Below are 57,671 nucleotides of genomic sequence, written 5' to 3'. Positions count from 1 at the left end.
GAAATACTTGGTGAAATTATCGGTGACACTGTACAAGAAAGCCTAATTAATCAGTTATTTTCACAGTTCTGCTTAGGGAAATAATTTTACTAAAGAAAGGAAGATACGAGCTATGCCAACAAAATATGAGGCAGGCACGTTTGATGTTATCGTAATTGGCGCAGGTCACGCAGGTTCTGAAGCTGCACACGCTGCTGCCAAAATGGGTGCTAACACACTGATGTTAACAATCAATGTAGATATGATTGCATTTATGCCATGCAATCCATCCATTGGTGGTCCTGCCAAAGGAATCGTAGTACGAGAAATTGACGCATTAGGTGGCGTCATGGGGAAAGTTATTGATAAAACGCATATTCAAATGCGTATGTTAAATACAGGGAAAGGTCCCGCTGTGCGTGCATTACGTGCACAAGCGGACAAAGTTTTATACCAACAAGAAATGAAACGCACGTTGGAGGAAACTGAAAACTTAACAATTCACCAAGGAATGGTGGAAGAGCTAATAATTGAAGACGGGGAAGTAAAAGGTGTTATTACACAAATTGGTGCTATTTACCGAGCTAAAACAGTTGTAGTCACAACAGGTACATTCCTTCGTGGTGAAATCATTATTGGAGACGTAAAATATTCAAGTGGTCCTAATAACCAACAACCGTCCATTCGTTTAGCAGATAACTTAAAAGAGCTTGGCTTTGACCTTGTGCGTTTTAAAACAGGTACACCACCACGAGTGAATAGCCGTACCATTGATTATGATAAAACAGAAATTCAACCTGGAGATGATGTTCCACGTGCATTCAGTTTTGAAACAACTGAATTCATCATGGATCAGCTACCTTGCTGGTTAACTTATACAAGCCTAGAAACACATGAAATTATCGAGGCAAACCTACATCTTTCACCGATGTACTCAGGGATGATTAAAGGTACGGGTCCACGTTATTGCCCTTCTATTGAAGACAAAGTTGTGCGATTTAACGATAAACCGCGCCACCAAATCTTCTTAGAGCCAGAAGGTCGCAATACACGTGAAGTATATGTACAAGGTTTATCAACTAGCTTACCAGAACATGTACAAACACGTTTATTAAAATCAATTCCAGGCTTAGAAAAAGCAGAAATGATGCGTGCTGGTTATGCTATTGAGTACGATGCAATCGTGCCAACACAATTGTGGCCAACTTTAGAAACAAAACGTATTAAAGGCTTGTATACTGCTGGTCAAATCAACGGTACATCAGGTTACGAGGAAGCAGCTGCTCAAGGCTTAATGGCTGGGATAAATGCTGCTGCTAATGTGCTTGGTAAACAAGAATTAATCTTAAGTCGTTCAGATGCTTATATTGGCGTATTAATTGATGATCTAGTAACAAAAGGAACAAATGAACCGTATCGCTTACTAACATCTCGTGCAGAATATCGTTTACTACTTCGTCATGATAACGCTGATTTACGTTTGGTAGAGTTAGGTTATAATATGGGAATGATTACTGAGGAAAGACATGCAACATTCAATGAGAAAAAAGAGCTGATTGAAAACGAAATTGCACGCCTCCGTGAAGTTATTATTAAACCAAATGAAGCAACACAAGCTACCATTCGCTCTGTAGGTGGTAGTGAGCTAAAAGATGGTATCCGTGGAGCGGATTTATTAAAACGTACAGAAATGCATTATGAATTAATTTCTTCGTTAATTCCAGCAGACATAGAGTTTTCGGATGAAGTGAAGGAACAAATTGAAATTCAGCTTAAATATGAAGGTTATATTGAAAAAGCATTGCAACAAGTTGAAAAGCTTCATAAAATGGAAAATAAAAAAATCCCTGAAAATATTGATTATGACGCTATTTCGGGTCTAGCAACAGAAGCTCGACAAAAGTTAAAACAAGTTACACCACTTTCCATTGCCCAAGCATCGCGAATCTCTGGTGTAAACCCAGCAGATATTTCAATATTACTTGTTTATATTGAGCAAGGTAAAATCGCACGCGTTAGCGGTGAATAATTAACAACGGTAAAGTGAATAAGAGGCGGGCATACCTTTGTGCCCGCTTCCTATTTTTAAGGCTATGCTATCTTTACATAGTTGATGAGTACATGTCTTACAAAATCAATAATAGGGATAGTCAAGCCAGTTAGAAAAAGGAGACTTTACATGAACGAACAACAATTTATCGAGGCTCTAAAGAAGAAGGGCATTGAACTTTCTGAAAAGCAGTTGGCTCAATTCAAAAAATACTTTGAGTTACTTGTTGAGTGGAATGAAAAGATGAACTTAACTGCTATTACTGATTTAGAAGGTGTTTATTTAAAGCACTTTTATGATTCGATTAGTGCCTCTTTCTATTTTGATTTTTCAAAAGTGACGACAGTTTGTGATGTTGGAGCAGGTGCTGGTTTCCCAAGTATTCCAATTAAAATCTGCTTCCCACATTTACATGTAACAATTGTCGATTCTTTAAATAAAAGAATTACATTTTTAAATCATTTAAGTGATGAGTTACAATTAGAGAATATGCATTTTGTACATGCCCGTGCAGAGGAATTTGCTCAAAATGCGAAATATCGTGAACAGTTTGATGTTGTAACAGCTCGTGCGGTAGCCCGATTATCGGTCTTATCGGAGTTATGTGTACCATTAGCAAAGCAAGGTGGATATTTTGTTGCTTTAAAAGCAGCAGCAGGTGCGGAAGAGTTAAAAGATGCAAAAAAAGCATTGGCAACATTAGGGGTTGCACTAAAAGAAGAATTTTCTTTTCAGCTACCTGTTGAAGAAAGTGACCGTATTTTATATATCTTTGATAAAATAAAAGGAACACCAAAAAAATATCCGCGTAAACCAGGTGTACCAAATAAAACGCCGATTCAATAATTAGTGTTTCATGTGAAACTTCTCAAAGTAGAAAATATTTTTTCTATTTTGAGCATACATACTAGTTATGGGTGGTTCACGCAAATGACATCTATGAACTATATACATTTTAAGAAATATAATAAATAATAATAGAATAAAACAGAGCAAGATAGTTACTTAAAGGTGGTGCCACTTGGATGAAAAGTCCTTTTTCACGTTTTTTTGGAGGCGGGAATAAAACTGAGCCTATTGTGAAAAATGAAGTAGAACAAGCAGAGGCGGTTCATGCAGCAGAAGAGGTTATAAAGCTGCCTATTGATCAAATTGTGCCTAACCGTTTTCAGCCACGTACTATTTTTGATGATGAAAAAATTGAAGAATTATCAAGAACCATTCATACGCATGGTGTGATTCAGCCAATTGTTGTACGTAAAACAGCAGAAAATCAGTATGAAATCATTGCCGGTGAGCGTCGTTATCGAGCAATGAAAAAGCTACAATGGACAGAAGTTCCGGCAATTATAAGAAATTTAACTGATAAGGAAACAGCCTCTATCGCGTTAATTGAGAACCTACAGCGTGAGGAATTAACATCAATTGAAGAAGCTGTTGCCTATCAAAAATTATTAGAGCTTCATGAGCTGACACAAGAAGCTTTAGCCCAACGACTTGGAAAAGGACAATCCACGGTAGCTAATAAATTACGTTTATTAAAGCTACCTGAAGAAGTGCAGCAAGCTATTTTGAAGCGTGAAATCTCTGAACGACATGCACGAGCATTAATTGCAATTAAAGATCAGCCATTACAGCTAGAAGTTTTACAACAAACGATTGAAAATGATTGGAACGTTCGTCAGTTAGAAGAGCAGATTTATTCTTTATTACATCCAGAGGCAGAAGTTCAAGAAGAAGCGGAACCGAAGAAAGTAAAGCCTAAACGTAAAGCCATTAGTAAAGACGTACGTATTGCTTTAAATACGATTAAACAATCGTTATCTATGGTAACAAAGAGCGGTATAACAGTTAAGACTGAAGAAGAAGATACAGAGGAATATTATCAAATTACAGTGAAAATACCTAAAAAGAAAAAGTCTTAAGTCGTGATTGAAATTATATTAGAAAAATAAAAAATGACTTTTATATCTCTGTACAAAGGAGGCATCTCAGTAATATTTCTGAGATGTCTCCTTTTTTTGTATATATTCTTAATATTTTATACAACTATTTTCTGTTTTTTTGATAGAATGAAAGTAAGATAGAGGTATTGATATAGTGATTTTACAAATGATTTGTCAAAGTGAACCTTTGATAGATGAAAGCAGGTGCTTTTAAATGGGTAGAATTATAGCAATCGCCAATCAAAAGGGTGGCGTAGGAAAAACAACGACATCGGTCAATTTGAGCGCTTGTCTAGCATATCTAGGGAAGAAAGTGCTCTTAATCGATACTGATCCACAAGGAAATACAACGAGTGGGCTTGGCGTTAATAAGGGAGAACTTCAAGGTTGTATTTATGATGTATTAATTGATGATGAAAACGTTAAAAATGTCATTCAACAAACAAATGTAGAAAACTTAGCAATCGTTCCAGCAACCATTTCACTAGCAGGAGCAGAAATTGAATTAGTTTCGACAATTTCCAGAGAAGTACGTTTAAAGCATGCACTTCAAGATGTAAAAGAAGACTATGATTATATTATTATTGATTGCCCGCCTTCGTTAGGGCTACTAACAATTAATGCTTTAACTGCTTCGGATGCGCTTATTATTCCTGTACAATGCGAATATTACGCATTAGAGGGGTTAAGTCAGTTGTTATCAACTGTCCGTTTAGTGCAAAAACATTTAAATCAGCAATTATACATTGACGGTGTATTGCTGACGATGCTTGATGCACGAACAAACCTAGGCTTACAAGTTATTGATGAAGTAAAAAAATATTTCCAAGATAAAGTATACAAAACAATTATTCCTCGTAATGTGCGATTAAGTGAGGCTCCAAGTCATGGGCAGCCAATTATCATTTATGATGCAAAATCAAGAGGTGCAGAAGTGTATTTAGAGATGGCGAGGGAAGTGATTAAAAATGGCTAAAGGTTTAGGAAGAGGCATAGGTGCATTATTTCCTGGAGAGTCTATAGAACAAAGTGGGCAAGTGGAAGAAATACAATTAGAGCTTATCGTCGCGAACCCATTTCAGCCTCGTAAAATTTTCGATGAAGAAACTTTACAAGAATTAGCTGACTCTATACAGGAACATGGTATTTTACAGCCAATTGCTGTACGTAAAAAAGGACGCAAATATGAAATCGTTGCTGGAGAACGCCGTTATAGAGCAACTCAATTAGCAGGGTTAGAGGTTATTCCAGCTATTATAAAAGAGCTATCAGATGCGCAAATGATGGAACTAGCTATTTTAGAAAATCTACAGCGTGAAGATTTGACAGTTATTGAAGAGGCTGAGGCATATCAAAGCTTAATGGAAAACTTACATTTAACACAGGAGGAGCTTTCCAAAAGATTAGGGAAAAGTAGACCGCATATTGCTAATCATGTTCGTTTACTTGCATTACCAGAGGATGTTCGTGAGTTTATGAATGATGGAACATTATCGATGGGACAAGGACGAGCGTTACTTGGATTGAAGAATAAAAGAAGAATACCAGAAGTGGCAAATAAGGTCATTAAACAAGGTTTAAATGTACGGCAAGTTGAAATGTTAGTACACAATTTGAATGAAGAAGTTTCACGTGAAACAACTCAACCAAAGAAAAAGGATATATTTGTGGCAGCTAAGGAAACACAGTTACGTGATTACTTTGGAACAAATGTACAAATTAGGAAAGCTAATAATAAAGGGAAAATTGAAATTGAATTTTATTCTGAAGATGATTTAGAACGCATTCTAGAAATATTAAATTTACAGGAAGAATAAGAGAAATATCGATATCGTAATCAGAGCGCCGAACTACAAGGCGCTCTCTATTTTTCTAGAGAGAAGGAAGGTTGGGACGTGGTATTACTAGGGGCATTAATTAACGCTTTACTTATTATGGCAGGTGCATTGGTAGGACGCATTTTTAAAAATATTCCTGAATCGATGAAATCTACTGTATTATCGATTATTGGTTTAGCAGTTGTACTTTTAGGGATTAAAATGGGCTTTGAAAGTGATAATTTTATTATTTTAATGATAAGTTTAGTGGTTGGTACAGTAATTGGTGAATGGTTAGATTTAGATAAGCAAATGAATAGACTTGGAAAATGGGTAGAATCTTTATTTAGTAAAAATCGTACTGATAATAATCAAATTGGCATAGCAGAAGGTTTTGTAACGGCCTCTTTAATATTTGTAGTTGGCTCTATGGGCGTAATTGGTGCACTCGATAGTGGTCTGCGTAATGATCATAATATACTTATTACGAAAGGATTAATCGATGGATTTATATCGATAATATTAGCATCTACATTAGGTATTGGAGTGCTATTATCTGCAGTACCTGTATTCGTCTATCAAGGATTAATTGCACTTTTTGCAGGTGTTATCAGCTCCTTTATACCAGATGCTGCACTACAAATGTTTATTCACGAAATGACTGCTGTAGGCGGTGTTATGATTTTTGCCATTGGTTTAAATATAGCAGGCTTAACTAAGATCAAGGCTGCCAACTTGTTGCCAAGTCTCATCGTTGTTGGTATTGTGGTTGCTATCTTCTATATTTTTCAGTGAATAACGATGTGCAGCGAGCAATAGAGCTCTTGAAAGTTTTTCTGCCATTGCATAAGAAATATGAAGTCTTGTATTTTGTAAAACAAGCATTTCCATAAAGCCTCCAACATTGACTATTCCTTTAATGGAAATATCGCCGATGGGAGGTAACTCTTTTTTTACAGCTTTTCCTGGAAAAATAGGTCCATTCTGTACAGAAATATTTCCAACGTTTTGTTCACTTCCAAGGCATGCATCAATCGCAATGATGAAAGGTTTTATAGTATGATTGTGTAGCTGTTGCATAGTAGTGTCTAAATTAAGAGCATGCAAAGGATTGTCTAAAGAGCCTACAATTTCATATGGAAAACTAACAGACTTTTTGAGGAAGCTACCTGTTAATGGCCCAAGTGTATCACCTGTACAACGGTCACTTCCAATACAACAGAAAATAAGGCGTTCATGATGAAAGGGTATATATTCTAAAAATAATGTACTTAATTGCCAAACGATGTTTTTACTTTCATGATGAAGAGAATAAGGGAGTAACAATTTTGGTATAGTATTCATAAAATAACTCGCTTTCCTTTTTATTTGTAAGAAGTGCTCGATTTTTATGCAGTATACGCAAATTTTTAGCAAGTTATTCAAGAGGTGGTAATAATGGATTGGTTTAACGAAAATGTATTAAGGAACTTTTGGGACAAGTTGATATCAGAGGAGCTTTGGATAAATATAACAAAATCTTCAATTAAGATTGCTATTATTTTGATTGCATCTTGGCTAGCTGTACGATTAGGTAAAAAGTTTATTAAGAAAGTGTTTTTAATGCGAATGAGTTCACCTTTAAACCACTCAGAACGCCGACAAAAAACAATTTCAAGATTGTTACAAAGTGTCATCTCCTATGCCGTTTATTTTTCAGCAATCATTGCTATTCTTCCTATCTTACACATTCAGATAGCAGGTTTATTGGCGGGAGCGGGGATTCTAGGTTTAGCAATCGGTTTCGGTGCACAAAGTTTAGTGAAGGATGTCATTACTGGATTCTTTATTATTTTTGAAGATCAATTTGGTGTTGGTGATTATATAAAAATAAATGCAGCTGAAGGAACTGTTATAGAAATCGGTTTACGTACAACAAAGATTAATGGTTCTACAGGAGAGCAATTTATTATTCCAAATGGTTCGATTGGTGATGTTGTCAATTACTCTGTCAATAACTCTAAAATTTATATAGATTTACAAATGACGACCGATGCGGATTTTGAAAGAGCTGAGTCTATTATTAAAAAGTATTTAGATACTTTACCTGAAATTCATAAGGAACTTGTAGCAGTACCTGTCTTTTTAGGTGTACAAAATGTTAAGGGTACAGAGGTAACGATTCGTATAGCCGCAGAAACATTACCACAACAACAATACGGGGTGGCTCGTACTATTCGTCGTGATGTTACAAAACTCTTTGAAGAAAATAATATACCAATGGCTCATCCAAAAATGATGTTCTACGGTGTTAATGGAAATGAAGAGGGGAGAAATGAGTAATATGGAAGCGAAGAAATTTGGTTTAAACGATATTGTTGAAATGAAAAAGCAGCATCCGTGTGGCATAAATAAGTGGAAAATTATTCGAATGGGGGCAGATGTACGCATTAAATGCGAAGGTTGTCAGCATAGTGTCATGATTCCACGCCGCGAATTTGAGAAAAAAATGAAAAAGGTTTTAATTTCTGCTAGTGAAGACTAGTTTCATGTGTATTAGACTTTTTATGAGTGAATCAATATAATAGATAAGGTTATACAGTGATTTATTGGTGGGGACTTTCTGCATCCTCACCGTATCCGTTAGTACGGGAAATAAGAGCAAATTTGAACAGATCATAGAAAGGTTGTGTCCATTCATGGCATTAACAGCTGGAATCGTTGGTTTACCTAACGTAGGAAAATCAACATTATTTAACGCAATTACAAAAGCGGGCGCATTGGCTGCAAACTATCCATTCGCAACAATCGATCCGAACGTCGGTATTGTTGAAGTACCAGACGCACGTTTAGATAAATTAACAGAATTAGTAATACCTAAAAAAACAGTACCAACAGCATTTGAGTTCACTGATATTGCTGGTATCGTAAAAGGCGCTTCAAAAGGTGAAGGCTTAGGGAACAAATTCCTTGCTCATATTCGTGAAGTAGATGCAATTTGCCAGGTAGTACGTTGCTTTGTAGATGAAAATATTACACACGTATCAGGTGCAGTTGATCCAATTGACGATATTGAGGTCATTAATCTAGAGCTTGCACTTGCCGATTTAGAATCTGTTGATAAGCGATTACAACGTGTTAGCAAAATGGCAAAGCAAAAAGACAAAGAAGCAATGATTGAAGAACCAGTTCTTCTGAAAATTAAAGAACAATTAGAAAACGGTCGACCAGCACGCGCTGCAGAGCTTTCAGAGGACGAGCTAAAGGTTATTAAAGGACTTCATCTTTTAACAATTAAACCTATGCTTTATGTGGCAAACGTTTCAGAAGATGAAGTAGCTGACGCAGATAATAACGAATATGTGCAAAAGGTACGTGAGTATGCAGCTGCTGAAGGAGCTCAAGTTATCACAATTTGTGCAAAAATCGAGGAAGAAATTTCTGAGCTTGATGATGAAGAAAAAGCAATGTTCTTAGAAGAGCTAGGCATTAAAGAATCTGGTTTAGACCAATTAATCCGTACTTCATACGATTTACTAGGACTAGCAACTTATTTCACTGCTGGGGTACAAGAGGTACGCGCATGGACATTCCGTAAAGGCATGAAGGCACCACAATGTGCTGGAATCATTCACACAGACTTTGAACGTGGATTTATTCGTGCAGAAACAGTTGCTTTCGATGATTTAGTAGAGGCTGGTTCTCAAGCTGCTGCTAAGGAAGCTGGTAAAGTACGTCTTGAAGGTAAAGAGTATGTTGTGCAAGACGGCGATATTATGTTATTCCGTTTCAATGTGTAAAATACAAACAGGGGCAATCTTTCAATGGATTGCCTTTTTTTGTCTATATACTTATCTGAATTTTCAATTCGGATGGTGGCTAGTATGAACATATTTCAAATAAAAGAACGTGGTTTAGAAATTTGTGTCAATAAAAGAATCTGCTTGGAGTCAAGCAGATTCTTTTTGTAACGTGACTTGCACCAACGTTATTTCTTTTCCTCAGGCATATATACATAAAGCTTAGGTAAATGAGGATCATCCTGTATGAATGCATTTTTTGGGTATTTGCGCAATTCTTTATACATGGAAAAATCACCTACTGCCCCAGCTATTAAAAAAGCTCCCACTAATACTAAAACAGTACTGTTAAAATAGAAACCAGCAATTGTCGGGAGGACGCCAGTTGTCCAGAATGGAAGTAATAAAGCTTTTTTCATTGCATGATTTGGTAACGGTTGTTCAGTTGTTGCGTACGCTACGCCAAGCTCTAAATTTAGGCCGTATTTTAATGATTTAAAGGGCACGCCACCGAAGACCATAAAACCAACTAAATGAAAGGCTTCATGTAAGATAATGAAAACAATATACAGAATGACGAAAAGGATGGATCCAATAATCATATTCCAAAATGTTATGGAAAAAGGATCTTTAGTGTAAATATATTGAATCACCATAAATATTAGTACAAGACCACTAGTGACAACGATATTTTCCAACATTAGTTTTTTTATATTGAGTTCAATGACAATAGGTTCTTTATCTGGTAGCATGAAGATTCTCCTTTCATTATGAATGAATTAAGTTCATTATATAGAATGAATTGTTTGTTTGCGACTTGAAAGACATGCGTCTATATGTTACAATTCATTGATGTGAGTAATAATTATTACTTACTCCTTGCTCCCTGTGTACAGGAGAGCCTAAGTCCATAAGGAGGTGTAAACAGATGAGAAAATACGAATTAATGTACATCGTACGTCCGAACATTGAAGACGAAGCGAAGAAAGCTTTAGTTGAACGTTTCAACGAAATCTTAACTTCTAACGGTGCAGAAGTCATCGAATCAAAAGAGTGGGGCAAACGCCGCTTAGCTTACGAAATTCAAGACTTCCGCGAAGGTTTCTACCAAATCGTGAAAGTAAACGCTACTTCAGAAGCAATTAACGAATACACACGTCTAGCTAACATTAGCGAAGATATCATTCGTCACATTGCGGTTCGCCAAGAAGCATAATCATTTATTTTTAACAAAATGCTGAAAAGGAGGTTGCATTTCTGATGATAAACCGTGTCGTATTAGTTGGAAGACTAACAAAAGATCCTGAGCTACGCTATACGCCTAATGGTGTTGCGTCTACAAGATTTACAGTTGCTGTGAATCGAACATTCTCAAACCAACAAGGTGATCGCGAAGCTGATTTCATTAGCTGTGTTGCATGGCGCAAACAGGCTGAGAACTTAGCGAACTTCATGAAAAAAGGAAGTTTAATTGGAGTGGAAGGCCGCATTCAAACAGGTAGCTATGAAGGACAAGATGGTAAACGAGTATACACAACAGATGTAGTGGCAGATAGCGTACAGTTTTTAGAGCCTCGTAATGCTAGCAGTGCTCCTGCTCCTCAATATGGTGGGCAGAATACTTACGGTAACAATCAACCGTCATATGGCGGTGGACAACCACAGCAACAGTTTGGTGGTGCTATGCCAGGGCAGGGTTCATTTGGCGGCGATGCTTATCAGCAAAATCAACCACCTATGAATCAGCCGAATTATACACGTGTAGATGAGGATCCATTTGCTAATAGCAAAGGACCGATAGAAGTATCTGAGGATGACTTACCATTCTAATACTTCTAAAATAAAAAATGATAAGGAGGAGACATACTATGGCACCACGTCGCGGAGGCCGCAAACGCCGTAAAGTTTGCTACTTCACTTCAAACAATATTACGCACATCGACTACAAAGATGTAGATTTATTAAAAAAATTCATCTCTGAGCGCGGTAAAATTTTACCACGTCGCGTAACTGGCACAAGTGCAAAGTACCAACGTAAATTAACTTCAGCTATCAAAGTTTCTCGTATCATGGGATTACTTCCATTCGTAGCAGAAGACAAATAAGATATAAATAAAGGCACAACAAGGTTTAATCAACTTTTGTTGTGCTTTTTTTATTCGGCTCATCGGACGCCCCCCAGGAAAGCGCCCGGCCGGAACGGAAATCAACCACACGCTATAGAGATGACCTTATTTTATCTCAGTAATTGCTCTATAAATTACCATTTGCCATTAGTATAAGAATTTATTACACTTTTAAGAGACATGAAAAAAGAAAAGATGAAATGTTAGAGATTGAGAAACAAAATGCTATCGTATTTCTGAAACGTATGGATGAGAGGAACAATCGACTAAGGACATTTTTAAAAACAAAACGGCTTATAATCATTTCGATTAAAAGCCTTTTTTTATATATCAGTAACTGTCGTAAGCTGATAATTTTTTTCAGTTGAAAAATTTCAATATATATAAAGAAGAACTTAATTAATGAATTTGTTATGCTTTTTCGGTAAAAAATCTCCTATATAGCTATGTATTTTACGCTTTAGTCATTGGTTCTACAAAATTAATGACAAAGCATCTAGTTGTTCTTAGCGTTTTTTGTTCAATAACCTGAAAAAATGGTACAATAAAGGTCAGTAAGTTTGACTGAAAAAAGGAAGGTTTTCAATGCCGAATAATCAAACAAAGGCGCTTGTACAAGGCTCAATGATGGCCGCAATCTTTACGATTCTAATGCTTATTTCTGCATATGTACCATTCATTTTTATAGTAGGTCTACTATTTGCTCCACTACCGATTGCTTGGTATAGCGCAAATTATAAGCGTTCATCATCCATATTTGTAGCAGTAGTAGGCTGTATCTTAACCACTTTAACAAGTGGCATAACTATGTTACCATTTGCCTTTATTTTGGCATTACTTGGTGTCGTGATAGGAAGTGCAATTAATCTAAAGAAGAGCAAACTTTACCTATTCATGTCATCTGGAGTTACTGTTCTTCTGTCAATGGCAATTGTCTATGTAGCCTATGTTCAATTTGCTGGTATCAATATCATTAACATGAGCACGGAGCTTTTACGCGAAAATTATGAGCAATCAAATGAACTTGCAAAAACTGTAACAGGTCAAGTAATGCTACAGTCAGAGCAAATAGAGGCTATGTTAAAAATAATTGAGCTGACAATACCTGCAACAGTAACAATCTTTGCATTTATGACAGCATTTATTATCATAACTTTAAATTTACCTGTATTAAAACGTCTTGGTTTAGACGTTCCAAAATTTGCACCGTTCCAAAATATGCGTCTACCACGATCTATTTTATGGTATTACATGATTATTTTATGTATTAATTTATTTATGCGTCCAGAATCTGGATCTACATTAGATATTATTGTTTTAAATGTTTCTTATGTTTTATGGATGTTATTAATCCTGCAGGGGATTTCCTTTCTACATTACTTTATTTCTAAAAAGGAAATGCCGAATGGTGTTAAATGGATAGCTACTTTGTTAGCCTTACCACTATCATCCTTTATGATATTGCTAGGCATCGTAGATTTAGGTTTCGACGTACGTTCACTTGTGAAGGGGAAAACTAAAGAATAAGGGGCTGATGTAATGGGGACTTTTAGAAAACGACCAATCCGCTATCCGCTTTTTGTTCTTTCCATTTTTGGCATTGTGACGTTTGTGCTTCTATGTATTTGGAATATCGGGATAGGTATCGGTTATGGAGTAGGTTTTGTTCTATTAATGGCCTATACGTGGAAGGTAGAAAAGATTACCTTTGATGAAACAGAAAAGCATATTGAATCCATCTCTTTCCGCATGAAAAAAGTTGGGGAAGAGGCATTGCTTGAAATGCCAATCGGGATTTTACTTGTCAATGATCAATATGAAATAGAATGGTCGAATCCATATATGCAAGGCGTTTTAAATATGGAAAATTTAGTAGGTGAAGGAATCGTTAATATATCTGACGACATTTACGTGCTAATGAAGAGCGAAGAGACAAACGAAGATACGATTACGCTCCGTGATCGTAAATATCGAGTTTATTATAAAAAAGAAGAGAATTTACTATATTTCTTTGATATCACTGAGCAGATAGCTATTGAAAAACAATACTATGCAGATCGTACAGTTATTGCGATTTTATTTGTTGATAACTATGACGAAATTACGCAAGCAATGGATGACCAACCACGTAGTTTAACGAATACGATGGTGACATCAATTGTTAATGATTGGGCAGCTGAGCAAGGAATATTTGTAAAACGAATATCATCCGATCGTTTTTTAGCTGTATTAAACGAATCCATTTTAATGGAGCTTGAAAAGAAAAAATTTGCCATTTTAGATACTATTCGAGAAAAAACAGCGCAAAAAAATATGTCATTAACATTAAGTATTGGTGTTGGCGCAGGATCATCTTCATTAGTAGAGCTTGGTGAACTAGCACAATCAAGTTTAGATCTTGTTTTAGGTCGTGGTGGTGATCAGGTTGCCATCAAGCAACCTTCAGGAAAGCTAAAGTTCTATGGCGGGAAAACGAACCCAGTTGAGAAACGTACACGCGTTAGAGCACGTGTTATTTCCCATGCACTACGTGATTTAATTCAGGATAGTGACCAAGTGTTTGTTATGGGACATAAAAACCCTGATATGGACTCTATTGGTGCCTCCGTTGGTGTACGTAAAATGGCACAAATGAATGATGTGAAGGGCTATGTAATCATAAATTTTGAAGAATTAAACGGAAGTGTAACACGTTTAATGAATGAAATAGAGAGTAAATCGGATTTCTATGAAAATTTCCTAACACCAGATGAAGCTGCGGCAAGAATGACAGAAAAATCATTGCTCGTAATTGTCGATACACATAAACCTAATTTAGTCATTGATGCACACCTATTGAAGCTGGCTGAAAAAGTTGTGGTGATTGATCACCATCGTCGAAGTGAGGATTTTATAGAAAATCCAACGCTTGTTTATATGGAGCCATATGCATCGTCTACAGCAGAGCTTGTAACAGAGTTACTCGAGTATCAACCAAAACGTGCGAAGATTAATATGTTAGAGGCTACGGCATTGCTGGCGGGAATTATTGTTGATACGAAGAGTTTTACATTGCGTACAGGAGCCCGTACGTTTGAAGCGGCTTCTTATTTACGGACAAATGGTGCCGATACAGTGCTAGTACAGCGATTATTAAAAGAAGACGTCGATACGTATATCGAGCGTTCTAAAATAGTGCAAACTGTTAAGTTCGTGAAGCCGGGTATTGCAATTGCTGTAGGTGAGGAAGCGAAAGTGTATGATTCTGTACTAATTGCACAAACAGCAGACATTTTACTAACAATGAAGGATGTTGGTGCTTCCTTTGTCATTGCGCATCGTTCAGATGGTAAAATCGGCATAAGTGCAAGATCACTTGGCGAGGTAAACGTACAGCTTGTTATGGAAAAGCTAGGCGGCGGCGGACATTTAACAAATGCAGCTTGCCAAGTCGAAGCAAATTCCATTGCTGGAGTAGAAAAATATTTAGAAGAGGCCATAAATGAGGTACTCGAAGGGAGTTCGGAATCATGAGAGTAGTATTTTTAAAAGATGTTAAAGGAAAAGGGAAAAAAGGAGAAGTTAAAAATGTAGCAGACGGCTATGCACAAAACTTCTTAATTAAAAATGGCTATGCTGCTGAAGCAAATGCACAAGCATTAAGTCAATTAGAAGGTCAAAAGAATTTAGAAGCTAAAAATGCTGCTGCAGAATTGGCTGAAGCGAAAGCATTAAAAGAAAAATTAGAAGCTTTAACAGTAGAATTAAAAGCAAAATCAGGTGAAGGTGGTCGCCTATTTGGCTCAGTATCTACAAAGCAAATTGCTGATGCACTTCAAAAAACGCATGGCATAAAAATTGATAAACGTAAAATGACTTTAAGTGATGGAATTCGTGCGTTAGGCTTTACAAATGTACCTGTAAAACTACATCATGAAGTATCAGCAGCATTAAAAGTTCATGTAACGGAAGAATAAGGGGCGACGATCCATGAACGAACCGATGATGGACCGCGTTCCACCGCATAACCGGGAAGCGGAGCAATCGGTTATCGGTGCAATTTTCCTCGATCCTCAATCGTTAATCACTGCATCTGAAATTTTACTAGCAGATGATTTTTATCATAATGCACATAAGACCATTTTCGAAACGATGCTACGTTTAAGTGATCAAGGAAAAGCGATAGATGTTGTAACAGTTACTGAAGAATTATCAGCTAAAAAAGAAATTGAGGATGTTGGCGGGCTATCGTATTTACTAGAGCTCGCCAATGCTGTCCCTACGGCTGCTAACGTCGCACACTATGCGAAAATTGTCGAAGAAAAGGCTCTATTACGTCGTTTAATTCGTGTAGCTACTAAAATAGTAGAAGATGGCTATACACGTGAGGATGAGGTAGAGGCATTACTGGGTGAAGCAGAGAAGAAAATGATGGAGGTAGCCAATCGTAAAAATGCGGGTGACTTTAAGCATGTCAAAGACGTATTGGTGGAAACCTTTGATAACATCGAAAAGCTGCAATCACAAAAAGGTGATGTTACAGGTATCCCGACAGGCTTCCGTGATTTAGACAATATAACAGCTGGCTTCCAGCGCAACGATTTAATTATTGTAGCGGCACGTCCTTCTGTAGGTAAAACAGCCTTTGCATTGAATGTTGCGCAAAGTGTTGCCGTTCAAGCACGTGAAAATGTTGCAATCTTCTCCTTAGAGATGGGTGCTGAGCAGCTAGTTATGCGTATGCTTTGTGCGGAGGGAAATATAGATGCACAAGTTTTACGTACAGGTGCTTTAACAACGGAAGATTGGGGTAAACTAACTATGGCAATGGGGAGTTTATCGAATTCTGGAATTTTTATTGATGATACACCAGGTGTACGTATCAATGAAATTCGAGCAAAATGTCGACGTTTAGCACAGGAGCATGGCCTCGGTATGATTTTGATTGATTATTTACAGCTCATTCAAGGTAGTGGTAAGCCAGGGGAGAACCGTCAGCAAGAGGTATCTGAGATTTCACGTTCTTTAAAAGGTTTAGCGCGTGAATTAAAGGTTCCAGTCATTGCATTATCACAGCTATCTCGTGGCGTTGAGCAACGACAAGATAAGCGGCCTATGATGAGTGACTTACGTGAATCGGGAAGTATTGAGCAAGATGCTGATATTGTTGCCTTCTTATATCGTGATGATTATTACGATAAAGAGTCTGAGAGTAAAAATATGATTGAAATTATTATTGCTAAACAGCGTAACGGTCCAACGGGTACAGTTACACTTGCATTTAAAAAAGAATTCAATAAATTCATTAATGTGGATTGGTCGCAAATGCCGCCACCACCTCCACGTGATTAAATATTAACCTTCATTCAACAGGAAAAAATTCCTTTTTTAGAGGGAACTCAACGTTGGAGATTACGCCAAGACGTAATTAATCTGAATGTTAGATAATATTCATACCATTCTGTTATTAAACACGAACGTTGAATCATATTTTTTGATTTTACGTTCGTGTTTTTAAGTATTTTTGTTGACTAGGCGTTTCTATCATTGTTACAATAATTAACGGCTTAAAAATTGAGATACAAATCGTATCTAACGGAGGTGCTGACTATGACATCAGTTGTAGTTGTAGGAACACAGTGGGGAGACGAAGGAAAAGGTAAAATTACGGATTTCCTTTCACAAAAAGCCGATGCAATCGCTCGTTTTGCAGGCGGTGATAATGCAGGACATACTATTAAATTTGATGGTGAAACTTATAAGTTACATTTAATTCCATCAGGGATTTTCTATAAAGAAAAAACTTCAGTAATCGGAAATGGTCTGGTTGTTAATCCAAAGTCATTAGTGACTGAGCTTAGAGGCTTACAAGAGCGTGGCGTTGATACAGATAATTTACGAATTTCTAACCGTGCGCATGTTATTTTGCCATATCATATAAAGCAAGATATCGCTGATGAAGAAAGTCGTGGCGATAAAAAAATTGGTACGACGTGTAAAGGGATTGGACCATGCTATCAGGATAAAGTAGCACGTATCGGTATCCGTATGGCTGATTTACTAGACAAGGATGTATTTGAAGAAAAACTACGTCAAAATTTAGCAATTAAGAATAAGTTATTTGAGAAATTTTACGAAGTTGAAGGCGTAACATTCGAAGAAATTTTCGAGGAATATTACGGCTATGGACAAGAAATTGCAAAATATGTAACTGACACGTCGAAAATCTTAAATGATGTACTAGATGAAGGTGGAAAAGTGTTATTTGAAGGAGCACAAGGTATTTTACTTGATGTCGATCAAGGTACGTACCCATTTGTAACATCTTCAAATCCTGTTGCTGGCGGAGTAGCAATCGGTGCTGGCGTTGGTCCATCACGAGTTACAAGTGTTATTGGTGTATCTAAAGCCTATACATCTCGTGTTGGTGATGGTCCGTTCCCAACTGAACTATTTGATGAAGTGGGTCAACAAATTCGTGAAGTTGGTCGTGAATACGGTACAACAACTGGCCGTCCACGTCGTGTAGGCTGGTTTGATACGGTAGTTGTGCGCCATTCACGTCGAGTAAGTGGTATTACACATCTTGCGCTTAACTCAATTGATGTTTTATCTGGCTTAGAAACAGTTAAAATTTGTACAGCGTATAAATATAAAGATGAAACGATTACTGAGTATCCAGCAAATCTTCATATTATTGAACAATGTGAACCAATTTATGAAGAGCTTCCAGGCTGGTCAGAAGATGTTACAGGTTGCAAAACATTAAAAGAGCTACCTGAGAATGCACGACGCTATGTAGAACGCGTGAGTGAATTAACTGGTATTGAAATTGCAACTTTCTCTGTTGGTCCTGCACGTGAACAAACGAACGTTTTAGTGGACGTTTGGGAAGCATAATTAATTTTAAATAACAAAAGGGCGTACCATATGCTTTTTATAGTATTGAAAAACAAAATGGTCAGGGGAATAATGTCTATAAGTTGTAGCGGTTTTTACATTTGGTGTAGCTACGCTTTGCAAAAGACATCTGTTATGAACGCTATGTTTTCGTATATTATCACTTTAAATTAGAGTGATATGCTAGAAGATACATGCTAAGTGAAGTGGTTGATTGGAGTGGAGACTGAGCGACGCCTTGGGATCAGCAATAGAGGAACGAAGGCTAAAACCATCACATCCTGTGAAAACGCCTTCGTGACCAACATCGTGCTACTGACGCTTCGCTTTCGCGCAAAAAACATCTGTTGGCCCAAGCGGCTCATCGGACGCCCCCAGGAAAGCGCTCAGTCGGAACGGAGATCAACCCCTCGTTTTGCCGAAGAGCAATACTTAATTTGATAGATGTTAAATTTTTTTACAAGATAAAAAGGGCGTGCCATATATGGTACGACCCTTTTGTCATTAGTGAATATCTCTCTTCTTGAAGCGACCACCTTTAACCTCAGCAATATTACCGATTGCTAGAAATGCGTGATCATCTATCTCGGCGACGATTGATTTAAGCTTTGATTCTTCTAATCGAGTAATGACGGTAAAAATAACTTTTTTATCGTTCCCCGTATAAGCTCCCTCACCATGAAGGAAGGTTACACCTCGACCAAGTCGGTCCATAATAGTCTGTCCAATTTCATCAATGTCGTCACTAATGATATAAACAGATTTTGATTCCTCCATTCCTTGAATGACGATGTCAATCATTTTATAGGCAATATAGTACGCCAGGATAGAGTACATTGCTTGTTCCCATGTAAACACAAATCCCGCTACCATAAAGATGAGTAAATTGAAAAACATAATAATTTCACCAACGGAGAACGGTGTTTTTCTATTAAATAAAATAGCTAAAATTTCTGTCCCATCTAATGAACCACCATAACGAATGACGATGCCGACACCAATACCTAAAATCATGCCTCCAAAAACTGTGGCCAAAAGCGTATCTTGAGTAAACGGGCTTAGATTATGTAAGAAAAGTGTTGTTAATGAGAGTACTGTAATTCCGAGTCCTGTAGAAAGTGCAAAAGTCTTACCGATTTGTTTATAGCCTAAAAAGATAAAAGGTAAGTTTAAAATGAAGATGAAAATACCAAGAGGTAAATTTAATAGATGAGAAGCGATAATGGAAACACCTACGATTCCACCATCCATAATGTGGTTGGGTACTAAAAACAGCTCCAGTCCCAATGCCATAATGACTGCACCCAATGCCACCATAATGGTCCTAATTATAAGTTTACGAACGGTATTCTTACGTTGGGGCTTTCTTACTTTAGGGGTTATTCCAGAGGTTTGTGAATCATTCAAATTAATCGCTCCAATCAACTAGTATATCCTACCTCTATTTTATCTGAATATTAAAAAAGTAAAAAGCGATAAGTCTAAAATTATATTAATAGCTACAAAAATAGGGATTATGTAACAAATAGCAGAGAATTAATACATTTATATTACAAAAAGATGAAAACAGTCAAACCATATTTTTTTTATGGTAAAGTGTAGTGGTGCAAAAAATCTTTGTGGGTAATTAATCCTACGATAGGTTAAAGTTGGAAGGGGCTTTATTAATGAGTTCGTCTTGGTCAAGAAAAGAAAAAAACAATAGATTCACTTATAATTTTTCTTCAATTAAAAAGGTATCCATTATTACAGTTGTAATGACAAGTTTAACGTTTAATGTAGGTTTTGCAAAAGAAAATCATAAAGAAGATTTAAATAAAATTAATCACGTTTACGTGGGGAATAAATATATAGATGCGGTCTCTAACGAGCAAGCGATCGAAGAAATCATTGCATCAAAGGGAAAAGAAGCAAGTCAACAATACAAAGAATTATCTATCGATGCTAGTTCTTCTGTTAAAATAATCCCAGATACAGCATTTGGTAATCAAACAAAAGATGCAAAAATTTTGGAGAAATTAGAGCAATCTTTAGTAGTTAAATCTCCAAGTTTTATATTATTTGTAGATAATAAGCCTGTAGTTTCTTTAAAAGATACAAAAGCCTATGAAGATACTATTCGAATGCTAAAGCTACAATATGTTTCACAGCAAGAGCTAAATAGTATATATGTTAACCAGCAATCTACGAATATCCCACCATTACAGATTGGTGAAACGCGTCTTTTAGATATTTCTTTTAAACAGAAAGTTTCAGGTACAACTCAAAAAGTAGCACCAAATGCTATCATAGCACCTGAGGAAGCTGTGAAATATTTAATGACAGGTTCTCTTGAGCAAGAAACATATAAAATCCAATCAGGTGATGTTTTAGGCTCGGTTGCCCAAAAACATGGATTAACAACAGCTGAGCTATTAGCGTTAAATCCTGGTATTACTGTTGATACAGTTTTACAAATCGGACAAGCATTAAACGTAACAGTCGCTAAACCATTTGTAACACTAGAAGTAAAACAGGAGAAGAAAGTTACTGAACAAATTCCGTTTAAGAAAATAGTTGAAGAAGATCCGACGATGTATAAAGGTGAGAAAGTGATTAAACGACAAGGCGTTAATGGAAGTAAAGAAACATCTTATTTATTAACGTCTGAAAATGGAACTCGTATATCCAAAGTTGCGTTAGAAGAAGAAATCATACAACAACCAGTTGACGAAATTGAAGTAGTTGGTACGAAGGTAATTTCTTCTCGTGGTACGGGTGAATTTACTTGGCCAACAGTGGGTGGCTATATTTCAAGCGGGATGGGCCAACGTTGGGGAGAACTCCATCGTGGTATTGATATTGCCCGTCCTAGTAATTACAATATTTTAGCTTCAGATAATGGTGTTGTTGTAGCAGCTGGTGTCTCTGGTAGCTACGGTAATCGTATTGTAATAAATCATAATAATGGTTATACAACGCTTTATGGACACCTATCTTCAATTAAAGTGGAAGTAGGACAAGTAGTAGAAAAAGGTTCAGTTATAGGTATTATGGGCTCTACTGGAAATTCAACAGGTACACATCTACACTTTGAAGTTAAGAAAAATGGTTCGTTAGAAAATCCATTATCATATGTAGGGCGTTAATCAGTTCGAATAGAAGGCAGTCCGAAATAGGGCTGTCTTTTTGTATACTTCGTATATAAATCTATGTTATTTCCCGAGAAATATTTGTCGAAAAATAGTTTAATATAATATCGTAAAACGTCTTAGGATTTAGAATAATGCATAGAAGCTAAAAGCATGGTAGAGTTAGAGGTAGTGACTTTAAAAATACACAACGTTTAATAATAGATAAATAGCGAAAGGGAGAAAAATATATGGACAAAACCATTTTAGTTGTTGACGATGAAAAACCAATCGCAGATATTTTACAGTTTAATTTAATAAAAGAAGGCTACAAAGTTATTTGTGCTTATGATGGAGATGAAGCACTAGAGAAGGTTGAGGAAGAACAACCAGATTTAATGCTTTTAGATATAATGTTACCTAAGCGGGATGGGATGGAAGTTTGTAGAGAAATACGAAAAAAATATGATTTCCCTATCATTATGTTAACAGCAAAAGGCTCTGAGATTGATAAAGTATTAGGACTAGAAATGGGCGCAGATGATTATGTGACAAAGCCATTTAGTACACGTGAACTTATTGCGCGTGTAAAGGCAAATATGCGTCGCTTACAGGTAGTAGCTCCTACTGCCGAAGAGGTTGAAGAAGAATCCAATGAAATTGTAGTAGGCTCTCTTGTTATTCAGCCAGATGCTTACTTAGTATTGAAGCGCGATGAGGCAATTGAACTAACGCATAGGGAGTTTGAATTATTACATTACTTAGGTAAGCATATCGGTCAAGTAATGACGCGTGAACATTTATTGCAAACTGTGTGGGGTTATGATTATTTCGGCGATGTACGAACAGTAGATGTAACAATTCGTCGTTTACGGGAAAAAATAGAGGACAATCCTAGTCATCCAGCTTGGATTGTAACACGCCGTGGTGTAGGTTATTATTTACGAAATCCTGAACAGGAGTAAAAAGGCATGCAGAAAGTAAGCTTCTTTAAATCAATTCACGTCAAACTGGTATTAATTTACATTTTACTGATCCTTCTTGCTTTGCAAATAATAGGGATCTATTTTGCGCGTGAATTAGAGTTAAATTTAAAAACCAACTTTCGAGACTCCATTTTTCAACGTGTCGATTTGATGCAATATAGCATTCGTGAAGAAATGTTAAAAGAACGCGATGATAGTATGCCATCTCTTGAAGAAAGCCTAAAAACGATTGTAATGGAGTTTTCTGCGGGATTGAAGGATGTTTCTACTGGAGATATTTTAGGAATCCGCGTCATTGATAATAGACAACGTATTCGCGCCACATCAGAGATAGACAATCAAAATTTGATTGGACAGCGCTCGAATAATGATCTTGTACGCCGTGCAATCTCTGCAGAAACATTATTTGAAAACATCAAACTGGATAATAAAACAAGAAATCGAGTGTGGGTGTTAGCTTCACCAATTCGAGATGGTGCAGGTCCTGATGATGAAATCATAGGGGTACTCTATATTGAAGCTAATATTGAATCGGTTTTCAAACAAGTAAATGACATTAACCGTATTTTCCTCGGTGGTACGGCAGTGTCTTTGGTAATTACTATCTTTTTAGGTATTTTAGTGGCGCGAACAATTACACAGCCAATTGCAGATATGCGTAAGCAGGCACAGGCAATGGCAAAGGGTAACTATTCTCGAAAAGTGCGGGTTTATGGTACAGATGAGATAGGGCAGCTTGCTATAACCTTTAATCATTTAACGAATCGCTTGCAGGAGGCGCAATCTACTACAGAGGCAGAGCGGCGAAAGCTTGATTCAGTCCTAAGTAATATGACGGATGGTGTTATTGCGACAGATCGAAAAGGGCGCATCATTCTTATTAATGATCCCGCACTAGAGCTGCTGCATATTTCCAGAGATATTACATTAGGTCGTCCGATTGCATCGGTTTTAGGTATTGACCAAGAGTATAGTTTTGAGGATTTAATTCACATGAATGATGCGGTGAATTTAGATTTCAGTACGGCAGACGCACCGTATATTTTACGTGCGAATTTCTCTGTTATTCAAAAAGAAACGGGTTTTATTAATGGTCTAATTACCGTCCTGCACGATATTACGGAGCAGGAAAAGATAGAAATGGATCGTCGAGAATTTGTATCAAATGTGTCACATGAATTACGGACACCATTAACGACGATGCGCAGTTATTTAGAGGCGTTAGCAGATGGTGCATGGAAAGATGAAAATATTGCTCCAACATTTTTGAATGTTACACAAACAGAAACAGAGCGTATGATTCGTTTAGTGAATGACTTATTGCAGTTATCACGAATGGACAGTTCAGATTATGAGTTGAATCAAGACATTGTTCTATTCAATTCTTTCTTTAACCGTATTATCGATCGTTTTGAAATGTCTAAGTCCGACAAAGTGATGTTTGAACGTTTATTCCCAGAGGCATCTTATTATGTAGAAATTGATACGGACAAGGTGACACAAGTTATCGATAATATCATTTCCAATGCTATAAAGTATTCACCAGATGGAGGTAATATTCGCTTTGGCTTTACAGCGCAAGGAGATATGCTAAAGGTTATGATTTCTGATGATGGAATGGGAATTCCTAAGGAAAATGTAGGACGTATTTTTGAGCGTTTCTATCGAGTAGATCGAGCTCGAGCCCGATCTATGGGAGGAACTGGTCTAGGGCTAGCTATTGCCAGAGAAATGATTGAGGCTCATGGTGGTAAAATATGGGCAGAAAGTGAAGAAGGACATGGAACAACAGTTTTCTTCACATTACCACTTAATTTAGATGATTTTGACGAGGCAGGTGAGTGGGAATGAAATATATAGAACCAGTTAAATCAGTTGTTTTATTCCTACTCGTTATGCTAAGTGTGGTTTTAACCTTTATGATTTGGACATACACGCCAGATTACAAATTTATTGAACAAACTGAAGGAAAAGAAATCCTAATTGGGCCACAAAAAAAAATGGAGGATGTAATTCGTCCATATAAAGCTATTTATCGTTTTGATAAGGAATTTACAGGAACCGTATCTAATGGTGTAATGGAAGATATTATGGAAGCATTTAAGGGATGGAATGTCCTAGATTTAATGCCCGTTAACAATAATCTTACAGCCAATTCTGTAAACGAGATGATTCGTACTAATAATTGTATGACTGTCTTTTTTACGGGTGAGATTCCTTACTCTGCTTTTAACTCAATTTTTCAGTTCGCCGATAAGGAGCTACCTGAAACAACCTTTAATCGTATGATTATAGATTGGAGTAATTATAATAACAAAGACTTACAGGTGTTTTTCATTAGTGGCAATAATGAAGTATTGATGCGTTCACGTGTAAGTCTAGAAAATGCTAATCAATTTGTACGAAATATTATTGAGCCAGCGAAAACATACGGCAATTTTAAAGAAGTAGAGCGTGATGGCTTTACCTCTCTTTATGTGGCTAACGAAAAAATTGAATCTGCGAAATATACGTATTTTATCGATATGCAATCACCTGATATTTTTAAGAATGTGTTATTTACAGAACCAAACAATGTCCTGCGCACTGACGAAAGTGTAACCACTGAAAAATATCAAGACGGTATGTCACTAATGACAGTGGATAAAAATTTAAAATCATTGATTTTTGTCTATCCAACGGCAGAAAGCAGTGTAAGAATAGAGCCTTCAAAGCTCCTGACAGATAGTTTTGAGTTTATCAATGAACATGGAGGTTTTACAGCTGATTATCGCTATGTATCAACAAGTACAAGTAATAATCAATTAGATTATCAGCTATATTTACAAGGATTACCGGTTTATAGTGACCAGGCTATAAATCGAATTACAACCGTTTGGGGAGATAATCGTATTTTCCGCTACAAACGTCCATACTTTACTTTAGATACAGACGCTCCATCCGAAAAGGAAATTAAAGAATTGCCATCAGGATCGGAAATTGTTGAAAAGATTCAAAAGCTTAATAACATTGTATTATCAGATATAGATGAAATTGTTGTGGGCTACTATTTAACTCAAGATCAAAGTGAACTATATATGACATTAGAGCCATGTTGGTTTGTTATTCGTAACGGTGTATGGACGAAACTGACACCTGAAACATTAGGAGGTGTCAAAAATGGATTGGAATAGAACAAAGTCTATTTTCATATGCGTTTTTTTAACCTTAAATTTCTTCTTGTATTCGTTATATTTTAAATCCTATAATGAAGCGAAGAGCATAGAGATACCGGGCGAAAAAACAATAGAAGCCCGTTTAAAGGATGATAATATTACGTATGGAACACTGCCAAATAGTAATGAATTTGTTGTGTATATTACGGGCAAAGTGCATACATTTAAAAGTACTGATTTTAACGACGACAATCAGCGAGAAAATATAAATGATGAGACACATCCAAGTGTTGTTTTTATAAACCCTGTGAAATTACGGAATATTGATGATACAAGCATTACAGAGTTTGTCCATACAAACGTTAATGAAGGCGATTCCTACGCATTATGGAAGGTGGATCGTGAGGAAAGAGTCGCAACCTTCTTCCAAAAGAAAGGCAATCGAATGTTCTATTATAATGAGAGTGCCTTATTAAAAGTACAGTGGAATGCAGACAACGAAGTTACAATGTATGAGCAAACGATGCTTGATGATATCAAAGAAATGGAGAAACAGGAAACTGTCATACCACCACTTCAAATTATCCAGACACTTTATAATAAAAACCTATTAAAGCCAGAATCGAGTATTACGCAAATGAAGTTAGGTTACTCGACAAAAGGTTATTTAACATCAACTCAAGTGCTAGTACCAACATGGGAAGTACAAGTGAAATTAGATGGAGAAACAGAAGAATATTTTGTCAATGCTAGTGAAGGAAATGTAATTGAAATTCAAGGAGACAAGCAAAAAGGCGAAGAGGAAGACTGGGGAGTTGAATAATGCGATTTAGTGTTTTAGCAAGTGGCAGTACAGGAAATTCGATTTATGTAGAGAATGAAGATCACTCATTTATTGTCGATGCTGGTCTCAGTGGCAAAAAGATGGAGCAACTATTTACAAAAATCGACCGCAATATGAAACAGCTAAGTGGCATTTTCGTTACACATGAGCATAGTGATCATATTAAAGGAATAGGTGTATTGGCACGAAAATATAGTGTACCTATTTATGCCAACGCCAAAACGTGGCAGGCGATGGATGGGCTAGTCGGTGAAATACCTTTAGAGCAACGTTTTGAATTTGAAATGGATACTGTAAAGCATTTTGGTTCATTAGCTGTTGAATCCTTTGCTGTATCACATGATGCAGCCGATCCAATGTTCTATAGCTTCCATGAAAATGGACGTAAGCTTGTTGTTATTACGGATACAGGCTATGTTAGTGACCGTATGAAGGGTATCATTCGAGGTGCTGATTCCTTTGTATTTGAAAGTAACCATGATGTGAATATGTTGCAAATGGGGCGTTACCCATGGTCTATAAAACGTCGTATTTTAAGTGATGTAGGGCACGTTTCTAATGAGGATGCAGCTATAGCAATGAGTAACGTAGTATTTGAAAAACCAACAAATATTTATTTATCACATTTAAGTATGGATAATAACATGAAAGAGCTTGCGCGCATGAGTGTCACACAAACTTTGCAATCCTGCGGCATTATTGTTGGAGAGTATTTAAATCTATTTGATACAGATGCAGAAGAGCCGACGAAATTAGTAACCGTTTAATGATTAGCATCAGTTAAGAATATCGATATTATACAAATGAAGCTTTAATGAGGCTGTTCAATGACATTTTATAAAAATGCGTTGAACAGCCATTTTTATGTCCATTTTATTTATTTTTCATCTGATTTTAATGTTTGAATCGTAATATTAGGGTAACAACTAACCAATACTAATAAAGGAAAGGATGAGGAAAATGAGCTATTTTCAAGATGATGATAAAAATAATGATTTATTAAAAAATGATGAAATACAGAAGTCACCTCTTCAGGAGCGACTCGAACAAGAGGAGCGAGAAACGCAAGAGAAACGTCATAAAAAGAAAGGCGGTGGCGGAGGTAAAGGTGGTTATTTTTTCACGGGTCTTATCGGTGTCATCATAGGCGCTTTACTCGTTTGGCTCATGATGCCTGGACTTGTCAATCAAATGCCAGGTACAACAACAAGTAGCACAGGTAAAAATGAAACAACCATTAATCAAGTTGCAACAGAGGTGACAACGGATGTTACGAAAGCAGTAGATAAGGCTTCAGGCGCTGTTGTAGGGATCACAAATATTCAAGAAGTGACAAGCGGCGGATTCTGGAATCCACCATCCACATCAAACAAGCCTGCTGGAAGCGGCTCAGGTGTTATTTATAAAGTTCAAGGTGATAAAGCCTTTATCGTGACAAATAACCATGTTATTGAAGGTGCAAAACAGTTAGAAGTAACAATGCCAGATGGAACGAAGGAAGTCGCTCAAGTAGTTGGTAGTGATATTTGGACAGACCTAGCTGTTATTTCAATCAGTTCTAAAGATGTAAAAACGGTTGCGTCATTTGGCAACTCAGATGCATTAAAGCAAGGTGAAACAGTAATCGCAATAGGTAACCCGCTTGGCTTAGAGTTCTATGGCTCTGTTACTAGAGGTGTTGTTTCTGGTAAGGACCGCTCAGTACCAGTTGACGTTGATAATAATGGTACAATAGATTGGCAACAAGAAGTACTACAAACAGATGCAGCAATTAACCCTGGTAATAGTGGTGGTGCACTTGTTAATATTGCAGGTGATTTAGTCGGTATCAACTCCATGAAAATTGCTGAATCCTCTGTTGAGGGTTTAGGCTTCTCCATTCCGATTAACTCAGCAATTCCAATTATAGAGGAGTTAGAGAAAAATGGTGAAATGAAACGTCCAACAATGGGTATTTCATTAGCAAACTTAACAGATGTTCCGTCATTCAACCAACAGCAAACGTTAAAATTACCAAGAGACATAACAACAGGTGTTGTTATCACAGAAGTTGTGGCGAACTCTCCAGCTTCAAAAGCAGGCGTTCAACAATACGATGTAATTGTTGAAATGGATGGCAAAAAAATCGAAACAGCAATCGATTTACGCAAACATTTATATAACGACAAAAAAATTGGTGATAAATTAACGATGAAAGTATACCGCCAAGGTAAATTAGTGGATCTATCACTAACATTAACAAATAGCGATTCGTTGTAAATTAGAAATCAGTGGGGATTATAAGATCTCCACTGATTTTTTTGTGGAATCAAAAAATATTATTTATCATCAAAAGTTGGAGCTAATATTTGTTGTTGATTGGAGAGGAGGCTAGGTGACTCATCGGACGCCCCCAGGAAAGCACCCAGCCGGAACGGAAATCAACCGGACATTATAGTGATGAGCCAAAAATATTCGGAGGCATCGACTGAATTATTATGAATGATTTAGAAAATATTGTGGATAACTAGAAAATTTTGAATAATAACATATACACGGCTAGTGGCGGTAGAAAGCCTATTCTTCCATACTCGCCTGACCTTTGTTACAATAGATTGTGGATAACATAGACCGAATTGTGAATAAGTTTGTGGAAATTTCGGAAAATAAGAAGAGGTGTAAAAATGGAAAAATACAGCTGTGAAAACCATATAGAACACGCTTTAGACATGTTTGTGGCTGAGCAAAAAGAGTTCCCAATTATGGATAAAATCAAAGAGGATAAAAAGTTATCCACAAAGTGTAGCTACTGTGAACGACCTGCAGAATATCTTGTATCAAGTAAATAACTTTACACAAGATATAGGAATTACTTGTGGATATGTTGATAACTTTTGTGGATAATTTGTTTGTAAATGAATTGTAAAGGTGGATAACGTGTGAATATAACGATTGTATCAGTCGGAAAACTAAAAGAAAAGTATTTAAAAATGGGAATAGATGAATACGTAAAACGCCTTGGTGGCTACGCAAAAATGGATCTAATCGAAGTACCAGATGAAAAAGCACCCGAGCAACTAAGCGAAGCAGAAATGGAAATCGTAAAGAAAAAAGAGGGTGAACGTATTCTATCTAAAATCAGCCCAGATACATACGTTATCGCCCTGGCCATTAACGGCAAAATGAAGACCTCTGAACAAATGGCGGCAGATCTTGAATCCCTCATGACCTACGGCAAAAGTAAAATCGCGTTCGTCATTGGCGGTTCCCTTGGTTTACACGATGATGTATTGAAACGAGCTGATGAGCAACAATCCTTTGGAAAGATGACATTACCGCATCAGCTAATGAAGCTTGTTTTGGTAGAGCAGGTTTATAGAAGTTTTAGGATTATGAAGGGTGAACCGTATCACAAGTAAGTGCGGTTTTTTCTGAAATACAGAAGCAGCACCGTTCCAAATTAAGTGGAAAGGTGCTGTTTTCTTTAGATGAACATTTGTTGCATGAAAGATTTTTTTTGATCTTTTAAAGTTTGTAATGTTAGTTCGGCTAAACTAATTTTTGATTGCAAGGTGTCTAAGAATTTTTAATTTGTTCCTTTATAGAATTAATTGATGGTGAATTCTATATTACAGGGTTAGAGATACTATAATTAAAAATGAAGAGAGCGAACTACAATTGCTCCTTCAACTCCTAAAGATAAATAAATGAAGAATTAAAATAAGGAGTAGAAGACTTGTCTATAGATGAGCCTTCCACTCCCTTTTTATTTTAGTAGCAATTTAATTACTCAGTATAAGAGACATACTTAGACAATTTAATCCCCTTTTGTACTTCCGTTTTATATGAATCATTTAACCCTGAAGCTTTTATAATTTCTCCAGCACTATATTTATTCTTAAGTAAAGTGGAACCGTATTTTATTCCAAAAAGATGAATGAACGTAACTTTTTCATTTTCGGGTGCTGAATGGTACATCCTTTTAAGTTCACTACCTAATTCACTTATTGTCATAGAGACTTACCCCCCTAGCTATTATTCTTTCTATAAAAATATTAACATATTTTGTTATAATTAGAATAGTTAAGTATTGGAGGTATTTTTATGGCAGTTCCAGGCTATCAGGATTTTATGTATCCGTTTTTAAAACAATTAGAAGATAGAAAAGAGTACAATTTACAAGATTTATATATAATATTAGCCACTCATTTTAAATTGACTGAGGAAGATGTTGCTGAAATACTTCCTAGCGGTAAGCAAACATTATTAGTTAATCGAGTAGGTTGGGCAAGAACCTATTTGAAAAAAGCAGGATTAATAAAAGGTGTGAAACGAGCAGTTTTTCAAATTACAGATGAGGGATTAAAAGTAAGTAAGTGCGGTTTTATAATTGATAAAAGAAATAACAGATAATAGGTCTCACCTTTTGGGTAAATACAACCTAAGCCAAAAGGTGTTTTCCGTTTTATAGGAATTTTAAAGTTTATTGTAATAAAGAAAACCAATGAAAATTCTCAAAGAAATTGTAAAATAAATGATATAAAGTCTCCAAAATAGATAAGCCTCTTTATATTCAGACAATAACATTTGTTTTAAAGACTTTAAGTTGAAATCTAATTTTATCTATGAAAAATTCAACATTTTTATTTTGCAATACACAAAGCAGCTTATAAATTAATTTTTTATATGGATGATAATGGGAGAGAGAACATGAATAAAAGTAAAGATATTTTAAATGCTTGGATTACAATAGAGCAATTATCCGAAGGTTCTATTAAAGACAAATCGCCAAAGCCTTTACATACAAAGGAAGAGGATTGTAAAAAGTTTTTTTTAGATTTTTTAACTAAACAAAAGGAACATCAAAATGTTTCAGACAAGGTTTTTAAGAAGTCAGGCTTAGTATTATATTTTGGTATTTTCAATTTTCAAGAAGTGATTGATATATTGAGAGAGAGATACAAGATTGCTAAAAGTTATGAAGAAGTCATTGACTCTAACAAATTCACCTTATCTTTATATTTTGATAATCAACTAAATTTTATAGCAGATAAATTATTTTTAACGATGAGCGGTTATATCCACGAGCATGGTGATTTACCGGAAGATTTTTTAAAAGTTGAAAACTCATTTAGAGAAGATTTAAATAGGAAATTTGATGAGGATTTTAACACTACAATCTCTGAACTTTCACAAAAGTACAATGCTTCCTCAGAAAACTTTCGCTATACATTTGTGCAAAATTTGGATAATGGAGATGTAAATCTACATTCGTTCTTTATAGAAGATCTGAAAAAAGCAAAGACAATCACAACTAAAAATTTGAATCGATATTTTAATGGCTTCTCTGGAGATAGGAAAAATCTAGATAGCAATAAAAAATCAGAAAATTTTAACTCACACATTTTTGAGACAATTGCTTTACAACCTAAATTTTATCCGTTAGGACGTTTTCCAAGTAATCCTGATTATGCACTTTCATTCATGCAACAGGCAGCGGTAAACCTAGCTTTAAATGATGAAAATGATATTCGTAGTGTTAATGGACCGCCAGGAACAGGGAAAACAACACTGTTGAAAGATATTTTTGCTGATTTAGTAGTACAACAGGCAGCGGTAATTTCACAGCTTTCTAATAAAAGTATTCAACGTAGTCTAGTTTATTGGCAAAATGCTAAACTTGGTGTTTTACCGCAATCCATTTCAGATAAAAATATTATTGTTGCAAGTTCAAACAATGGGGCAGTCCAAAATATTGTTAAGGAGTTACCAAAGAAAGAAGAGATTGCTGAGGATTTTCAAAATCAACTAGTGCAAGCGAATTACTTCAAAGATATTTCTAATTCAAAATTAACCGGTGAAGGTTACGGACAGAATCGTAACATTATAAGTGAGCTTTTAAATGAAGAAAATTGGGGTACATTCTCGTTAGAAGGTGGAGCGTCAACAAACATTAACAAATTACTTTTAAACATTGAAGCAATTGAAAAAGATTTAGAAGAAAATTATCAAGCGAATACAGGTGTATATCAAGAATTCTCACGTCTCTATGATGAGTTAAAAATTGAAAGAGAAAAAATGCAAGAATATAGTGAAAAAATGTATTCTCTTCGAAAATTAAAAGCCAAGCATAAAGAGCAAATCATTGCTTTTCAACAAGAAGAAAAGAAAAAACGAACAGATTTGATTTTACATGAAAAAGAAGCGAAAAGTGAATTTGAAAGACTGAGACAAGAAAGCTTAAATCTGCAAAAAGATTTATCGAATGCTTCTATTGAACTTGAAAATTTACCCAATTTACAAGTTCAAGCTGAAAGGAATTTTAATGTAGTTATTTCACAAAGGCCAAGTTTTTTATGGTTTCAGAAAATATTTAATAAATCAAAAGTTGAGCAGTATTTCAAGAATCTCAATAGTGCGAATGACTATTTAAATCAACTTTCTCAACAAAAAGTCAAATTGTTGAATGACCGTAAGCAACTTGAAAATGGAGTAAAGCAAAATGCCGAAAAAAGCGAGTATATTCAAAAACAAATACAGGACACAAAAGCTGTCTTCAATCGATGGATGACTACTCAACAAAATGATTTAAGAAAAATAGAACAAGAAATAGAATCATTGGAAAATCTCAAGGTTCAAAGTGGCATAAAGGAACTAGATTTTTCAATATCATATAAGAAACTTCAAGAGTCTAATCCATGGTTTACAAAGCAGTTCCGCATATTACAATCAGAATTATTTATTTTAGCTTTAAAAGTTAGAAAACAATTCCTGTATGAAAACCGAAAAAGTTTGAAAGTGGCTAGGATGATTTGGGAAAAACAGTCTGAATACATTGCAAAAGAGAATGGACATCAGTTAATTTCAGAATCATGGCAATGGCTGAATTTCACTGTTCCTGTTGTTAGCACTACTTTTGCCAGTTTTGGTCGAATGTTTAAAAACCTTAAAGAAAATTCGATAGGCAATCTATTCATAGATGAGGCTGGTCAAGCACTACCACAAGCTAGTGTTGGTGCAATTTTTAGGAGTAAAAAAGTTATGGTTGTTGGAGATCCCTCACAAATAAAACCAGTATTAACGTTAGATTCAAATGTTCTGACCTTAATTGGAAGACATAATAAAGTAGACGAAAAGTTTGTCTCTGCTAATGCTTCTACTCAAACAATTGTAGATGCTACCAGTCAGTATGGCTTTCAAAAAAATGATGATGAATGGATTGGCATACCACTTTGGGTACACAGACGTTCGAACTATCCGATGTTCACGATTTCAAATGAAATATCGTATGATGGGTTAATGGTGCAAGGTAAAAAAGAAGATGAGGCAAAAGGAAAATCACAATGGTTAGATTCAGTGGGAAAGGCAACTGACAAATATGTTAAAGAACAAGCTGACTTACTGAAAAGTCTAATTGCTAAACGATTACACGAGGATCCAAATTTAGCGAACGAAATCTATGTTATATCTCCATTTAGAAATGTGGCCTATAAACTTGCACGGGTTTTAGATGAAATTAACTTCACGAAACGAGAAGACGGTAAAACAACAAATGTTGGTACTGTTCATACTTTTCAGGGGAAAGAAGCAAAAATTGTCTATTTTGTCCTTGGAGCAGACTCTAATAGCAGTAGGGCAGCAGAATGGGCCGTTACTGAACCAAATATAATGAATGTTGCAGCTACACGAGCTAAAGAAGAATTTTATGTCATTGGCGATAAGAAATTGTATGCATCACTTGGTAAGGAAGTGGCAAATAGAACGATATCGATTATTGACGACTATAATAGGTAATACAATGAATATGTAATATATTGAATTTGTAAATCAACACCAGCAGACTATAACTACAAGTATGCTATAAAAGGTAAAATAGAAAACCTTATTTAGATACACTACGGAGAACCGTATCACAAGTGATAGTAAAGCGGAAGTTTGAACTAATAATATAAAAAGAAGATGAATAAGTGTTGGTTTAGGATAAAGTTGATTAAAAAATTCTATTCATTCCTTATTTGGCAACAAATAAGGAATGAATAGAATTTGATCAATCTTTTCCTAATAGGAACGATAAAAAAATGCTGGTATACAGCTTAATAAATTGTCTCTGTATACAGGTTTTTATTCAGATAACACACTCTGAAAAATCTCGAAAAGTCCTATCGTAGCTATGTTTATATAGCTTTGCATAAAAAGCTGTATAAACAATAGTTCTCGTAAAAAGGCACGAACGTTGATTTAACAACATTCGTGCCTTTTTGGTGTGTTTCCAAACTTGCGTTTGGGAACGTTTTTAGGTATATATGTGTATATTTTATTCGACAATTTTTGTTTGGTTTTTTAATTTATATGAGTGAATATAATTTACTGCGTACTTTACTAAAAATATTCCTAAGACTCCACCCAAAACATTAAATAACAAATAGATAATATCCGTATTACCAAAGTTGCTTATAGTAAAACCAGACCACCCAAGTAAAAGACGGGCGAAATCTATAACTAAACAACTTAAAATAACAATAGAAATTGCTTTTTTGTTACTTTTTAAATTGAAAAGGAGTATTAAGAAAATCCCAAACGGTACAAATAAAATAACATTATAAAATAAAGCTGAATAACTCCAAATAGAAATATTAAAGTGCATCGTATCAAATATTCCAAACCAGTCATTCGTTGAAATAAATCTTCTAATATTGTCTGCTGGATTTTGATGGAGCGTGAATCCACCCAATTTAATTTGAACTAAGCTTATTACGTAAAAAATAGAGCTATATAACATAACTCGTTTCTTAGCACTTTTTTCTACTTTTCTAAAATAATCAAGTAATACATCAATAAAAATATATACTAACAAAATTAAGAATGCTAAGGGAACAATATTGTAAAGAACATATGTTGAATGCATAATTAACATCTCCCATTATTTTAAAATTTTATAGTCACTATTCATTTTACTAATTTTCACATTATAAAATAAACAAATCAAAATAAGAATAATCGAATTTACCCTTATAATTAAATTTAACCCATTGATTATTTCAAAAAAACATTTATAATAAGAAATGTAATAAAAATACATAAACGGAGGTTTACGGAACTTATGGGAATTAAAAAACTATTATTAACATCTTTTATGTTTGGTGCAATCATCTTAGGGACTACGCAAAATGCTAGCGCTAATAACGGTACTGATACAATTAATGATGACACTATCGAATCTCTTCCAGAAGGGGTAGAGAAATATTACCCAAAAAACCCTGAACTTTTAGTAGATGAAAATTATGAAGATTCTAAAGATTTGACAATTAGTCCATATGCTGCACTTGAACAACTTCCAAGAAGTGTTTATCTTTCAACAGCTAACAAGTCGAAGTCTACATCTAGACTACAACTTTATCGTGGCGACAATTTAGGTATGACCGTAGAACCCAAAAAATTTGGAAAGGAGCGAGGTACAATTGTTGGTATGATATATCGTAATGGTGAATATTACGATACCTATGTATTTTTAAATACAGAAAGAGTCGTTACTACCATAAAGACTGGTGATTTATCGGAATATTCATTGAGATTATACTGTGGAAACCCAAATGATTTAGAAACTGGGTGTGAAGCAAGTGGAAAAATTTATCCAGTAAAATGAACTGCACCCCAATAGTTAGACACAATCTAACTATTGGGGGTGCAGTTTTTTTATGACGAAATATACTACTGAGAAAAAATTACAAGCTGTTAGGGCGCACATTAAAAAGCCACGAACATTCATAAGCAATGTAATGAGCTAAAAATATAGTATAAACTGCTTTACCATTACCTTTTTCAGTAAACCATTCTTTTAATCCTTTATTTAGCTTCAGTGCATATCCCTTTAGATATTTTTTCAAAGCAATACATCCTTATAAATATTTTAGACACACTATTATATCAAAAAGCTCCCAAAGCGTCGTTTGGAAATCTTTAATAAAAAGTTGTTATTCAACAATCTGGCCTTTTAATGGAATAACTTTATTATCGATTAATAATTTCTTAATCCACAAAAAAAACAAAATTTCACCTTTATAGAGATAGGAAATTCCGGTTAAACTTTGTTTCAAAGCAATAATAAGCACAATAAAAGTCGCCCTTTATACTCTTGGGCGACTTAATTTGTCTTTGTCTTCTATAAGGTCAATGATGTAAACTAGCAAAAAAGTAGGTACAAGAAAAAATCTTGTACCTACTTTTTTTATGTTGTCGCAATTTCCGTAACTTTTGCACCCACATGTACGGGTGGTTTACAATCTTTCCATGGAGCAGATTCTTCTAATTGTTTCCCAAGCTGTAGAAGGGTTAACCTTTTCAATACCTTGTAGCGCCAATTTTGTAAGCTCTTGTGGTGTCACTTGCTTTGTTTTTACTAACTTCGCTAATCCAAGACCATCATATGATGCATATTCTTGTAAATTCATCTGATCACCTCATTATAGTTTTGACTTACAAATTCATTTTAAATTGAGATGAAAAGAATTGATCTTACCCAAAAGGATAATTTGTTTCGAGCGAGAATATATGAACTAAAAATTTCGAATATGAATATGCAACAAACAAGTGAAGACTTTAAATTGAATGTGTTGCAAGTATTGAGTGAATGTTTTCAATATGAGCATACGTTATTTTGGGAAGTGGCAGATGGGGAGTTAAATGAACAGCCTGCCTGTTTCAATGTAGAGACATATACGGTACAAAATTATCTACATGAATATAAATATTATGATCCTTTGCACCCAGTGAATATGCAAAACCAACCCGATATTCAATTAATGCAACGAAATGAAGTAATATCGATGAAGAAAAAGCGATATTATGTTGAGCGCTTTTTACAATTAAATGATTTTACAGATGAAATGGTTATGTCTGTACAATCAGCAAAAGCCAACAGCGGCTATTGGCTTTTTACGAAAAAAAGGGGAAACACCATTTACAGAGCAGGATAGTCAAAAGCTATTGTATGTAAAACGGACGATACGATTGAAAATGTATATTTATTACATCAATATGTTCAGCCAGACGAGTCATTGCAAACTACACAACGTGAAAAAGAGCTGTTAATGTACTTATGTAAGGGATTCAAAAATGGAGAAATTGCCAGTTTTTTATATGTCAGTGAAAATACAGTAAAGAAGCATCTGCAAAATTTGTATCGAAAATTTCAAGTAACTTCCCGAACGCAGCTTGCATTAAAATATGCAGAAAGTTTTCGAGCATAAAAATAAGATGTTGCCAATCGATAAAAACCGAGTGCTATTTTAACCCGAACAATCCCACCTCTTTTATTTAGCAGACTTTTCGCATCCCATGTTAGAAAAATTAAAATGATTATTTATAGCCCTATCCTGATATACTATCGAATTACTTGAAAGATTGTTCAGCCCGTTCCAATCTCCTTTAATGTCATTTACTAATAAATTTTAGAGTATAAACGAAATAATAAGCTGGATAGAGAGTTTGATTTTTAATAACTTCTATCCAGCTTATTTTTTAAATCCTTATATAATGTGCTTTAAAACATGCATCTTACTCTATCAACACGCTTAAAAAATCAATCATGTATGCCACAAATTTGCACGGGGCATAAACATAATCAAGATGCATAGTAAGAGCTATTATCGTTAATTTTTTATTGCTAGGCCACTAAAAGAAATTGGTCCAACAATGTTTGCTTGTGTGTTAGGTGTAATGTTCTCAACAAAAACCTGATAGAAGTTAGCGCCAGCTACTAAATTGGAATCAATAGCTTGGAATGTAAAAATGTAATTTTGTTCTGAACCTGTTGATTCTGCGCCATTTTGAGTATTATAGATTTCTTTCCCGTTACGGAAGATTCTAAATACAAGTTGAGAAATATTTGTAACGCCCGTCACACCAACGCTTGCAAGTAGCTCAACGTTATTATTTCTTGAAGCGGTGCCTGGGATATTTATTTGAATAGAGGCTAAAAGAACTCTAAATGGAGCTTGTGGAATTGGAAAAGCAGTTTCTGGGTTAAACGTACTTAGAGGTTCAGTTGCTTGGTAATCAAGAACTTGCGCCATTTTATCACCTCCTTTTGCTAGGATACTATAAGATATGTTCTATATTAGAGCTCCGATTGTGTAGTAAACTAAGCCGTGCTATTTTTTAAAACTTTGTTTAGTTAATCCGTTCTAGCTCTACTTAAATTTGTTGTGTGTAAGCTCTCAAATTAAAGTCATGTAGATTTATTAGGGAGAAATTTTTCATAAGTTTGAGGAATAAAATATGTAAAAGGTATGTGAACATAGTTGTTTTGCATACCTTTTTAGATGAGATGAATTTATATTTGAGGCAAATCTTCTTTGAAGGATGATGGTAGATATTCTTTTTACATTGAAATGAGCCAAATAAAATCATCCTCAATAATAATCTGAACGTCTAGACCAAGGCTAATCAACTTCTCAGCTTTTAATTGTTTCGTACTTATACCGCGACGTTTGTCCCCAAGAATAAGGAAATCTGTATCCTGTGTAACTGCCCCTTGCATAATCCCTCCATAAGCTCGTACTTTTTTCGTAGCTTCTGAACGTGTCATCGTGGAAAGGGCCCCAGTAAAGACGATTTGTTTATTATAAAACGGATGCATCAAGCATTCGGATGGATCAGAAAGTAAGATGACTTCTGTGTTGTCCTTATTGTTGTTCATGTTTACTCTCCTTAATTGAAATGAAAAGATTTTTACCTGAATTATAGGTGAGATTGATTGATACGATAGGATGTAGGTAACAAAAGAATGTCTCTCTACATTTAAACTATTCATGGAGAATAGTATCATATAGATCCGTTCTTCATGAATACTTGTATCAATAGATAAAAAGAGTATGTGAATTTAAATTGATTTCGCATACTTTTTTTCCAAAAGAAGGATTTTATAAATGTTGCCCGAACTATGAAATAGAGAGACAAAAAATAAAATTTCTTGTTCAACAAACTAGCCCATTAACAAAATGAAAAATAAGGGGAAAAGGATGGTTCATAGTGATTCAATTCCAAAAAAATAATATTACAGTTTTTCAAAGTGCATTATATATGACTACCTCGGCAATCATTCAAACTAATGAAGCAGTAATTATGACAGATCCTAATTGGTTACCTACTGAAATTGAAGAAATTAAGAGCTATATCAACAAGATGAAAGATGATAAACAACTATATATTATTTACACACATAGCGATTTTGATCATATTATTGGGTCTGGGGCATTCCCAGAAGCTAAGGTAATTGCATCTAAACAATTTAATGAAAATCCTAACAAAGAAGACAGCATTCAAAAAATTAAACAATTTGACCAAGGATATTATTTGAATAGAAGCTATTCACCTGTATATCCAACTGTAGATATTGTTGTTTCAGAGGATGGGCATAAATTAGAATTAGATTCCCTAACCATGACATTTTATCAAGCACCTGGTCATACGAATGATGGTTTATTTACAGTTATTGAGCCGTATGGTCTGTTTCTTTCTGGCGATTATTTATCAGATATTGAGTTCCCGTTTATTTTTAGCAACTATAAAGAATATGTAAATACGGTCAATAAAGCTGAAAATATTTTGCTTAATCATCAGATAACGACCCATATACCTGGACACGGTTCGACAACACAAAATCAACAGGAAATTCAAAAAAGAATAAACGATTCAAAGTATTATTTAGAGAAGCTTCCTCATGATAATGGAGAGTTAGAAAGATATTTAAGTCTAGAGTATCCATTTTTTGAAGGAATGAAAAGCATCCATACTGACAATAAGAAGATGGCTAAAGAAAATGTGTAAGAGGCTGATATAAAGGAGACCGATCATTTTAGACGGTCTCCTTTTTTCTTAAACTTGTACTTCACTCATGAATGCATGAGTATCTTTAAAAAATAATATACATGTTTCTGTTTGCCCCATTTTTGCTAATAAGTAGATGTCATATTTCTTTTGATTATGTATTTATAGTCAAAGTTATATACAAAAAGCATTTCCATTATATATTCGTTACTTCATCCGTACATATTTTCTGCACATTTTCCAATACTATATCTAGATTATTTATCAAATTGACACGAAGGGAAGAGGCAAAATTGGCTAAGCACTCAGATATGAGCTGGAAACAGGATCATCCAAGCACTTTGTTTGGGAACTCTGTCCAAAAGGCAGAGCGTTTGTTGAAGCATGCAAAGTCACATCCGGAGGAGATAGCGATTGAGCATGCTTTCAATCAAATCGAACATGCAGAAAATGCATTCATGAATGCAAAGCAATTTGGTGAGCATCTGGATACAGTCCAACAAAATAAAGAATACTTAGAGCAGATCAAGCAGCAATTACACGAAATGCAAGGCAAATAGTAGATAGAAAAAATAAAAATAATGCTTTAAGCGGTTTAAGCCCTATAATCTAAAGGACTTAAGCCGCTTAATTTTTTTATTTTTGTTTGCTTGCATATAATGCACTGTTAGTCAATTTTTTATGTGAAATGTTGCACAGATGAGGAAACATAATGTTTTGAATAACAGAATGTAAACCGTCGATTTGAACGTGGGAGATTGAGACCTTTCCTGGGAAATATTTTCTGTTGTTTTTAGTTAACACCAAACAATTATAGTATACGGTGTAGTTTGTGCAGGAATACTTCTTGAAGTAGGGCCATAGATAACAATTAGGTTTCGATTTGCCGGGCTTTTTGAAAAAGGTTGCCCATTTTTAAGCAAGATAAGCGTATAAGCAGAAAGATTTAATTGTAATTGGCCATCACTACTCACTAATTGATTATTAAAAAAGTCGACTTTGACATTTTGATAGTTATTTTCCTTTACAACGACGAGTGCTCGATATTGAGGTGGATATATCAAAGGTACAGGTGCGTCCCCATCATAATATCCAGTAATCTGATCACCGATTGTTACAATTTCTTGATTCACAAAATAAGATGAAGGTGAGATGACAAAATTGACGATACCCCGAGTACTGTCTTCTACCGTCATAAGCTTATAACAACCTTCTTTTTCTCCATTTTGCCCAATCGGAAAATCATCAATCTGAGTAACGACCCCTCGAAATGATTTAAAATTTACCATAGCCATTCCTTTCTTTATAAAATCTAAATCGATCATTGGTGAGACAAAAGCTTGGTTTGATTATTGTTTACCCAAAGGAACTGATTTGAATTCAATTACTAAAAGAAAACCAATTTTATAATAAGTACTTTAAATCAGCGTAATTTTAATTTATGTAACATTTACAATTTGGGTGACAGAGAATGATTTTATTATCAAAAGGTTAGGTTTCTATATTACATGAATCAATATATACTTAATTTGCAAACTATAAATGTTTATTTTTTCAGAGGAGGGGAGCCTATTGAAGTGGATTTCTAAAAATAAGAAACCCCTTTTACTATTCATCATTATTATTATTTTCATTGCTGGGATACTCGATATCAAATATGAAGGATTGTTCTTTCAACTATTGCCAGAGTCTATTCAAAATCGTTTAGCTGATATTTTTTAAAATTAGGATACAGAGACTGGATTAAAACTCGTCTAGTCATAGTTGGAATTGGATTTCTATCCAATTCCTTTATTTAACTTCTTTGAGCGGGTGTCCAAACATCCGCTGAAAAAAGTTAAAAGCCCCTGGCGGATGTCACGGAATTGGAAAGGAGTTCTTTGCACAAGCACAAAGCCGATTCCGGACGCAATTATGCCGAGGCATAATTGATTCTCAACCGAAAGTTGAGAACAGAAGAATTAAAGGAGTTGAGGTAAGCGAATGAATAGTAAAGAGGATATTCAAAAACAGTTTTATAAAATATATAAAGGACATATTAGTGTCTCAGAATTTGAAGAATGGCTTTACAAAACACAAGAAATTGAAAGTGTTTATAACAATGATTTTTACTTCAAGTTACTTGATTTAGATTATAGAAAAAAGCATATTAAAACTGAATTAGTGAAGATAATAGAGATGGAAATTCCACTTGGGAAGTTTGAGCAGCCACGGATTATTTCTCTTTTGAAAAACATCATATTTGAAAAAGGTGATGCAATAGAGATCTTGGAGCAATTATATGATGATTATTGCAGTGGGTATTCATTTCTTCGATATTTAGGACTTACATATATAACAGGAATTGATGCAATACCTAAACTAAAACAAAGAGATGAATGGGATGAAAATGAATTCAATAGTAAAAGAGAAATATTAAATAATATCAAACCAGAGCTAATAAAAGAAGCAGAGCGATTGTTGTCATTCTTTCAAGAAGGACTACTAATAATTACTGAAGAAAATGATTACCTTGATTATCGAAAAGAAGAAGAAAAGATAGAACTTCATAATATTGAAAAGATGTTTAAAGAATAAATTATTAAAGTAGTGGTGGGAAAAGCATTCCATACTATCAAGTACATTCTTATCTTATAGATCCAGCATTTATTAAAAAATATCTAAAAAATGTTTTTCCCGATTCAATATTTAAAGAAATGTTTTTAAAAGCATTACTTGAAGCAGATAAACAAAAGATGATGGAGGTATATGAAGAGTTAGTAAACCATGTATTTAATCAGATGGGTGGTTTTAAAATAGATGGCCGGAAAATAAAAAGCCCTGTCGAAAAATAGGATGAAATTTGACTTTTTGGTTAGAATAAAAGAAATAATTTTAAAATAACACTAGAAAATATTAAGAAAATTCGATATATTTTTATATGTAGTGGAGCTGGTGTAAAAACAAGACTGGTTCCATATCTTTATGTTATTATATAGATATAATAATTAAAAAATCCTCATTATTATATGAAAATGCTAGCCAATTTTAGGTCAATTATTTCATAAAACTTAACTACTTTCAGCAGAAGTCTCCCACCTCTATAGGTGGTGAGATGAATGCAGGTTTAAGTTACTTTTCAGCGGGTGTCAAAACATCTGCTGAAAGAAGTTAAAGCCTTCGGCGGATGTCACAGAATCGGAAAGGAGTTCTTTGTGCAAGCACCAAAGCCGATTCAGGACACAATTATGCCGAGGCATAATTGATATAAAAGTTGGGTTTCTTAGTGAGGGAATAGGAGGTTTTTCTCTTGATTTATTAAGGGGAAGGCTCGAAAAATGCACATAACTCTCATATAGATAGTTGATATTTTAATCTTTATGTAATTATGATACACTGCAATAAGGTAATAATTGATACAGAAAAGGTGTACTCCTAGGTTACTCCGTGGCTTACTTTGACATCTAAGCAGGAGAGCTTACATCCTTTCTGCAAATCTTAACATATAAGGAAGGTAAAAATGAGTAACAGACAAATTAAATCAGATGTTATCTTAATTGGTGCCGGAATCATGAGTGCGACTTTGGGGACAATGCTCAAAGAATTAGCGCCAGATTGGAAAATTACAGTGTTTGAGCAGCTCGATAAAGCTGGTGAAGAAAGTTCTCACGAATTAAATAATGCGGGAACTGGGCATGCGGCACTTTGTGAGCTTAACTACACTTCAGAGAAAAAAGACGGATCAATCGATATCAGCAAAGCGATTAAAGTTAATGAACAGTTCCAACTTTCAAGACAATTTTGGTCTTATCTTGTGAACAACAAACTGATCAGTAATCCACAAGACTTTATTATGCCTTTACCTCATATGAGTTTAGTACAAGGGAAAGACAATGTAGAGTATCTAAAAAAACGTCATGAAACAATGACAAAAAATCCTTTATTCCAAGGTATGGAATTTTCTGATAACCCAGAAAAGCTAAAGGAATGGATTCCTCTTATTATGCAGGATCGTCCAGCAGATGAAGCTATCGCTGCGACAAAAATTGACACTGGTACAGACGTTAACTTTGGTGCATTAACACGTATGTTATTCGACCACTTAAAAAATAAAGACGTTGACATCAACTACAATCATAGTGTTGAAAGCATGAAACGTACTAGCGATGGTTCATGGGAAGTACGAGTACACGACAAAAATGGCTGTAAAATGGAATACCATACAGCAAAATTTGTCTTCCTTGGAGCTGGTGGAGGAAGCCTAGAATTACTACAAAAATCAGGTATTCCTGAAGGGAAACACATTGGTGGATTCCCAATCAGTGGTTTATTCTTAGTATGTAAAAACCAAGAAGTTGCTGAACAACATCATGCAAAAGTATACGGAAAAGCTAAAGTTGGTGCTCCACCAATGTCTGTTCCGCATCTTGATACACGCTATATTGATAACAAAAAATCATTACTATTTGGACCTTTCGCAGGTTTCTCACCTAAGTTCTTAAAAACAGGTTCAAATATGGATTTATTTGCTTCTGTAAAACCGCATAATATTACAACGTTATTAGCGGCAGGGGTTAAAGAGATGGGATTAACAAAATATTTAATCCAACAACTTATGCTATCTAAAGAACAACGTATGGAAGAGCTACGTGAATTCATCCCGAATGCTAAGACCGATGATTGGGATATTATTGTAGCCGGCCAACGTGTACAAGTTATTAAAGATACTGAAGCTGGTGGTAAAGGAACGCTTCAATTTGGTACGGAAGTTGTAAGTGCTTCTGATGGCTCAATCGCTGCGTTACTTGGAGCTTCTCCTGGTGCTTCTACTGCTGTACACGTTATGCTTGAGGTAATCAATAAATGCTTCCCTCAACATGTTCAAGAATGGGAATCTAAAATTAAAGAAATGATTCCATCTTATGGAAAGTCATTAGCAGAAGACCCAGAGCTTCTTAAGGAAATTAATGAATCAACAGACGAAGCACTTCGTTTAAAATAAAATCTGATGTAGAAACAAAGCATCTAAGCGTTTGTTTCTACAAAATATAATATGGAACCTTCATTCTAATTTTGGATTGAAGGTTCTATTTTTTTATTTCATAAATCATGTTTTTGCAAAAAGAAGGCTCTTCACCGTAACGTGCAGTTGATGTCACAATTATCATCTCCAACTTTTAGTAATAAGTCAAAATAAGTTGTAGAAGGAATTTCAAACCATATTAACTAATATATTTAAATAGGCATTAATTAATGACAAAATCACAATGATTTAACGAAAAAAGTTGAATGGAGAGCAAGATGAGAAAAATACTGATGAAGTATATGACGAAGTATTCGACTCTTAATGAAGAACAACAACAAGCAATTGTTGACGTAATACAAATTGAGGAATTTAAAAAAGGAACAATCCTTCTAAGACAAGGAGACATACCAACTAAATGTTATTTTGTATTAAAGGGATGTATTAGGCAATATGCTATAGATGAAACAGGAAAGGAAGTTACATCCAATTTTTATACAGAAGAACAAGCTATTACGAATATGAACCATCATAAACAGGATAAGTCATCCTCGTACACATTCTCTTGTTTAGAGGACTGTACATTGGTCGTAGGTGATTTTGTTACTGAAAAAGATATGTATCACAAATATACACAATTGGAAGCAATGACTCGTATGATGATTGAGCATAGCTTTGGTGAGATGCAAGATGAATTAGCTTCATTTATTGCATCTACACCAGAGAAACGCTATAAATCATTATTACAGAAGCGACCTTATTTAGTTGATCGTGTACCCCAACATCAATTGGCAAGTTACCTTGGTATTACGCCAGAATCCTTAAGTAGAATTAAGAAGCGAATTAATAAATGTTAGGAGGATGTTAGACAGCTTTAGAAAATTTTCCTCCTCTAATTAGCAACCACATACCAAAGCCTAACTCTCCTAAAATCATAGGTACATTAAATATAAGTTTAAGAATTGAAATAACCTCATTATATTGTGAAAAAAACGAGATAAATACATTAATAATGATATAGCCTATTGCGGCAAGCAATAATAAGATGCTAATAACTTTAGGGATTTCGGACGACTTGAAAGCGATAAAACCTATAACAAGAAGATGCCCTCCAAAAATAATTAAATCAATAGCCCAAATGGTTTCAAATGCTTTAAGAAATAGCATGACATGTGCCTGAAGTTGATCAATATTAAATGATAAATTATCTGTACCATTAGAAAGAAGTAATACAAAGATCAAATTTAGAATGGCCACACCTAATATAGCCGTATAGGTAAGACGGAACCACGCTGCGAGCAATGCAAGGCTACTATTAATGGGCTTTAAAAAAATATAAAACGCCCAGGTAACCATAATGTCAGTAATTAGGATGATAATCCAACCAAAAATTTCAGCTTTGAAAAGTGTATTTGATGACTTTAAGTTAATAAAAGTAGCACGAGAATCTCCTTGCAGCACAAGGTTTTCATGGGCAAATCCATAGGAAAAAAATGCGGCAAGCGCCATAATGATAAGAGCCGTTCCTCCAATTAGAGCCGATTTTCGCCGGTTTAAATGTCCGTGTAGTATTGTATCCATACCAAACCCTCCTTTTAAAGTTGTTTTTATTTTAAAGGGAGGATCATGATGGAGCATTGACTTAAATCAAGAAATAAAAAATAATTACGATTCTTCTAATTACGACGACATCCTCGAGAGTGGGGCACATCTTTTGATTAACTAAAAGATGTGCTTTTCCATGTTACCTTAAGCTTCGAAAGGCAGAATAGGATAGGACGTTTAACATATATTGAGCAAAAGAAAAGGAGTAAGGATACAAGGAGGGCTAGGGGAATGCTGAAGATGACTGGAAGCTCAACGCCATACCAAATGCCCATTTTCAATTGCTCAAGACCTAATGTTCGTAAAATACCTGCTAGTATTGACAATAATGCACTTAAGATTAAGCCAACATAGAGGACAGATAACACAAGGAGTGCCAGCGAGCAAAAAAAGGTCTGAACGATTTTTTTAAAGATCATTCCTTCTCCCTCCGTACAACTTGTTGCACTTTAGCATTGGGAGCGATTGAATAGCTATCAGTATAATAAAGTGTTTTTACTCTACAATTACTTCCCACAACGACCACATCTCCTTCAACAATTTCCACATTTGTATAGGAAAGACTTATATTTTTTCCTTTTATACAATGACAAATTAATTTTTTCTTTAATAAAGGAAGAACAGAAATCGTATCCTTTTCTATGCATATTTCATTTGCAATAAGCTCCCCAATTCTACTTTCACCAGACATTTTTAAATAAAAAAGCTTGGCTAGTATTTCTGTTGCTTTCACAATACCGATTGCATCTACAGTTTCAGCCTCTAAACTTTGTTCAATGGTCAACTTCCCAGAACTATTCAATTTAGTTACTTGCCCATTGCGCATATTTAAGCTCCCGGCATTTTTAATCTCATTAATTTCACAAAAATCTTTTATAGTACATGATCCTGTACTATTTAAAATCTGCGCTTCAACGCGAGAATGAAAAGAACTATACCCATGAGTAGAAATTTTTTTTACGCGCACCTCTTGATGTAAAGTAACGAATCCGCGGATATTTAATTGCTCACAATCTGCTGCTAAATCTTTAATGTTGCCATTTGTAAGAGTTACAGTGCGCAGTTTTTGAATCAAAATAATCACCTCATATATTTTATTATATATATATTTTAATCATTAAAACATATATTAATTAAAATATATGCAACTTCATTTTGTCAAGAACTAATAAAGTGAAGGCTTTTACGGGCAGTTCACCTCCTGCCTAACTTCTTTACTTTCGCAGCAGGATAATTTGCTCAAGTATGCGTCAAAAGGGTTCTCTCATATTTTCTGGGCAATAAAAAAAGGATTTCAACTTTATGAAATCCTAAAAAATTTTATTCATTAACTGATTAACCTCACGCAATATTTTTGCCATGTCTATCAGTTTTTCCTGTGGAAACTTTAAAAATAAATCTTGAACCTTTAATTCACCGTTATTTGTTAAAATCATTTTTACAACTCGACGATCTTCTGTTTCTCTAATCCGCTCTACTAATTCTAATTTTTCTAGTTTATCGCACATCGATGTAACGGCCCCTGGTGTCACACTAAAGAACTCAGCAATTTCTGTTGCTTTCATACCACCATTAATCTTTAGCTGAAGTAAGAGGATCAGTTGGTTTTGAGATAATGATTCACCCTCCGATAAGAGATTTACAAACATTTTTGATTTATGCTGTATTTCAAGCATCTCGCTCATAATGATTTCCACATTGTGCAATTGATCATTTTTTGACATAATATCACAGCCCGTTAAAATATTTAATAATTAAATTATATAGTAAATAAATAATAGGGGCTACTATCGATATCCTTAAGGAAATGGATTTCTTGTTATGGTAAGCTGTCATCGCGAAAATAAAGTAGCTAATTAATTAACATGATGGAAAATGTTGACACCGATTGCCTCTGCGAATGTGAATTATAACCAGAATTTTTAGACTCTTTTAGGGAGAGCTGTTGAATTGTACATTTTTCTTTTATAAACATAAAAGTACATACTTAAGGGCCACCATAGGACTACGAATATTGGATAAAACGCCCATATTACTCCTGGTGAAGAGACAATATTTACTGTAATAAAAAAGATACTGATAAGTACTGTAGCGGTAACAGAGAATGCTACAAACGTTTTTCTTTGTGCGTGGTATAAAGCTAAAGGCCACCAAATTACTAAAAATGCTGGATAGATCGCCCAAGGGTATGGATGGGACAAAATAATATTTAATAAGGAGTAATAAATAATGGTACTTGCACAGCCTATTAGTGCGATTTTTAATGTTTTTGCTTTTTCTTCTAAATACATAAGAATTGGCCACCAGATGATTGGATAAATCGCATAAATGAACCATATATAATCGGGTGAGTATAAATAATTTTCAATAATAAGAAAAGCAATAATCATGGCACTACAAACAAGAGAATATTGTTTATACATTCTTTTAGACATAAAGAATAACGTAATTGGCCATAGCAAAACCAGTAAGCACGGGTACATAAACCAAAGTGTCTGAGGTGACGTCGTATAATTGACGATTCCTAAAAAAATCATTGTCATCAAACTACCAACAATCGAAAAGCTAATAAAGTTTTTCATGTTTTATTCACTCCATTTCTTACGTGACCAAACGAAGTACATAGATAATGGCCACCATAATATTGCGAAGATTGGATAGATTGCCCAAATTGTATTTGGTGTATAGTAAAGATTAATAAAAATAAAAAATGCAATAATTAAGCCACTACCCCATATAGAGAATTCTAAATTTAATTTAGACATGTTTTTCTTTTCGGGCTCCTTGATGTCTAATTCCTTTTTTAAATCCTCAATATCTCCAAACTCCACGATGGCTTTGTTGATGGCATCCTCTTGTTCTTTCCCTTGATCCATCAAATAAAATACTTTTTCTTCAAGATTTTGAATGATTTCTTGTTTCACCATCTCTGTTTCTCTATTACGAGGAATGTCTTTAAAAAGCTCATCAATATGATTTTTTATTTTTTTCATTCTAAGCCCTCCATAAATAAGTCGATAATTTCTTTTACTTCCGACCACTCTTTTACTAGCTCATTTAAATAAGCTTTACCTAATGGGGTAATACGGTAATACTTTCTTTTGCCTCCGTGTGAAACATCACCAAAATAGGCTTCAATAATTTCCTTTTTCTCAAGACGTTGAAAAACTGCGTATAAAGTTGCTTCTTTAATTTGGAAACGATTATTTGTGCGGATACTTATTTCCTGAGAAATTTCATAACCATAACGATCTTTCTCTAAAATTAGCCTTAAAATAATGGAATCCAAGTGTCCGCGGATGATGTCACTTCGAACCATAAGTCACCTACTTCTTTTTATTGCTCTATCTGTCAGAGTAATATTAGCAAATATTACTCTACCTGTCAAAGTAATTTTTCCAAATACGTCCAGGTTTTCGCCAAGACGTAATGGATTAGGGGTTAAAAAATCCCCATTCACTTCAGAAGTAAAAGGGGATTGGGGATATTTATTTATTTAGCATTGAATTGTGATGGTTACTTCGATTTCATAAACTGTTTTCACAGATTTTCGGCACTTTTTATTACATATACAATGCTGCAAGGAATATACCTAATGTTTCTTCATAGATGTCGTCGAATTGGCTGAGTGGAAGCGGATTTGTACCACTACCTAACTCAACAGTAAAGCCAGGTCTGCGCCAATCCTGAATAAACCAATCTTTATAACCCGCATAACTGCCTGCCGAATTGATAGGCTCGTAGCCGCTGATCCGGCTAAATTCATTAACAAGGATTTCTGACTCTGGTGGTTCGAGATTTTCAAACCCCCAATAAATCACTCTACCTTGTGTATGAAACGCAAGAACTCTGGCAAAGTTGCGCCGCTTTGTTAAGTCAGCCATAGCAATGGCCTCTGGTTCGGACAAAGGTCGTTGTCCTCCAAAATCTCTTGGTCCAGGCGTTTTAGGATTTCGTGCATTTTCGAGCTCCCATTTTGCAGGAAACTGATCGTTCAAATCGACACCATTTATATTAGCCTTCCAACCTGAGAAATCGGTGCTACCGTTATTCCAAGTAATAAGCTGATTTCTTAATGCCTCGTTACTAGGTGGTCCTTGAACTACTAAATCGACACCATCGGGATTGACCATTGGAACTATAGAAAGGATTGTTTGCTGGTAAAGAGGGAGTGGAGATAAACCGCGAATTGTACTTTGATTGGTGAGTGAGAGTAGATAGTCGTTTATAAAAGTTAACATAATCGGAGTTGTAATCCATTCATTCGCATGAAAGGAGCCGTTATAATGTACACGCTTAGTTCCGTTTCCGATTAGAAGCTCTGGAATTTCATGCTGTAAAACAGAATGTCCAATTGTGGAGCTCTGTAAAAATGGATAAGCATCGAGTAGCTTTTTAATATCATTCATCATGATAGTGTAAGTATAATTTTGTTTACCATTGACGAGCCTCCATGTGATCCGTTGGGGAATACGAATTGTCTGTCCAATGTGTAATTGATTTGGATTAAGACTGGGGTTGACAAGCAAGATGGCTACTAATGGGAGATTTCTGCTTTGAGCTATTTGCCAAAAAGTATCTCCTTGTTTGATTTGATAATTGATTGTCACAAACCCCGGAATTCGAATGCGTTGTCCGACCCTTAAAAACTGAGGTTTAATATTTCGGTTCGAATCTATAATTAGTTGAAGAGGTATTTTAAACACTTCACTGAAACGCCAAAGAGAATCTCCTGGTCTTACGTAAATGTCCACAATTGTTCTCTCCTTATTATCAATTATGCCTCGGCAAAATTGGCCAATATAAAATATATATGAAAAGAATACGGGACTTATTAACTTTTAATGGCTCATCACCAAAAGTTGTGGATGATATTTGTTAAAACGTTTATATAAGTTGATTGGAGTAAAGACTGACGCCCCTAGGAAAGCGCCTAATTGGAACGGAAATCAACCACACGTTAAGCTCTTTTAATGTGAACTTTGTTAAGTATTTGTCGGAAAGAGATTACTCACTTAACCTAAGAGCAAGAAACTTTGTTACTTATTGATGTACAATAATACTAGTTATAGAGTTTATGACAGATAAAGGTAGGAAAACAAATGTTAATAAATCCACTGAATTTCCTGTTGAATTTGGTGCATCTAACTGTAAATAATCAAAAAGCTCATAGGCTGATGTTAGAGAAATACAGTTATCATAACCTGCATTTTTTAATACTTTTTCAATTACAAATAGATTAACTTGATTGTCATCTACAAGAAGAATAGTCATAATTACTTCCCCTTATTCTGTTTGCATTAGTGCAGATTATTTATAAATGTATTAACTTTATTACTATACAAAACATTAGAGAATAACGGTATTTTTATCAATTTGAGGGAGTATCTTAAACGTTTTTAGTAGGTAATAAAAATATATGAATGAGTAAAGAGCCAACAAGAAAGAGTCAGCTCTCAAAACTTATATTTCTTTTCAAATTTTAGCCTTTTTAAAGCCACTATAAATATCAAATGCATTTGCGATGATGGCAATAGCAATGCTTACGAATAATATTCGGTCTATAGCAAACAAAATCTTTGCAGAGGTCGTTTCTGTAATTGCCGCGATATAAGGTACAGCGGGACTGTGTATGAGATCTGGGTGAATAGCCATGAGGATAAAAACAATGACCCCTGTGCATTGAAGAAGTGCATTAGCTACGGCGATTAACATTGTCCATTGACCAGTCTTTAATTTCCAACATGTTAAAGCTACACTTAAAACGATACAAAATAAAATGATTGGTGCAAAGGACAGTAAGACATTCTGATTGAATATAGGCATAACAAATTTTAAGCCGCCTTTATTGTGAGACGTATAGATGCCTAAAAGGCGATTAGCATTGAAATAGACAAAAGCGAAAATAGCAATGCCTAAGAAGCTAAAAATATTATCATTCAGCGAAATAGTTTTTTCTTTAGGGATTATTTTAACTTTTCCTAAATGATCAGGTGTCCATTCTGGATGATTTTTTATAAGGGGGATTCGAACGTTTTCCCCTCCAGATCGTTCGATGACAATGAAAGCAACTGTAATCCAGAACAGTACGTAGATGATTACTGAAATAATATTAGTGATAGTTAGAGAAATAGTTTTAATAATAGCAGACAGGAGAGCACCTTCTCCGCTATAAAGCACAATACTTTCTATCATCTGTACAATAACTGTAATAATAATCGCCCAAGGAACAACCAATTTTATTGTTCTAGTATAAGTGTCAAACACTTTTGGACCGATTAAAAATCGTGGTGTGTCTTGGTAGCTTGCTGCAACTTCTATAGGATTTCCAAGCTTTTTAAGCACTTCCTTTATATCTGATTCTGAATAATTTTCAGGTAACATATCTTCAATAGTAGATTTTAGTTCTAGGCTGGTTTTATCACGCTTATCTTTGCTTATCCTTTTAGTTACTTCATGAATATATGCATCAATCAGATTCACTCTTTCCATCTCCCTTCAATAATTCATGCAGTCCAATCCTTTTTTAGTTGAGCTATATGTGTGCTCAATACATCATATTTCCGAGCTTTACCTTTAGTTGTATCCCACTTTGATGCCCTAATCAACGAGCCAACGAGAATAGTGTACTCAGTTCATTGTTACTGCCGACTTACTCAAGACGCTGAATAAGGGTATAGCTATTAAACGGTGTATGCAAAACAATATGCACTTATGTTCCACTTCTTAATTCCTTTGTTTATACATCTAATAAAGAGCTCACCTTAATCACCTTAGGGTTTAATACTGTCAACATACAGTATTATTTGTACGTGGTAATATATGTTATTATCAAGGGCTGTAATTAATGTGAAAAAAATTATGAAAAGAGCGTGCCTTAAATAAATTTAGTGTGAGGTGGGGATGTATATGAAAGTCGTTGAAAAATTATTGAAGGAAGAAGATTTTATACATTTTGTTGATATTGTGGTTGGTGCTTATCCAGGAAGGATGGGTAGTTTACAGCCAACAAAAGAGCAGCTAAAGGTACTTTTTATGCATAATCAAAACAATGACACATCCATTCATTATTATGGTCTTTGGGAAGATAACAAACTAGTTGGTGGCATGCGACTTCATGATTTTGAAATGAATCTCTTCTCTAAGATGATTCCAATCGGGGGAGTCGGACTAGTTGCAGTTGATTTACTCCATAAAAAAGAAAAGGTCGCCAAAGAATTAATAGATTATTTTTTCAAGGTTTTTTTAGAAAAAAATGTTCATTTTGTTGCTTTATATCCGTTTAGACCTGACTTTTATAAAAAAATGGGCTTTGGATACGGACCGAAAATGCATCAATATGTAGTGGAACCATCAAGCTTTCCGAAAGGGCCAACAAAAAAACATCTTACGTTTTTAACAGCACAGGATCAGCATAAATTAGCAGACTGCTATAGAAGAGTTGCGTCGAGGAAGCATGGTATGTTTTTAAAAAGCGAATTGGAGCTTTCATCAATCTTTAAAAACCCGCAAAACTATATTATTGCTGTTGAAAAGGGAGATTCCATACAAGGTTATATGGTATTTTCCTTTAATAAGCAAAGTGAAACGAATTTTTTACTTAATAATTTAGTCATTAAAGAATGGATCTTTGAAACACCAGAGGCTTTATTAGAGTTCAGTACATTTTTAAATAGTCAGGCAGATCAAGTGAATCGTATTGAATGGAACACACAGGAAGAAAATATTCATTTCTTTTTAGGAGATGTACGAAATGGAACAAATCATTTAATCCCGAGCGTCTACCATGCAAGTGCTGTTTCAGGTGTTGGTTTAATGTATCGCATTATTAATGTTCAAGGTTTTTTTGAGGAGCTCACAACGCATAATTTTAATGGTCAAACATTAACCTTTAAGTTAACTGTGAAAGATTCGTTATTAGCTGAAAATAATCAACAAATCGTTATCGAGGCTATCGATGGTAATATAAAAATTTCAAATAGTACACACTATGAAGTGGAAATGGTGATCGATATCGCAGAGCTTTCTTCTCTTGTCATGGGGGTTGTGACAGTACAAGAATTATTTATGCTAAGCAAGGTGAAGATTAGTGATGAACAATACGTACAGTCATTGCATCATTTTTTCTTTGTCCTTGATAAACCAACTTGTATTACAGCATTTTAGGAAGGTTAATAGTATAAAGCTATTATTCTTTTTTCATAAAAAGTGAAGAGCGGACAGGTCGTTCCAACGGCGTAATGTTAATAATAAAATAGCTTATAATCAATATTAAAATAATAAGTGAATAAATTAAGGTGTTAATGGGATGGTCATGTTCTACGATAATTAATCGAATCATGGCCGTAATCCCTATATATATAAAGTAACGTAGTGGAAAATGGTAATTCTCTTTAAAATATTTAATAATCATAGTGATAAATTCAAAATACAAAAAGAAAATAAGAATATTAGCGAGGAAAAGTTTATAGTCTCCGCCATCGTTGTTGAATATTAAAATTTTAAGGAATTGGAAGAGCTCTTTGCAAAGTAGGAAGGATAAAATGAGCGCTAAAAGTACAAGGCAAACATTTAAAAACAATTGTAAAGATTGCGGTATAGCCTTTATTAATTGTAAATAAGTCGAGTTCTTTTGATTCATCGAATTCCTCCAATCTTGTAAATCGTTCTAAGTGAATATAAAAAACTAAATAACACATAACCATATGGTTGAGCGTCACGTTTTATGATTTGAATATAACATTTTATCGTAAATATAATAGTGCGCATTTGTAAAGTTTTGGTATATATTCATGAAAGAAAATTTTCAAAATAAATTAGCGGTATGCTAAAATAGATGTGCATGAAATATAAAATATAAAAGGGGTTTTTAAAATGGCTAAAGCAGCAAAAACAGATGCAAAAATTACACCAGAGCGTTTAGAAGAAGCATTAAACGTACGTGATCGTCTTGTTATCGAGTTACTAGTGCAAGTACTTGATGAAAAGCTTGTAATTGAACGTCCAGTATTACGTGAGCGTGTAGCAAACCTTGTAGAACTTTCTGATCATGATGCAGAATTAAAAGAAACGATCCACGCTGTTATTAACAAGCTATAATTTTAAGGGAAATGCTACGCTTCATTGGTAGCATTTTTTCTTTTGTTGAAAAGGTACATATTGAATACATTCATACTTATAAAAATATAACGATCCCTTATAATTGGCTGTAAACCTATTTTATAAGGGATCTAGTAAAGTAGTACATCACGTAAAACGATCGACTAAATCATGCATGCGCTCTGCTTCTGTGTGTAGCTCTACCGAGGAGTGCATAATAGATGTGATTGCCGACTTTTGTTCATCAATCGAAGCATTAATCTGTTCAGTGGCAGCTGCTGATTGTGTCGCCACGCTAGCTATTTCATTAATGGCATTAATAACGATTAAACGATTTTCAGCCATCTCATGCATACCTTGATCGAGGGAAACAAGGTGCTCTGTAATGTCTTGTATAGAATCTGCTAATATAGTAAATGCATGTTTTACTTCGTTAATCGAAATAGCTTGTCCCTGTGAAAGCTGGAGCGTGTGCATCATCTTTGAATCTGAATTGGCTGCATCTATTTCGATACGCTTTAATAAGTTCCTCACGCGGCTAGTAGCTTCATTTGTATCCTCCGATAAATTACGCACTTCTTCTGCTACTACAGCAAAACCTTTCCCATGTTCGCCTGCACGTGCGGCCTCAATACTTGCATTTAAAGCTAGAAGATTAGTCTGTTCAGAAATGGACGTGATTGTTTGTACAACATTATGAATTTCTTCCATTTGGCCAGTTAAACTTGAGAAATTTGCTCTCAGCTCTTCGATGACATTCGTAAATTCATTCGAGTTTTGCTGTAATACTTCTACTTTTTGTCTGCCGTTTTCCTGAGATGTATGAATAGCATTCATATTTTCAGTAATATCTGCGTATTTTTCAGTTGCACTTGAGATGAGTGACGACAATTTTCCAACCATACTACTCGCCATTTCGGCTTCTTCAGCTTGAATAACGGCCCCTTTAGATATTTCTGTAATGGCTTGGTGGATTTCATCTGCTGAAGCAGTCGTTTCTTCTGTAATGGCGCTAAGCATTTCTGAAGAAACTCTCATTTGAGTAGCACTTTCTTTCGTATTATGAACCATTTCATGTAAGCTATGTTTCATTTTATTAACATTGCTAGCGAGTACCCCTAATTCATCTTGTGTCGTAATCAGAATGTCTTCACCAGTTAATTTTCCTTTTGCAATATCTGATGTCATCACCATAATTCGGCGTATGTATGAAGTCATCCTACCTGAGAAGAACCAATATAGTGTTACACCGATGATTGTTGCAAAAGCAGTCATAGCAAGTGAGTAGTAAAGGACCTTTTTAGTGCCTGCATTAAAATCCATTTCATAGGTACCAGCAGCTATAATCCATCCCCAATGCTTGTCCTTGGCTACATAGGTAATTTTAGGAGCCACTACATCTGGGTTTGACGGTAACGCCCAATCATATCGAACGTATCCACCGTCTGCATTTGCCTCATCAATCATTTCGCGTACAAAATAACGACC

At 35.0% G+C, this 57,671-nt stretch carries 61 protein-coding genes and 1 pseudogene (2 of these 62 cut by a window edge); 41 read left to right on the top strand and 21 right to left on the bottom strand.

Translation table 11 applies throughout. From position 1 onward, the window contains the following. The 7 genes from mnmE to ACQKOF_RS06540 form a co-directional block, all read left to right on the top strand. On the top strand, positions 1–84 hold the 3' end of the coding sequence (gene mnmE, locus ACQKOF_RS06570) for a tRNA uridine-5-carboxymethylaminomethyl(34) synthesis GTPase MnmE (protein WP_427554753.1). Its footprint begins 1,302 nt before the window's first position; 84 of the gene's 1,386 nt are visible here — the last part of the coding sequence; its start codon lies beyond the left edge, outside the window; the stop codon is at positions 82–84. 28 nt (positions 85–112) lie between these two features. After that, complete coding sequence (mnmG, locus tag ACQKOF_RS06565) at positions 113–2,008, top strand: tRNA uridine-5-carboxymethylaminomethyl(34) synthesis enzyme MnmG (protein ID WP_427554751.1); 1,896 nt, start codon at positions 113–115, stop codon at positions 2,006–2,008. 150 nt (positions 2,009–2,158) lie between these two features. Next, positions 2,159–2,875, top strand: coding sequence for a 16S rRNA (guanine(527)-N(7))-methyltransferase RsmG (rsmG, locus tag ACQKOF_RS06560; RefSeq protein WP_427554749.1), 717 nt, complete (start codon positions 2,159–2,161; stop codon positions 2,873–2,875). 179 nt (positions 2,876–3,054) lie between these two features. Next, positions 3,055–3,954: a nucleoid occlusion protein gene (noc, locus tag ACQKOF_RS06555; protein WP_427554747.1), complete on the top strand. Its 900-nt coding sequence runs from the start codon at positions 3,055–3,057 to the stop codon at positions 3,952–3,954. A 235-nt stretch (positions 3,955–4,189) separates the two neighbouring features. Continuing rightward, entirely contained in the window at positions 4,190–4,951 is a 762-nt protein-coding gene (locus ACQKOF_RS06550) for a ParA family protein (RefSeq protein WP_370043997.1), read from the top strand. Next, positions 4,944–5,792: a ParB/RepB/Spo0J family partition protein gene (locus ACQKOF_RS06545; protein ID WP_427554745.1), complete on the top strand. Its 849-nt coding sequence runs from the start codon at positions 4,944–4,946 to the stop codon at positions 5,790–5,792. Before ACQKOF_RS06550 ends, ACQKOF_RS06545 begins: the two co-directional genes overlap by 8 nt. Before the next feature lie 78 nt (positions 5,793–5,870). Beyond that, positions 5,871–6,587: a DUF554 domain-containing protein gene (locus ACQKOF_RS06540; RefSeq protein WP_427554743.1), complete on the top strand. Its 717-nt coding sequence runs from the start codon at positions 5,871–5,873 to the stop codon at positions 6,585–6,587. Here ACQKOF_RS06540 and yyaC read toward each other — a convergent pair. After that, the gene (yyaC, locus tag ACQKOF_RS06535) at positions 6,504–7,136 is read right to left on the bottom strand and encodes a spore protease YyaC (protein WP_427554741.1); all 633 of its coding nucleotides are present in this window, start codon (positions 7,134–7,136) and stop codon (positions 6,504–6,506) included. The two genes, ACQKOF_RS06540 and yyaC, sit on opposite strands and share 84 nt — an antisense overlap. Positions 7,137–7,229: 93 nt before the next feature. Here yyaC and ACQKOF_RS06530 point away from each other — a divergent pair, with 93 nt between their 5' ends. From ACQKOF_RS06530 to ychF, 3 genes are all read left to right on the top strand, one after another. Further along, a complete protein-coding gene (locus tag ACQKOF_RS06530) occupies positions 7,230–8,114 on the top strand; it encodes a mechanosensitive ion channel family protein (RefSeq protein WP_427554739.1) in 885 nt (294 codons plus the stop codon). A 1-nt stretch (position 8,115) separates the two neighbouring features. Further along, positions 8,116–8,316, top strand: a complete 201-nt coding sequence (locus ACQKOF_RS06525; protein ID WP_403029444.1) for a DUF951 domain-containing protein — start codon at positions 8,116–8,118, stop codon at positions 8,314–8,316. A 154-nt stretch (positions 8,317–8,470) separates the two neighbouring features. Next, complete coding sequence (gene ychF / locus ACQKOF_RS06520) at positions 8,471–9,571, top strand: redox-regulated ATPase YchF (RefSeq protein WP_427554737.1); 1,101 nt, start codon at positions 8,471–8,473, stop codon at positions 9,569–9,571. Positions 9,572–9,759: 188 nt separating this feature from the next. Here ychF and ACQKOF_RS06515 read toward each other — a convergent pair whose 3' ends face one another. Then, complete coding sequence (locus tag ACQKOF_RS06515; protein ID WP_427554735.1) at positions 9,760–10,323, bottom strand: DUF3267 domain-containing protein; 564 nt, start codon at positions 10,321–10,323, stop codon at positions 9,760–9,762. 176 nt (positions 10,324–10,499) lie between these two features. Here ACQKOF_RS06515 and rpsF point away from each other — a divergent pair, with 176 nt between their 5' ends. The 8 genes from rpsF (at position 10,500) to ACQKOF_RS06475 (ending at position 18,576) form a co-directional block, all read left to right on the top strand. Further along, a complete protein-coding gene (gene rpsF, locus ACQKOF_RS06510) occupies positions 10,500–10,787 on the top strand; it encodes a 30S ribosomal protein S6 (protein WP_053482932.1) in 288 nt (95 codons plus the stop codon). A 44-nt stretch (positions 10,788–10,831) separates the two neighbouring features. Then, the gene (gene ssb, locus ACQKOF_RS06505) at positions 10,832–11,401 is read left to right on the top strand and encodes a single-stranded DNA-binding protein (RefSeq protein ID WP_427554733.1); all 570 of its coding nucleotides are present in this window, start codon (positions 10,832–10,834) and stop codon (positions 11,399–11,401) included. 38 nt (positions 11,402–11,439) lie between these two features. Continuing rightward, positions 11,440–11,676 (top strand): 30S ribosomal protein S18, encoded by a 237-nt coding sequence (rpsR, locus tag ACQKOF_RS06500; RefSeq protein ID WP_004233359.1) that lies wholly within the window; start codon positions 11,440–11,442, stop codon positions 11,674–11,676. A gap of 606 nt (positions 11,677–12,282) precedes the next feature. Next, entirely contained in the window at positions 12,283–13,224 is a 942-nt protein-coding gene (locus ACQKOF_RS06495) for a YybS family protein (protein ID WP_427554731.1), read from the top strand. A gap of 12 nt (positions 13,225–13,236) precedes the next feature. Continuing rightward, complete coding sequence (locus tag ACQKOF_RS06490) at positions 13,237–15,210, top strand: DHH family phosphoesterase (RefSeq protein ID WP_427554729.1); 1,974 nt, start codon at positions 13,237–13,239, stop codon at positions 15,208–15,210. Beyond that, positions 15,207–15,653, top strand: coding sequence for a 50S ribosomal protein L9 (rplI, locus tag ACQKOF_RS06485; RefSeq protein ID WP_427554728.1), 447 nt, complete (start codon positions 15,207–15,209; stop codon positions 15,651–15,653). Before ACQKOF_RS06490 ends, rplI begins: the two co-directional genes overlap by 4 nt. A 13-nt stretch (positions 15,654–15,666) precedes the next feature. Beyond that, positions 15,667–17,028 (top strand): replicative DNA helicase, encoded by a 1,362-nt coding sequence (gene dnaB / locus ACQKOF_RS06480; protein WP_053482927.1) that lies wholly within the window; start codon positions 15,667–15,669, stop codon positions 17,026–17,028. A 258-nt stretch (positions 17,029–17,286) separates the two neighbouring features. Next, positions 17,287–18,576 carry an adenylosuccinate synthase gene (locus ACQKOF_RS06475; protein WP_427554726.1) on the top strand — a complete coding sequence of 430 codons (1,290 nt, stop codon included), beginning with the start codon at positions 17,287–17,289 and terminating at the stop codon, positions 18,574–18,576. A 504-nt stretch (positions 18,577–19,080) separates the two neighbouring features. Here ACQKOF_RS06475 and ACQKOF_RS06470 read toward each other — a convergent pair. After that, positions 19,081–19,893 (bottom strand): YitT family protein, encoded by an 813-nt coding sequence (locus ACQKOF_RS06470; protein WP_427554779.1) that lies wholly within the window; start codon positions 19,891–19,893, stop codon positions 19,081–19,083. 350 nt (positions 19,894–20,243) lie between these two features. Between ACQKOF_RS06470 and ACQKOF_RS06465 the strand changes: the two genes are divergently transcribed. The 9 genes from ACQKOF_RS06465 (at position 20,244) to rlmH (ending at position 30,069) form a co-directional block, all read left to right on the top strand. Continuing rightward, positions 20,244–21,704, top strand: coding sequence for a peptidoglycan DD-metalloendopeptidase family protein (locus tag ACQKOF_RS06465; RefSeq protein ID WP_427554724.1), 1,461 nt, complete (start codon positions 20,244–20,246; stop codon positions 21,702–21,704). A 233-nt stretch (positions 21,705–21,937) separates the two neighbouring features. Continuing rightward, positions 21,938–22,651: a response regulator YycF gene (gene yycF / locus ACQKOF_RS06460; RefSeq protein ID WP_053482923.1), complete on the top strand. Its 714-nt coding sequence runs from the start codon at positions 21,938–21,940 to the stop codon at positions 22,649–22,651. Between the two features lie 6 nt (positions 22,652–22,657). Continuing rightward, entirely contained in the window at positions 22,658–24,523 is a 1,866-nt protein-coding gene (walK, locus tag ACQKOF_RS06455; protein ID WP_427554721.1) for a cell wall metabolism sensor histidine kinase WalK, read from the top strand. Further along, positions 24,520–25,845, top strand: coding sequence for a YycH family regulatory protein (locus ACQKOF_RS06450; RefSeq protein WP_427554719.1), 1,326 nt, complete (start codon positions 24,520–24,522; stop codon positions 25,843–25,845). Before walK ends, ACQKOF_RS06450 begins: the two co-directional genes overlap by 4 nt. Continuing rightward, the gene (locus ACQKOF_RS06445) at positions 25,832–26,650 is read left to right on the top strand and encodes a two-component system regulatory protein YycI (protein WP_427554717.1); all 819 of its coding nucleotides are present in this window, start codon (positions 25,832–25,834) and stop codon (positions 26,648–26,650) included. The genes ACQKOF_RS06450 and ACQKOF_RS06445 overlap by 14 nt, the downstream gene beginning before the upstream one ends. Continuing rightward, positions 26,650–27,438, top strand: coding sequence for an MBL fold metallo-hydrolase (locus tag ACQKOF_RS06440; RefSeq protein ID WP_427554715.1), 789 nt, complete (start codon positions 26,650–26,652; stop codon positions 27,436–27,438). Before ACQKOF_RS06445 ends, ACQKOF_RS06440 begins: the two co-directional genes overlap by 1 nt. Before the next feature lie 193 nt (positions 27,439–27,631). Continuing rightward, the gene (locus ACQKOF_RS06435) at positions 27,632–28,930 is read left to right on the top strand and encodes a S1C family serine protease (protein WP_427554713.1); all 1,299 of its coding nucleotides are present in this window, start codon (positions 27,632–27,634) and stop codon (positions 28,928–28,930) included. 404 nt (positions 28,931–29,334) lie between these two features. Next, positions 29,335–29,499: a CxxH/CxxC protein gene (locus ACQKOF_RS06430; RefSeq protein ID WP_427554711.1), complete on the top strand. Its 165-nt coding sequence runs from the start codon at positions 29,335–29,337 to the stop codon at positions 29,497–29,499. A gap of 90 nt (positions 29,500–29,589) precedes the next feature. Beyond that, positions 29,590–30,069 (top strand): 23S rRNA (pseudouridine(1915)-N(3))-methyltransferase RlmH, encoded by a 480-nt coding sequence (rlmH, locus tag ACQKOF_RS06425; protein WP_370043978.1) that lies wholly within the window; start codon positions 29,590–29,592, stop codon positions 30,067–30,069. Positions 30,070–30,436: 367 nt separating this feature from the next. Here rlmH and ACQKOF_RS06420 read toward each other — a convergent pair whose 3' ends face one another. Next, entirely contained in the window at positions 30,437–30,664 is a 228-nt protein-coding gene (locus ACQKOF_RS06420; RefSeq protein ID WP_205446271.1) for an HTH-like domain-containing protein, read from the bottom strand. 90 nt (positions 30,665–30,754) lie between these two features. On the opposite strand from ACQKOF_RS06420, the gene ACQKOF_RS06415 reads away from it, so the two are divergent. After that, positions 30,755–31,063 (top strand): winged helix-turn-helix domain-containing protein, encoded by a 309-nt coding sequence (locus ACQKOF_RS06415; RefSeq protein ID WP_427554708.1) that lies wholly within the window; start codon positions 30,755–30,757, stop codon positions 31,061–31,063. 297 nt (positions 31,064–31,360) lie between these two features. Further along, complete coding sequence (locus ACQKOF_RS06410; protein WP_427554706.1) at positions 31,361–34,444, top strand: AAA domain-containing protein; 3,084 nt, start codon at positions 31,361–31,363, stop codon at positions 34,442–34,444. Positions 34,445–34,964: 520 nt separating this feature from the next. On the opposite strand, the gene ACQKOF_RS06405 is transcribed toward ACQKOF_RS06410, so the two are convergent. Then, complete coding sequence (locus ACQKOF_RS06405; protein WP_427554704.1) at positions 34,965–35,555, bottom strand: VanZ family protein; 591 nt, start codon at positions 35,553–35,555, stop codon at positions 34,965–34,967. 195 nt (positions 35,556–35,750) lie between these two features. Here ACQKOF_RS06405 and ACQKOF_RS06400 point away from each other — a divergent pair, with 195 nt between their 5' ends. Beyond that, complete coding sequence (locus tag ACQKOF_RS06400; protein ID WP_427554702.1) at positions 35,751–36,293, top strand: hypothetical protein; 543 nt, start codon at positions 35,751–35,753, stop codon at positions 36,291–36,293. Between the two features lie 79 nt (positions 36,294–36,372). On the opposite strand, the gene ACQKOF_RS06395 is transcribed toward ACQKOF_RS06400, so the two are convergent. Both ACQKOF_RS06395 and ACQKOF_RS06390 read right to left on the bottom strand, forming a co-directional pair. Then, positions 36,373–36,534, bottom strand: coding sequence for a hypothetical protein (locus tag ACQKOF_RS06395; RefSeq protein ID WP_427554700.1), 162 nt, complete (start codon positions 36,532–36,534; stop codon positions 36,373–36,375). 390 nt (positions 36,535–36,924) lie between these two features. Continuing rightward, complete coding sequence (locus ACQKOF_RS06390) at positions 36,925–37,098, bottom strand: hypothetical protein (RefSeq protein WP_427554698.1); 174 nt, start codon at positions 37,096–37,098, stop codon at positions 36,925–36,927. Between the two features lie 120 nt (positions 37,099–37,218). Between ACQKOF_RS06390 and ACQKOF_RS06385 the strand changes: the two genes are divergently transcribed. Together ACQKOF_RS06385 and ACQKOF_RS06380 are read left to right on the top strand one after the other, a co-directional pair. After that, entirely contained in the window at positions 37,219–37,623 is a 405-nt protein-coding gene (locus ACQKOF_RS06385; RefSeq protein ID WP_427554696.1) for a hypothetical protein, read from the top strand. A gap of 81 nt (positions 37,624–37,704) precedes the next feature. Then, on the top strand, positions 37,705–37,896 hold the full coding sequence (locus ACQKOF_RS06380; RefSeq protein ID WP_427554694.1) for a response regulator transcription factor: 192 nt from the start codon (positions 37,705–37,707) through the stop codon (positions 37,894–37,896). A 402-nt stretch (positions 37,897–38,298) separates the two neighbouring features. Here ACQKOF_RS06380 and ACQKOF_RS06375 read toward each other — a convergent pair whose 3' ends face one another. After that, entirely contained in the window at positions 38,299–38,721 is a 423-nt protein-coding gene (locus ACQKOF_RS06375; RefSeq protein WP_427554692.1) for an exosporium protein C, read from the bottom strand. Positions 38,722–39,029: 308 nt separating this feature from the next. Next, positions 39,030–39,347: a BRCT domain-containing protein gene (locus ACQKOF_RS06370; RefSeq protein WP_427554690.1), complete on the bottom strand. Its 318-nt coding sequence runs from the start codon at positions 39,345–39,347 to the stop codon at positions 39,030–39,032. A 332-nt stretch (positions 39,348–39,679) separates the two neighbouring features. Here ACQKOF_RS06370 and ACQKOF_RS06365 point away from each other — a divergent pair, with 332 nt between their 5' ends. Then, positions 39,680–40,477, top strand: coding sequence for an MBL fold metallo-hydrolase (locus ACQKOF_RS06365; protein WP_427554688.1), 798 nt, complete (start codon positions 39,680–39,682; stop codon positions 40,475–40,477). Between the two features lie 293 nt (positions 40,478–40,770). Continuing rightward, the gene (locus ACQKOF_RS06360) at positions 40,771–41,037 is read left to right on the top strand and encodes a hypothetical protein (RefSeq protein ID WP_370043964.1); all 267 of its coding nucleotides are present in this window, start codon (positions 40,771–40,773) and stop codon (positions 41,035–41,037) included. Positions 41,038–41,274: 237 nt separating this feature from the next. Here ACQKOF_RS06360 and ACQKOF_RS06355 read toward each other — a convergent pair whose 3' ends face one another. Then, positions 41,275–41,766: a hypothetical protein gene (locus tag ACQKOF_RS06355; RefSeq protein ID WP_427554685.1), complete on the bottom strand. Its 492-nt coding sequence runs from the start codon at positions 41,764–41,766 to the stop codon at positions 41,275–41,277. Between the two features lie 283 nt (positions 41,767–42,049). Here ACQKOF_RS06355 and ACQKOF_RS06350 point away from each other — a divergent pair, with 283 nt between their 5' ends. The 4 genes from ACQKOF_RS06350 to ACQKOF_RS06335 all read left to right on the top strand — a co-directional run bounded on the left by ACQKOF_RS06350 (position 42,050) and on the right by ACQKOF_RS06335 (position 46,336). Beyond that, positions 42,050–42,199: a hypothetical protein gene (locus tag ACQKOF_RS06350; RefSeq protein WP_427554683.1), complete on the top strand. Its 150-nt coding sequence runs from the start codon at positions 42,050–42,052 to the stop codon at positions 42,197–42,199. Positions 42,200–42,460: 261 nt separating this feature from the next. Then, entirely contained in the window at positions 42,461–43,054 is a 594-nt protein-coding gene (locus ACQKOF_RS06345; RefSeq protein ID WP_427554681.1) for a hypothetical protein, read from the top strand. 922 nt (positions 43,055–43,976) lie between these two features. Continuing rightward, entirely contained in the window at positions 43,977–45,458 is a 1,482-nt protein-coding gene (locus ACQKOF_RS06340) for a malate:quinone oxidoreductase (RefSeq protein WP_427554679.1), read from the top strand. Positions 45,459–45,757: 299 nt separating this feature from the next. Then, positions 45,758–46,336, top strand: coding sequence for a Crp/Fnr family transcriptional regulator (locus ACQKOF_RS06335; RefSeq protein WP_427554677.1), 579 nt, complete (start codon positions 45,758–45,760; stop codon positions 46,334–46,336). Between the two features lie 7 nt (positions 46,337–46,343). Here the strand turns inward: ACQKOF_RS06335 and ACQKOF_RS06330 are convergent, their stop codons facing one another. Then, the gene (locus tag ACQKOF_RS06330; protein WP_427554675.1) at positions 46,344–47,060 is read right to left on the bottom strand and encodes a DUF4386 domain-containing protein; all 717 of its coding nucleotides are present in this window, start codon (positions 47,058–47,060) and stop codon (positions 46,344–46,346) included. A gap of 255 nt (positions 47,061–47,315) precedes the next feature. On the opposite strand from ACQKOF_RS06330, the gene ACQKOF_RS06325 reads away from it, so the two are divergent. Further along, positions 47,316–47,438 (top strand): hypothetical protein, encoded by a 123-nt coding sequence (locus ACQKOF_RS06325; RefSeq protein WP_427554673.1) that lies wholly within the window; start codon positions 47,316–47,318, stop codon positions 47,436–47,438. A 61-nt stretch (positions 47,439–47,499) separates the two neighbouring features. On the opposite strand, the gene ACQKOF_RS06320 is transcribed toward ACQKOF_RS06325, so the two are convergent. The 8 genes and pseudogenes from ACQKOF_RS06320 to ACQKOF_RS06285 all read right to left on the bottom strand — a co-directional run bounded on the left by ACQKOF_RS06320 (position 47,500) and on the right by ACQKOF_RS06285 (position 53,576). After that, entirely contained in the window at positions 47,500–48,168 is a 669-nt protein-coding gene (locus ACQKOF_RS06320; RefSeq protein ID WP_427554671.1) for a hypothetical protein, read from the bottom strand. Positions 48,169–48,394: 226 nt separating this feature from the next. Continuing rightward, entirely contained in the window at positions 48,395–48,808 is a 414-nt protein-coding gene (locus ACQKOF_RS06315) for a MarR family transcriptional regulator (RefSeq protein WP_427554669.1), read from the bottom strand. 198 nt (positions 48,809–49,006) lie between these two features. Further along, positions 49,007–49,666: a hypothetical protein gene (locus ACQKOF_RS06310; RefSeq protein ID WP_427554667.1), complete on the bottom strand. Its 660-nt coding sequence runs from the start codon at positions 49,664–49,666 to the stop codon at positions 49,007–49,009. 3 nt (positions 49,667–49,669) lie between these two features. Further along, on the bottom strand, positions 49,670–50,077 hold the full coding sequence (locus ACQKOF_RS06305) for a permease prefix domain 1-containing protein (RefSeq protein ID WP_427554665.1): 408 nt from the start codon (positions 50,075–50,077) through the stop codon (positions 49,670–49,672). Beyond that, positions 50,074–50,403 carry a PadR family transcriptional regulator gene (locus tag ACQKOF_RS06300; protein ID WP_049662700.1) on the bottom strand — a complete coding sequence of 110 codons (330 nt, stop codon included), beginning with the start codon at positions 50,401–50,403 and terminating at the stop codon, positions 50,074–50,076. The genes ACQKOF_RS06305 and ACQKOF_RS06300 overlap by 4 nt, the downstream gene beginning before the upstream one ends. A gap of 244 nt (positions 50,404–50,647) precedes the next feature. Beyond that, the gene (locus ACQKOF_RS06295; RefSeq protein ID WP_427554663.1) at positions 50,648–51,838 is read right to left on the bottom strand and encodes a M14 family metallopeptidase; all 1,191 of its coding nucleotides are present in this window, start codon (positions 51,836–51,838) and stop codon (positions 50,648–50,650) included. A gap of 352 nt (positions 51,839–52,190) precedes the next feature. Beyond that, positions 52,191–52,358: pseudogene (locus ACQKOF_RS06290) on the bottom strand (fused response regulator/phosphatase); the annotation flags it as partial. A 201-nt stretch (positions 52,359–52,559) separates the two neighbouring features. Further along, a complete protein-coding gene (locus tag ACQKOF_RS06285; protein WP_427554661.1) occupies positions 52,560–53,576 on the bottom strand; it encodes an HAAS signaling domain-containing protein in 1,017 nt (338 codons plus the stop codon). Between the two features lie 417 nt (positions 53,577–53,993). On the opposite strand from ACQKOF_RS06285, the gene ACQKOF_RS06280 reads away from it, so the two are divergent. Continuing rightward, positions 53,994–55,250, top strand: a complete 1,257-nt coding sequence (locus ACQKOF_RS06280; protein WP_427554659.1) for a GNAT family N-acetyltransferase — start codon at positions 53,994–53,996, stop codon at positions 55,248–55,250. 22 nt (positions 55,251–55,272) lie between these two features. Here the strand turns inward: ACQKOF_RS06280 and psiE are convergent, their stop codons facing one another. Next, complete coding sequence (psiE, locus tag ACQKOF_RS06275) at positions 55,273–55,725, bottom strand: phosphate-starvation-inducible protein PsiE (protein ID WP_427554657.1); 453 nt, start codon at positions 55,723–55,725, stop codon at positions 55,273–55,275. A gap of 233 nt (positions 55,726–55,958) precedes the next feature. Here psiE and ACQKOF_RS06270 point away from each other — a divergent pair, with 233 nt between their 5' ends. Then, complete coding sequence (locus ACQKOF_RS06270; protein WP_427554655.1) at positions 55,959–56,183, top strand: phosphate-starvation-inducible protein PsiE; 225 nt, start codon at positions 55,959–55,961, stop codon at positions 56,181–56,183. Positions 56,184–56,330: 147 nt separating this feature from the next. Here ACQKOF_RS06270 and ACQKOF_RS06265 read toward each other — a convergent pair whose 3' ends face one another. Continuing rightward, positions 56,331–57,671, bottom strand: partial view of a methyl-accepting chemotaxis protein gene (locus ACQKOF_RS06265; protein ID WP_427554653.1) — the 3' portion only. The gene runs 396 nt beyond the window's last position; 1,341 of the gene's 1,737 nt are visible here — the last part of the coding sequence; its start codon lies off the right edge, out of view — the gene reads right to left on this strand; the stop codon is at positions 56,331–56,333.

The sequence above is a fragment of the Lysinibacillus sp. NPDC093190 genome (assembly GCF_050280425.1).
Classification (GTDB): domain Bacteria; phylum Bacillota; class Bacilli; order Bacillales_A; family Planococcaceae; genus Lysinibacillus.
The sequence above is the reverse complement of the archived record's forward strand: the minus strand, read 5'-3'. Positions and strand labels throughout refer to the sequence as shown.

Bases quoted from the DNA above. Each gene is read 5' to 3' on its own strand.
- ACQKOF_RS06305 (WP_427554665.1), bottom strand. From the start codon at position 50,077: ATGAAAAAAATAAAAAATCATATTGATGAGCTTTTTAAAGACATTCCT.
- ssb (WP_427554733.1), top strand. From the start codon at position 10,832: ATGATAAACCGTGTCGTATTAGTTGGAAGACTAACAAAAGATCCTGAG.
- ACQKOF_RS06445 (WP_427554717.1), top strand. From the start codon at position 25,832: ATGGATTGGAATAGAACAAAGTCTATTTTCATATGCGTTTTTTTAACC.
- ACQKOF_RS06375 (WP_427554692.1), bottom strand. From the start codon at position 38,721: ATGGCGCAAGTTCTTGATTACCAAGCAACTGAACCTCTAAGTACGTTT.
- ACQKOF_RS06450 (WP_427554719.1), top strand. From the start codon at position 24,520: ATGAAATATATAGAACCAGTTAAATCAGTTGTTTTATTCCTACTCGTT.
- ACQKOF_RS06280 (WP_427554659.1), top strand. From the start codon at position 53,994: ATGAAAGTCGTTGAAAAATTATTGAAGGAAGAAGATTTTATACATTTT.
- mnmG (WP_427554751.1), top strand. From the start codon at position 113: ATGCCAACAAAATATGAGGCAGGCACGTTTGATGTTATCGTAATTGGC.
- rsmG (WP_427554749.1), top strand. From the start codon at position 2,159: ATGAACGAACAACAATTTATCGAGGCTCTAAAGAAGAAGGGCATTGAA.
- yycF (WP_053482923.1), top strand. From the start codon at position 21,938: ATGGACAAAACCATTTTAGTTGTTGACGATGAAAAACCAATCGCAGAT.
- ACQKOF_RS06495 (WP_427554731.1), top strand. From the start codon at position 12,283: ATGCCGAATAATCAAACAAAGGCGCTTGTACAAGGCTCAATGATGGCC.
- walK (WP_427554721.1), top strand. From the start codon at position 22,658: ATGCAGAAAGTAAGCTTCTTTAAATCAATTCACGTCAAACTGGTATTA.
- ACQKOF_RS06340 (WP_427554679.1), top strand. From the start codon at position 43,977: ATGAGTAACAGACAAATTAAATCAGATGTTATCTTAATTGGTGCCGGA.
- rpsR (WP_004233359.1), top strand. From the start codon at position 11,440: ATGGCACCACGTCGCGGAGGCCGCAAACGCCGTAAAGTTTGCTACTTC.
- ACQKOF_RS06475 (WP_427554726.1), top strand. From the start codon at position 17,287: ATGACATCAGTTGTAGTTGTAGGAACACAGTGGGGAGACGAAGGAAAA.
- ACQKOF_RS06405 (WP_427554704.1), bottom strand. From the start codon at position 35,555: ATGCATTCAACATATGTTCTTTACAATATTGTTCCCTTAGCATTCTTA.
- ACQKOF_RS06370 (WP_427554690.1), bottom strand. From the start codon at position 39,347: ATGAACAACAATAAGGACAACACAGAAGTCATCTTACTTTCTGATCCA.
- ACQKOF_RS06550 (WP_370043997.1), top strand. From the start codon at position 4,190: ATGGGTAGAATTATAGCAATCGCCAATCAAAAGGGTGGCGTAGGAAAA.
- noc (WP_427554747.1), top strand. From the start codon at position 3,055: ATGAAAAGTCCTTTTTCACGTTTTTTTGGAGGCGGGAATAAAACTGAG.
- ACQKOF_RS06385 (WP_427554696.1), top strand. From the start codon at position 37,219: ATGAATATGCAACAAACAAGTGAAGACTTTAAATTGAATGTGTTGCAA.
- ACQKOF_RS06400 (WP_427554702.1), top strand. From the start codon at position 35,751: ATGGGAATTAAAAAACTATTATTAACATCTTTTATGTTTGGTGCAATC.
- ACQKOF_RS06285 (WP_427554661.1), bottom strand. From the start codon at position 53,576: ATGGAAAGAGTGAATCTGATTGATGCATATATTCATGAAGTAACTAAA.
- ACQKOF_RS06315 (WP_427554669.1), bottom strand. From the start codon at position 48,808: ATGTCAAAAAATGATCAATTGCACAATGTGGAAATCATTATGAGCGAG.
- ACQKOF_RS06330 (WP_427554675.1), bottom strand. From the start codon at position 47,060: ATGGATACAATACTACACGGACATTTAAACCGGCGAAAATCGGCTCTA.
- ACQKOF_RS06335 (WP_427554677.1), top strand. From the start codon at position 45,758: ATGAGAAAAATACTGATGAAGTATATGACGAAGTATTCGACTCTTAAT.
- ACQKOF_RS06345 (WP_427554681.1), top strand. From the start codon at position 42,461: ATGAATAGTAAAGAGGATATTCAAAAACAGTTTTATAAAATATATAAA.
- psiE (WP_427554657.1), bottom strand. From the start codon at position 55,725: ATGAATCAAAAGAACTCGACTTATTTACAATTAATAAAGGCTATACCG.
- ACQKOF_RS06470 (WP_427554779.1), bottom strand. From the start codon at position 19,893: ATGGTGGCATTGGGTGCAGTCATTATGGCATTGGGACTGGAGCTGTTT.
- ACQKOF_RS06270 (WP_427554655.1), top strand. From the start codon at position 55,959: ATGGCTAAAGCAGCAAAAACAGATGCAAAAATTACACCAGAGCGTTTA.
- ychF (WP_427554737.1), top strand. From the start codon at position 8,471: ATGGCATTAACAGCTGGAATCGTTGGTTTACCTAACGTAGGAAAATCA.
- ACQKOF_RS06415 (WP_427554708.1), top strand. From the start codon at position 30,755: ATGGCAGTTCCAGGCTATCAGGATTTTATGTATCCGTTTTTAAAACAA.
- ACQKOF_RS06420 (WP_205446271.1), bottom strand. From the start codon at position 30,664: ATGACAATAAGTGAATTAGGTAGTGAACTTAAAAGGATGTACCATTCA.
- rplI (WP_427554728.1), top strand. From the start codon at position 15,207: ATGAGAGTAGTATTTTTAAAAGATGTTAAAGGAAAAGGGAAAAAAGGA.
- ACQKOF_RS06355 (WP_427554685.1), bottom strand. From the start codon at position 41,766: ATGGTAAATTTTAAATCATTTCGAGGGGTCGTTACTCAGATTGATGAT.
- ACQKOF_RS06490 (WP_427554729.1), top strand. From the start codon at position 13,237: ATGGGGACTTTTAGAAAACGACCAATCCGCTATCCGCTTTTTGTTCTT.
- dnaB (WP_053482927.1), top strand. From the start codon at position 15,667: ATGAACGAACCGATGATGGACCGCGTTCCACCGCATAACCGGGAAGCG.
- ACQKOF_RS06300 (WP_049662700.1), bottom strand. From the start codon at position 50,403: ATGGTTCGAAGTGACATCATCCGCGGACACTTGGATTCCATTATTTTA.
- ACQKOF_RS06440 (WP_427554715.1), top strand. From the start codon at position 26,650: ATGCGATTTAGTGTTTTAGCAAGTGGCAGTACAGGAAATTCGATTTAT.
- ACQKOF_RS06410 (WP_427554706.1), top strand. From the start codon at position 31,361: ATGAATAAAAGTAAAGATATTTTAAATGCTTGGATTACAATAGAGCAA.
- ACQKOF_RS06325 (WP_427554673.1), top strand. From the start codon at position 47,316: ATGCTGAAGATGACTGGAAGCTCAACGCCATACCAAATGCCCATTTTC.
- ACQKOF_RS06545 (WP_427554745.1), top strand. From the start codon at position 4,944: ATGGCTAAAGGTTTAGGAAGAGGCATAGGTGCATTATTTCCTGGAGAG.
- ACQKOF_RS06435 (WP_427554713.1), top strand. From the start codon at position 27,632: ATGAGCTATTTTCAAGATGATGATAAAAATAATGATTTATTAAAAAAT.
- rpsF (WP_053482932.1), top strand. From the start codon at position 10,500: ATGAGAAAATACGAATTAATGTACATCGTACGTCCGAACATTGAAGAC.
- ACQKOF_RS06430 (WP_427554711.1), top strand. From the start codon at position 29,335: ATGGAAAAATACAGCTGTGAAAACCATATAGAACACGCTTTAGACATG.
- ACQKOF_RS06525 (WP_403029444.1), top strand. From the start codon at position 8,116: ATGGAAGCGAAGAAATTTGGTTTAAACGATATTGTTGAAATGAAAAAG.
- ACQKOF_RS06515 (WP_427554735.1), bottom strand. From the start codon at position 10,323: ATGCTACCAGATAAAGAACCTATTGTCATTGAACTCAATATAAAAAAA.
- ACQKOF_RS06390 (WP_427554698.1), bottom strand. From the start codon at position 37,098: ATGAATTTACAAGAATATGCATCATATGATGGTCTTGGATTAGCGAAG.
- ACQKOF_RS06310 (WP_427554667.1), bottom strand. From the start codon at position 49,666: ATGAAAAACTTTATTAGCTTTTCGATTGTTGGTAGTTTGATGACAATG.
- ACQKOF_RS06530 (WP_427554739.1), top strand. From the start codon at position 7,230: ATGGATTGGTTTAACGAAAATGTATTAAGGAACTTTTGGGACAAGTTG.
- ACQKOF_RS06465 (WP_427554724.1), top strand. From the start codon at position 20,244: ATGAGTTCGTCTTGGTCAAGAAAAGAAAAAAACAATAGATTCACTTAT.
- yyaC (WP_427554741.1), bottom strand. From the start codon at position 7,136: ATGAATACTATACCAAAATTGTTACTCCCTTATTCTCTTCATCATGAA.